The sequence below is a fragment of the Tsukamurella ocularis genome (genome assembly GCF_965138335.1).
Classification (GTDB): Bacteria; Actinomycetota; Actinomycetes; order Mycobacteriales; family Mycobacteriaceae; genus Tsukamurella; species Tsukamurella ocularis_A.
In genome coordinates, this window is record NZ_CBCSDV010000008.1 from 1 (window position 1) to 55,644 (window position 55,644).

56 protein-coding genes (1 of these 56 only partly in view) are annotated in these 55,644 nt (G+C 71.2%); 16 read left to right on the forward strand and 40 right to left on the reverse strand.

Annotation, left to right across the window (positions count from 1 at the left end):
- Positions 1 to 710: 710 nt before the first annotated feature.
- The 7 genes from tyrS to ACNAYW_RS09390 are packed head-to-tail and all read right to left on the reverse strand — an operon-like array spanning position 711 to position 6,009.
- A complete protein-coding gene (gene tyrS / locus ACNAYW_RS09360) occupies positions 711 to 1,979 on the reverse strand; it encodes a tyrosine--tRNA ligase (protein WP_415849434.1) in 1,269 nt (422 codons plus the stop codon).
- Positions 1,969 to 3,165, reverse strand: a complete 1,197-nt coding sequence (locus tag ACNAYW_RS09365) for a hypothetical protein (protein WP_415849435.1) — start codon at positions 3,163 to 3,165, stop codon at positions 1,969 to 1,971. The genes tyrS and ACNAYW_RS09365 overlap by 11 nt, the downstream gene beginning before the upstream one ends.
- A 58-nt stretch (positions 3,166 to 3,223) precedes the next feature.
- On the reverse strand, positions 3,224 to 3,805 hold the full coding sequence (locus ACNAYW_RS09370) for a DNA-3-methyladenine glycosylase (RefSeq protein ID WP_415849436.1): 582 nt from the start codon (positions 3,803 to 3,805) through the stop codon (positions 3,224 to 3,226).
- A gap of 10 nt (positions 3,806 to 3,815) precedes the next feature.
- Positions 3,816 to 4,022, reverse strand: coding sequence for a Trm112 family protein (locus ACNAYW_RS09375; RefSeq protein WP_415849437.1), 207 nt, complete (start codon positions 4,020 to 4,022; stop codon positions 3,816 to 3,818).
- A 9-nt stretch (positions 4,023 to 4,031) separates the two neighbouring features.
- Positions 4,032 to 5,105 carry an NAD(P)-dependent alcohol dehydrogenase gene (locus tag ACNAYW_RS09380; protein WP_415849438.1) on the reverse strand — a complete coding sequence of 358 codons (1,074 nt, stop codon included), beginning with the start codon at positions 5,103 to 5,105 and terminating at the stop codon, positions 4,032 to 4,034.
- Positions 5,102 to 5,593, reverse strand: a complete 492-nt coding sequence (locus tag ACNAYW_RS09385; protein ID WP_415849439.1) for a DUF4334 domain-containing protein — start codon at positions 5,591 to 5,593, stop codon at positions 5,102 to 5,104. Before ACNAYW_RS09385 ends, ACNAYW_RS09380 begins: the two co-directional genes overlap by 4 nt.
- 53 nt (positions 5,594 to 5,646) lie before the next feature.
- Positions 5,647 to 6,009: a peroxiredoxin gene (locus ACNAYW_RS09390; RefSeq protein WP_415849440.1), complete on the reverse strand. Its 363-nt coding sequence runs from the start codon at positions 6,007 to 6,009 to the stop codon at positions 5,647 to 5,649.
- Positions 6,010 to 6,080: 71 nt separating this feature from the next.
- On the opposite strand from ACNAYW_RS09390, the gene ACNAYW_RS09395 reads away from it, so the two are divergent.
- Together ACNAYW_RS09395 and ACNAYW_RS09400 are read left to right on the forward strand one after the other, a co-directional pair.
- Positions 6,081 to 6,812 carry a winged helix-turn-helix transcriptional regulator gene (locus tag ACNAYW_RS09395; protein ID WP_415849441.1) on the forward strand — a complete coding sequence of 244 codons (732 nt, stop codon included), beginning with the start codon at positions 6,081 to 6,083 and terminating at the stop codon, positions 6,810 to 6,812.
- Positions 6,813 to 6,893: 81 nt separating this feature from the next.
- The gene (locus tag ACNAYW_RS09400) at positions 6,894 to 7,685 is read left to right on the forward strand and encodes an SDR family NAD(P)-dependent oxidoreductase (protein WP_415849442.1); all 792 of its coding nucleotides are present in this window, start codon (positions 6,894 to 6,896) and stop codon (positions 7,683 to 7,685) included.
- Positions 7,686 to 7,713: 28 nt separating this feature from the next.
- On the opposite strand, the gene ACNAYW_RS09405 is transcribed toward ACNAYW_RS09400, so the two are convergent.
- Complete coding sequence (locus ACNAYW_RS09405) at positions 7,714 to 8,991, reverse strand: PucR family transcriptional regulator (protein ID WP_415849443.1); 1,278 nt, start codon at positions 8,989 to 8,991, stop codon at positions 7,714 to 7,716.
- Between the two features lie 176 nt (positions 8,992 to 9,167).
- On the opposite strand from ACNAYW_RS09405, the gene ACNAYW_RS09410 reads away from it, so the two are divergent.
- The 4 genes from ACNAYW_RS09410 to ACNAYW_RS09425 all read left to right on the forward strand — a co-directional run bounded on the left by ACNAYW_RS09410 (position 9,168) and on the right by ACNAYW_RS09425 (position 12,126).
- A complete protein-coding gene (locus tag ACNAYW_RS09410; RefSeq protein WP_415849444.1) occupies positions 9,168 to 9,938 on the forward strand; it encodes an SDR family NAD(P)-dependent oxidoreductase in 771 nt (256 codons plus the stop codon).
- 96 nt (positions 9,939 to 10,034) lie between these two features.
- On the forward strand, positions 10,035 to 10,766 hold the full coding sequence (locus ACNAYW_RS09415) for an ABC transporter ATP-binding protein (RefSeq protein ID WP_415849445.1): 732 nt from the start codon (positions 10,035 to 10,037) through the stop codon (positions 10,764 to 10,766).
- Positions 10,763 to 11,521, forward strand: coding sequence for an ABC transporter permease (locus ACNAYW_RS09420; RefSeq protein WP_415849446.1), 759 nt, complete (start codon positions 10,763 to 10,765; stop codon positions 11,519 to 11,521). Before ACNAYW_RS09415 ends, ACNAYW_RS09420 begins: the two co-directional genes overlap by 4 nt.
- The gene (locus tag ACNAYW_RS09425) at positions 11,518 to 12,126 is read left to right on the forward strand and encodes a TetR/AcrR family transcriptional regulator (RefSeq protein WP_415849447.1); all 609 of its coding nucleotides are present in this window, start codon (positions 11,518 to 11,520) and stop codon (positions 12,124 to 12,126) included. The genes ACNAYW_RS09420 and ACNAYW_RS09425 overlap by 4 nt, the downstream gene beginning before the upstream one ends.
- Before the next feature lie 9 nt (positions 12,127 to 12,135).
- Here ACNAYW_RS09425 and argH read toward each other — a convergent pair whose 3' ends face one another.
- Genes argH through argC form a run of 8 tightly spaced genes read right to left on the reverse strand, consistent with a single transcriptional unit; the run spans position 12,136 to position 20,777 of the window.
- Entirely contained in the window at positions 12,136 to 13,575 is a 1,440-nt protein-coding gene (gene argH, locus ACNAYW_RS09430; protein WP_415849448.1) for an argininosuccinate lyase, read from the reverse strand.
- Positions 13,576 to 13,583: 8 nt separating this feature from the next.
- Positions 13,584 to 15,005: an argininosuccinate synthase gene (gene argG, locus ACNAYW_RS09435; RefSeq protein WP_415849449.1), complete on the reverse strand. Its 1,422-nt coding sequence runs from the start codon at positions 15,003 to 15,005 to the stop codon at positions 13,584 to 13,586.
- A 35-nt stretch (positions 15,006 to 15,040) separates the two neighbouring features.
- Positions 15,041 to 15,544, reverse strand: a complete 504-nt coding sequence (locus ACNAYW_RS09440; protein WP_415849572.1) for an arginine repressor — start codon at positions 15,542 to 15,544, stop codon at positions 15,041 to 15,043.
- A complete protein-coding gene (gene argF, locus ACNAYW_RS09445; RefSeq protein WP_415849450.1) occupies positions 15,523 to 16,461 on the reverse strand; it encodes an ornithine carbamoyltransferase in 939 nt (312 codons plus the stop codon). The genes ACNAYW_RS09440 and argF overlap by 22 nt, the downstream gene beginning before the upstream one ends.
- Positions 16,458 to 17,639 carry an acetylornithine transaminase gene (locus ACNAYW_RS09450; RefSeq protein ID WP_415849451.1) on the reverse strand — a complete coding sequence of 394 codons (1,182 nt, stop codon included), beginning with the start codon at positions 17,637 to 17,639 and terminating at the stop codon, positions 16,458 to 16,460. Before ACNAYW_RS09450 ends, argF begins: the two co-directional genes overlap by 4 nt.
- A 5-nt stretch (positions 17,640 to 17,644) precedes the next feature.
- Positions 17,645 to 18,550: an acetylglutamate kinase gene (argB, locus tag ACNAYW_RS09455; RefSeq protein ID WP_415849452.1), complete on the reverse strand. Its 906-nt coding sequence runs from the start codon at positions 18,548 to 18,550 to the stop codon at positions 17,645 to 17,647.
- Entirely contained in the window at positions 18,547 to 19,746 is a 1,200-nt protein-coding gene (gene argJ / locus ACNAYW_RS09460) for a bifunctional glutamate N-acetyltransferase/amino-acid acetyltransferase ArgJ (RefSeq protein WP_415849453.1), read from the reverse strand. The genes argB and argJ overlap by 4 nt, the downstream gene beginning before the upstream one ends.
- Positions 19,743 to 20,777, reverse strand: coding sequence for an N-acetyl-gamma-glutamyl-phosphate reductase (gene argC, locus ACNAYW_RS09465; protein WP_415849454.1), 1,035 nt, complete (start codon positions 20,775 to 20,777; stop codon positions 19,743 to 19,745). The genes argJ and argC overlap by 4 nt, the downstream gene beginning before the upstream one ends.
- 153 nt (positions 20,778 to 20,930) lie before the next feature.
- On the opposite strand from argC, the gene ACNAYW_RS09470 reads away from it, so the two are divergent.
- Positions 20,931 to 21,155, forward strand: coding sequence for a hypothetical protein (locus ACNAYW_RS09470; protein ID WP_068520430.1), 225 nt, complete (start codon positions 20,931 to 20,933; stop codon positions 21,153 to 21,155).
- A gap of 9 nt (positions 21,156 to 21,164) precedes the next feature.
- Here ACNAYW_RS09470 and ACNAYW_RS09475 read toward each other — a convergent pair whose 3' ends face one another.
- On the reverse strand, positions 21,165 to 21,950 hold the full coding sequence (locus tag ACNAYW_RS09475) for an enoyl-CoA hydratase/isomerase family protein (protein ID WP_415849455.1): 786 nt from the start codon (positions 21,948 to 21,950) through the stop codon (positions 21,165 to 21,167).
- Between the two features lie 45 nt (positions 21,951 to 21,995).
- Positions 21,996 to 22,601, reverse strand: coding sequence for a TetR/AcrR family transcriptional regulator (locus ACNAYW_RS09480; protein ID WP_415849456.1), 606 nt, complete (start codon positions 22,599 to 22,601; stop codon positions 21,996 to 21,998).
- A gap of 90 nt (positions 22,602 to 22,691) precedes the next feature.
- Here ACNAYW_RS09480 and ACNAYW_RS09485 point away from each other — a divergent pair, with 90 nt between their 5' ends.
- Positions 22,692 to 23,591 (forward strand): DUF2236 domain-containing protein, encoded by a 900-nt coding sequence (locus ACNAYW_RS09485; protein WP_415849457.1) that lies wholly within the window; start codon positions 22,692 to 22,694, stop codon positions 23,589 to 23,591.
- On the forward strand, positions 23,588 to 24,364 hold the full coding sequence (locus ACNAYW_RS09490) for an enoyl-CoA hydratase/isomerase family protein (protein ID WP_415849458.1): 777 nt from the start codon (positions 23,588 to 23,590) through the stop codon (positions 24,362 to 24,364). Before ACNAYW_RS09485 ends, ACNAYW_RS09490 begins: the two co-directional genes overlap by 4 nt.
- Here the strand turns inward: ACNAYW_RS09490 and ACNAYW_RS09495 are convergent.
- The 4 genes from ACNAYW_RS09495 to ACNAYW_RS09510 all read right to left on the reverse strand — a co-directional run bounded on the left by ACNAYW_RS09495 (position 24,361) and on the right by ACNAYW_RS09510 (position 28,328).
- The gene (locus ACNAYW_RS09495; RefSeq protein ID WP_415849459.1) at positions 24,361 to 25,020 is read right to left on the reverse strand and encodes a PIG-L deacetylase family protein; all 660 of its coding nucleotides are present in this window, start codon (positions 25,018 to 25,020) and stop codon (positions 24,361 to 24,363) included. The two genes, ACNAYW_RS09490 and ACNAYW_RS09495, sit on opposite strands and share 4 nt — an antisense overlap.
- Positions 25,021 to 25,047: 27 nt before the next feature.
- Positions 25,048 to 26,241: a GAF domain-containing protein gene (locus ACNAYW_RS09500; RefSeq protein ID WP_415849460.1), complete on the reverse strand. Its 1,194-nt coding sequence runs from the start codon at positions 26,239 to 26,241 to the stop codon at positions 25,048 to 25,050.
- A 22-nt stretch (positions 26,242 to 26,263) separates the two neighbouring features.
- On the reverse strand, positions 26,264 to 27,034 hold the full coding sequence (locus tag ACNAYW_RS09505) for an acetoin reductase (RefSeq protein ID WP_415849461.1): 771 nt from the start codon (positions 27,032 to 27,034) through the stop codon (positions 26,264 to 26,266).
- A gap of 91 nt (positions 27,035 to 27,125) precedes the next feature.
- Complete coding sequence (locus tag ACNAYW_RS09510) at positions 27,126 to 28,328, reverse strand: helix-turn-helix domain-containing protein (protein WP_415849462.1); 1,203 nt, start codon at positions 28,326 to 28,328, stop codon at positions 27,126 to 27,128.
- Positions 28,329 to 28,467: 139 nt separating this feature from the next.
- Here ACNAYW_RS09510 and ACNAYW_RS09515 point away from each other — a divergent pair, with 139 nt between their 5' ends.
- Complete coding sequence (locus ACNAYW_RS09515; RefSeq protein WP_415849463.1) at positions 28,468 to 30,300, forward strand: flavin-containing monooxygenase; 1,833 nt, start codon at positions 28,468 to 28,470, stop codon at positions 30,298 to 30,300.
- A 66-nt stretch (positions 30,301 to 30,366) separates the two neighbouring features.
- Here the strand turns inward: ACNAYW_RS09515 and pheT are convergent, their stop codons facing one another.
- The 8 genes from pheT to infC form a co-directional block, all read right to left on the reverse strand.
- Entirely contained in the window at positions 30,367 to 32,835 is a 2,469-nt protein-coding gene (gene pheT / locus ACNAYW_RS09520; RefSeq protein WP_415849464.1) for a phenylalanine--tRNA ligase subunit beta, read from the reverse strand.
- Positions 32,836 to 32,886: 51 nt separating this feature from the next.
- Entirely contained in the window at positions 32,887 to 33,942 is a 1,056-nt protein-coding gene (gene pheS, locus ACNAYW_RS09525; protein WP_068626366.1) for a phenylalanine--tRNA ligase subunit alpha, read from the reverse strand.
- A gap of 103 nt (positions 33,943 to 34,045) precedes the next feature.
- A complete protein-coding gene (locus ACNAYW_RS09530) occupies positions 34,046 to 34,450 on the reverse strand; it encodes an MmcQ/YjbR family DNA-binding protein (protein WP_415849465.1) in 405 nt (134 codons plus the stop codon).
- Complete coding sequence (locus ACNAYW_RS09535; protein WP_415849466.1) at positions 34,447 to 35,796, reverse strand: acyltransferase family protein; 1,350 nt, start codon at positions 35,794 to 35,796, stop codon at positions 34,447 to 34,449. Before ACNAYW_RS09535 ends, ACNAYW_RS09530 begins: the two co-directional genes overlap by 4 nt.
- A gap of 35 nt (positions 35,797 to 35,831) precedes the next feature.
- Positions 35,832 to 36,650, reverse strand: coding sequence for a TrmH family RNA methyltransferase (locus ACNAYW_RS09540; RefSeq protein WP_415849467.1), 819 nt, complete (start codon positions 36,648 to 36,650; stop codon positions 35,832 to 35,834).
- Position 36,651: 1 nt separating this feature from the next.
- The gene (gene rplT, locus ACNAYW_RS09545) at positions 36,652 to 37,032 is read right to left on the reverse strand and encodes a 50S ribosomal protein L20 (RefSeq protein WP_146437342.1); all 381 of its coding nucleotides are present in this window, start codon (positions 37,030 to 37,032) and stop codon (positions 36,652 to 36,654) included.
- A 50-nt stretch (positions 37,033 to 37,082) separates the two neighbouring features.
- The gene (rpmI, locus tag ACNAYW_RS09550) at positions 37,083 to 37,277 is read right to left on the reverse strand and encodes a 50S ribosomal protein L35 (RefSeq protein WP_068531598.1); all 195 of its coding nucleotides are present in this window, start codon (positions 37,275 to 37,277) and stop codon (positions 37,083 to 37,085) included.
- A gap of 45 nt (positions 37,278 to 37,322) precedes the next feature.
- Positions 37,323 to 37,961, reverse strand: coding sequence for a translation initiation factor IF-3 (infC, locus tag ACNAYW_RS09555; protein ID WP_415849468.1), 639 nt, complete (start codon positions 37,959 to 37,961; stop codon positions 37,323 to 37,325).
- Positions 37,962 to 38,244: 283 nt separating this feature from the next.
- Here infC and ACNAYW_RS09560 point away from each other — a divergent pair, with 283 nt between their 5' ends.
- Positions 38,245 to 38,631 (forward strand): recombinase RecA, encoded by a 387-nt coding sequence (locus ACNAYW_RS09560; RefSeq protein ID WP_415849469.1) that lies wholly within the window; start codon positions 38,245 to 38,247, stop codon positions 38,629 to 38,631.
- 83 nt (positions 38,632 to 38,714) lie between these two features.
- The gene (locus ACNAYW_RS09565) at positions 38,715 to 39,059 is read left to right on the forward strand and encodes a hypothetical protein (RefSeq protein WP_415849470.1); all 345 of its coding nucleotides are present in this window, start codon (positions 38,715 to 38,717) and stop codon (positions 39,057 to 39,059) included.
- A gap of 142 nt (positions 39,060 to 39,201) precedes the next feature.
- Here the strand turns inward: ACNAYW_RS09565 and ACNAYW_RS09570 are convergent, their stop codons facing one another.
- Genes ACNAYW_RS09570 through ACNAYW_RS09585 form a run of 4 tightly spaced genes read right to left on the reverse strand, consistent with a single transcriptional unit; the run spans position 39,202 to position 42,331 of the window.
- A complete protein-coding gene (locus tag ACNAYW_RS09570) occupies positions 39,202 to 40,602 on the reverse strand; it encodes an MFS transporter (RefSeq protein ID WP_415849471.1) in 1,401 nt (466 codons plus the stop codon).
- Between the two features lie 50 nt (positions 40,603 to 40,652).
- Complete coding sequence (locus ACNAYW_RS09575; RefSeq protein WP_415849472.1) at positions 40,653 to 41,150, reverse strand: hotdog fold domain-containing protein; 498 nt, start codon at positions 41,148 to 41,150, stop codon at positions 40,653 to 40,655.
- A gap of 44 nt (positions 41,151 to 41,194) precedes the next feature.
- Positions 41,195 to 41,842: an enoyl-CoA hydratase-related protein gene (locus ACNAYW_RS09580; protein ID WP_415849473.1), complete on the reverse strand. Its 648-nt coding sequence runs from the start codon at positions 41,840 to 41,842 to the stop codon at positions 41,195 to 41,197.
- Between the two features lie 54 nt (positions 41,843 to 41,896).
- The gene (locus tag ACNAYW_RS09585) at positions 41,897 to 42,331 is read right to left on the reverse strand and encodes a PaaI family thioesterase (RefSeq protein WP_415849573.1); all 435 of its coding nucleotides are present in this window, start codon (positions 42,329 to 42,331) and stop codon (positions 41,897 to 41,899) included.
- A 233-nt stretch (positions 42,332 to 42,564) separates the two neighbouring features.
- Between ACNAYW_RS09585 and ACNAYW_RS09590 the strand changes: the two genes are divergently transcribed.
- Positions 42,565 to 43,191 (forward strand): helix-turn-helix domain-containing protein, encoded by a 627-nt coding sequence (locus ACNAYW_RS09590; protein ID WP_415849474.1) that lies wholly within the window; start codon positions 42,565 to 42,567, stop codon positions 43,189 to 43,191.
- 330 nt (positions 43,192 to 43,521) lie between these two features.
- Here the strand turns inward: ACNAYW_RS09590 and nrdH are convergent, their stop codons facing one another.
- The gene (gene nrdH, locus ACNAYW_RS09595; RefSeq protein ID WP_415849475.1) at positions 43,522 to 43,782 is read right to left on the reverse strand and encodes a glutaredoxin-like protein NrdH; all 261 of its coding nucleotides are present in this window, start codon (positions 43,780 to 43,782) and stop codon (positions 43,522 to 43,524) included.
- 127 nt (positions 43,783 to 43,909) lie between these two features.
- Positions 43,910 to 46,768: an excinuclease ABC subunit UvrA gene (gene uvrA / locus ACNAYW_RS09600; protein WP_415849476.1), complete on the reverse strand. Its 2,859-nt coding sequence runs from the start codon at positions 46,766 to 46,768 to the stop codon at positions 43,910 to 43,912.
- Positions 46,769 to 46,819: 51 nt separating this feature from the next.
- On the opposite strand from uvrA, the gene ACNAYW_RS09605 reads away from it, so the two are divergent.
- On the forward strand, positions 46,820 to 47,476 hold the full coding sequence (locus ACNAYW_RS09605) for an MBL fold metallo-hydrolase (RefSeq protein WP_415849477.1): 657 nt from the start codon (positions 46,820 to 46,822) through the stop codon (positions 47,474 to 47,476).
- 4 nt (positions 47,477 to 47,480) lie between these two features.
- Here the strand turns inward: ACNAYW_RS09605 and ACNAYW_RS09610 are convergent, their stop codons facing one another.
- From ACNAYW_RS09610 to ACNAYW_RS09625, 4 genes are all read right to left on the reverse strand, one after another.
- Positions 47,481 to 48,524 (reverse strand): DNA polymerase IV, encoded by a 1,044-nt coding sequence (locus tag ACNAYW_RS09610; RefSeq protein WP_415849478.1) that lies wholly within the window; start codon positions 48,522 to 48,524, stop codon positions 47,481 to 47,483.
- Positions 48,525 to 48,590: 66 nt separating this feature from the next.
- Positions 48,591 to 49,682, reverse strand: a complete 1,092-nt coding sequence (locus ACNAYW_RS09615; protein ID WP_415849479.1) for a hypothetical protein — start codon at positions 49,680 to 49,682, stop codon at positions 48,591 to 48,593.
- Between the two features lie 18 nt (positions 49,683 to 49,700).
- A complete protein-coding gene (locus ACNAYW_RS09620; RefSeq protein ID WP_415849480.1) occupies positions 49,701 to 52,565 on the reverse strand; it encodes an ATP-binding protein in 2,865 nt (954 codons plus the stop codon).
- A gap of 116 nt (positions 52,566 to 52,681) precedes the next feature.
- Complete coding sequence (locus ACNAYW_RS09625) at positions 52,682 to 53,845, reverse strand: epoxide hydrolase family protein (RefSeq protein WP_415849481.1); 1,164 nt, start codon at positions 53,843 to 53,845, stop codon at positions 52,682 to 52,684.
- Between the two features lie 102 nt (positions 53,846 to 53,947).
- Here ACNAYW_RS09625 and ACNAYW_RS09630 point away from each other — a divergent pair, with 102 nt between their 5' ends.
- Together ACNAYW_RS09630 and ACNAYW_RS09635 are read left to right on the forward strand one after the other, a co-directional pair.
- Positions 53,948 to 54,514, forward strand: coding sequence for a CGNR zinc finger domain-containing protein (locus ACNAYW_RS09630; RefSeq protein ID WP_415849482.1), 567 nt, complete (start codon positions 53,948 to 53,950; stop codon positions 54,512 to 54,514).
- Positions 54,515 to 54,551: 37 nt separating this feature from the next.
- On the forward strand, positions 54,552 to 55,644 hold the 5' portion of the coding sequence (locus tag ACNAYW_RS09635; RefSeq protein ID WP_415849483.1) for an FAD-dependent monooxygenase. The gene runs 86 nt beyond the window's last position; 1,093 of the gene's 1,179 nt are visible here — the first part of the coding sequence; its start codon is at positions 54,552 to 54,554; its stop codon lies beyond the right edge, outside the window.

Consider the following 55,644-nt stretch of genomic DNA (forward strand, 5'->3'; position numbering starts at 1 on the left):
ACGAGAAAAGCCACAACACAAACAACCAAAAAATTTGATTGTCCATGCGTGCCAAAAAATTTGGCACTGACAATTTCATCGACACACTGTTGAGTTCTCAAAGAACACGCCAAACGCGGATCACTTCACCACAACCCCGCACAACGAGGTCTTCACGGTGGAGGGAAACCTTCGCAGGCAACCGTTCCAGGCTACATTCTCGCGCCTCGCCCGTCAAGGCGGCCCGCTCGAAGCAACCGTTCAAGCTTAGCAGAGCGGATTTCCGTGTGCAACTCGCTCTCGCGGGTCGCTCTCGGAACTGCTTCGAAGCATTCAGCCGCATGGTTGGACGCCCTCGACCGTGTATCACGTTCGAGAGTCAGTCTCTCCGTTGTGGCTGGCTGCTCGGAGCAACCGTTCCAGCTTATATCGGAGTCGATCTCAGTGTCAAACCGAGGTTCGGCTCCAGGTTGTCAAGATGTCTGCGTTTCTACCGTCTGACCTGGGCTTTTCGGCCCCGTCCTGGTCGGTGTCGCGCTGACTTCGAATAAGTTACGCACCGTGGAACGGAAGCACAAATCCCCAGGTCAGCGCGTAACGCGTTGTTCATCTGCGCAGGTCAGCGGCGTGCTTCCGATCGCCGGCCGTCGAATCACAGCTTTGTGACCTGCAGCACAAAGGCCGCCTCGCACCCGACGGCGAGACGGCCTTAGTGGTCATGACCTGCGTTTTCAGGCGAAACGGGCGCCCGCGAACGTCTTCTTGCCACGACGCAGGACCAGCCACCGCCCGTGCAGCAGGTCGCCGGGCGCGGGCTCCCACTCCTCGGACTCCACCTTCACGTTGTTCGCGTAGGCGCCGCCCTCCTTCACGGCGCGCCGCGCCGCGCCCTTCGACTCACACAGGCCGGACGCGGCCAACAGATCGACGATGGTCCGCGGCTCCCCCGCCGCGACCTCCACCACGGACGCCTCCTCGAGCGCTGCCGCGAGCGTCCCCTCGGGGAGATCGGCCAGGTCGCCCCGGCCGAACAGTGCCTGCGCGGCGAGCTCGGCGGCGCGGGTGTGCTCCTCGCCGTGCACCAGCGTCGTCATCTCCGCGGCGAGCCGCTTCTGGGCGGTGCGCTTGTGCGGGGCCTCCGCCGTCTCGCGCTCGAGCCCCGCGATCTCCTCCTGCGTGAGGAAGGTGAACCACCGCAGGTAGCGGATCACGTCGGCGTCGGCCGTGTTCACGAAGTACTGGTACCAGGCGTACGGGCTGGTCTGCTCCGGGTCCAGCCACAGGGAACCGCCGCCGGTGGACTTGCCGAACTTCTTGCCGTCGGACGAGGTCACCAGCTGGGTGGTGAGCGCGTGCACGTGCCGGCCGTCGATCTTCCGGTTCAGGTCCACGCCGGCCACGATGTTGCCCCACTGGTCGGAGCCGCCGATCTGCAGCGCGGCGTCGTAGCGGCGTGCGAGTTCCACGTAGTCGTACGCCTGCAGCAGCATGTAGCTGAACTCGGTGTAGCTGATCCCGTCCGACTCCAGGCGCCGCTTGACCGTCTCGCGCGCGAGCATCACGTTGATCGAGAAGTGCTTGCCCACGTCGCGCAGGAAGGTGGGCACGTTCATCTGTCCGTGCCAGTCCAGGTTGTTGACCAGGATCGCAGCGTTGTCGCCGTCGAAGGCGACGAAGCGCTGCAGCTGGTCGTCGATCTTCGCGGCCCATTCCGCGACGGTGTCCACGGAGTTCATCACGCGCTCGCCGACGTCCCGTGGATCGCCGACCTGCCCCGTCGCACCGCCGCCGAGGACGATCGGCCGGTGGCCGGCCTCCTGGAAGCGACGCAGCGTGAGCAGTTGGACGAGGTGGCCGGCGTGCAGCGACGAGGCCGTCGGATCGAACCCGGCGTAGAGCGTGATCGGCCCCGCGGCGAGACGCTCGCGCAGCGCGTCGAGATCGGTGGACTGCGCGATCAGGCCGCGCCAGGACAGTTCCTCGAGGATGTCAGTGCTCACCGGTCCATTGTGAACGAACCGCCGCGTCGCGGAGGTCGCCGCCCTGCAGAGCGGTCACCAGCAGCTCACGATCCGCCGGTCCGCCGCCGCGGGTGAACATCACCAGGTCGCCGTGCACCAGCTGGTTCACGAGGAGACCCGCGACCGCACGCGCGGCGTCCCGGGCTCCGTCCAGGCGCGCGGCGCCCGAGATCTCCGCGATCGCCGCCAGGTCTCCGACCAGCACCGCGGCCGGTTCGCGGTCGTACTCCTGCGAGAGCTCGGCGATGAGCGCGCCGCCGCGCACCGTCCAACGCACCGTGATCGGCCCGGCCGAACCGAAGCCGTCGAAGAGGCGCTCCCATCCGTCGAAAGGGCCGCGGAGCCATGCCGGGTCCGGCACCGATCCGCGGAGCGCGAGGGCGCCCGGCACCCCCGGCTGCAGGTAACGGAGGAGCAGGTCGCGCACGTCGTCCGCGGTCGACGGTGCCGTCCTACGCACGTCGGCCAGGAACCGCGCCCGCGCGACGACGGCGACCGCACCGGCACCGTCGTCGACGGTGAGCAGGTCCCGGCCCTCGACGAACGTGAGATCGACGAGCCCGAAGGGCAGGTCGAAGAGCGTCTGCACCGCGGCGGCCGAGTCGGGCGGCAGGCCGTCGAGCCACGAGGCGATGCGCAGCCCGCGAACGGAGCGTCGATCGGGGTCGAGCTCTGCGCGGTTCATCCAGCGCAGGGCCGCGAGCACGCAGCCGGTGAGGAGGACCATCCCGGCCAGGCCGCCGAGGGCGAACGCGTTGCCGAGCAGCGACAACAGCCACACCACGACGGTGACGGCGCCCGCGAACCCGACGGCGATCGCGACCGACGCCGCCAGCTCGACCGGGATCTGCGCGCGATGCGCGGCCCGGCGATGCCCGTCGAGTCCGCTCCGGGCGCGCTCCGCGGCGGGGCCGAGCCGACGCAGGTCCAGGAGGCCGAGGATCGCTGCGAGCCGGGACTCGGCCGCGGTCGCGAGCGCCGTCGCCGACCGGGTCTGCAGGATCGGCACGAGCGCCCAGCCCGCCTCGAGCAGGCCCTCCGTGGTCGCCGGGAAGGGCGCCCCCATCAGCGCGCGGGAGGCCTGCTCCTCGTCGGGGTGCGCGAACGCCCGCGCGTTCACGGCGTTGAGGCCGCGGTCGCGGGCGAGCTGGTCGATGTCCGTCACGCACCGAGTGCAACCGCCGGCGCTTGGTGCACGGTTGGATCCCGCTGGGCCCCGTGTCTCAGCGGCTCACGGACGGATGGCCCGCCAGCCACAGCCGCCAGGGCTTCTCGACGGCCTTGCTGATCCCGATCCTCGGGCCGGCGGCGACCGGCCCCCGTCGGGCGGCGATCTCCAGCCGGACGTCCGCGGCCCCGTCGAGCACGTCGATCCCCTTGTCCGCCACAGTGATCCCCAGCGCCTGACCGAGCCGGCCGGGTCCCGCCGCGAGCCGGGTGTCGGGGTCGCGGACGGCCCGGCGCTCCCGGACCAGGTCGAGCCCGGACTCGATGGACGCCGCGCGCAGCAGGACGCCCGCTCCGACGCCGTCGGGCCCCGCCGTGATGTTCACGCACTGGTGGATGCCGTACGACAGGTACACGTAGAGGTGGCCGGCCGGCCCGAACATCACCTCGTTGCGCGGCGTCGGTCCCGGGTAGGTGTGCGCCGCCGGATCGGGCCAGGGTCCGTTCTCCGGCGAGCCGTACGCCTCGACCTCGACGATGCGGGCACGCACACCGCCCGCGACGAGGACGGATCCGAGCACCAGCCGGGCGGCTTTGAGCGGATGGACCGCGAGCCGGTCCCGCGGGTCAGCGATCACCCGAGGCGGGTCACTGCGCGGCGCGGGCCAGGATCGACTCGTGCTCGGCATCCGCGACGTCGCGCGCCTCCCCGATGAGCAGCACGGGCAGGCCGTCCTCGATCGGATAGGCGCGGCGCAGGCGCGGGTTGTAGAACAGCTCGTCCGGCACGTACAGCAGCGGCCCCTTGTCCTGCGGGCAGGCGAGGATCTTCAGCAGCGTCGCGTCGATGGCCATGGCGCCATGCTACCCAGCGGGGAGCCACACCGGCTTGACCGCGGTGCCCTCGCGAGCGGCGGCCCACGCCTCGTCGAAGTCCGTGAAGGTGGTCACCAGCCGATCGACGGGCAGGCGGCCCTCGGCGGCGGCCGCGGCGAGCTCGGGGAGGAACTCCGCCGGCTCGCTGTCGCCCTCGATCACGCCGATGACGCGCAGTCCGCGGGCCATGATGAGCATGACGGGCAGCTCGGCCGACGGCGCGCCGAGCCCGACCACCGCGAGGGTGCCCCGGGGCCGGAGGGCGAGAACGGCCTGTCCGAGCACGTCGGCGCGGGCGGTGGTGTCGACCGCGGCGTGCGCGCCGCCGCCCGTCGCCTCGATGACCTGCTGTGCCGCCTGCGGGCCCGCCTCGACGGCGTGCGTGGCGCCCAGCTCGAGGGCGAGCGCGCGGCGGTCCTCCCGCGGGTCGACCGCCACGATCGTGCCGGCTCCGGCGAGCTTCGCGCCCATGACCGCGGCGAGGCCGACGGCCCCGGTACCGAACACGACCACGGTCTGCCCCGGCTCCACCTGAAGGGCCCGGGTCACGGTGCCGACACCGGTCTGGACGCTGCACCCGAGCGGAGCGGCGAGCGCGAACGGCAGATCGCCGATGGGGACGGTGTTGCGATCGGTCGCGAGTGCGAGGCCCGCGAAGCTCGACTGGCCGAAGAAGCCACCGGTGACGGCCGTCTCCCCCGACCGGATACCCGGGAGTCCCAGGTAATTGCGGGTGATCGACTGCTCGCAGTAGCCGGGCGTCCCCGCAGCGCAGAACTCACAGGCGCCGCAGCTGTCGAAGGTGAGCGAGACCCGGTCCCCCACCGCGAGGCCCTGCGCGTCCGGGCCGAGCGCCTCGACGACGCCGGCGCCCTCGTGACCGAGGATCACGGGCAGGCCCTGCTCCGGCCATTGCGCCGCGAGGGTCAGGTCCGTGTGGCAGACGCCGACCGCGTGGACCCGTACCAGGACCTGGTTGCCCGTCGGCTCCGGGAGCTGGACCTCGAGGGGCGACGGTGCCTCGCCCGGCGCGGTGACGACCCGCGCGACGGTGCCGGTCACCGGTCCGCCAGGCAGCCGCCGGACGCGCCCGGTGCGGCGTCGCGTTCCAGGTAGAAGTAGAAGTACGGCGGGGCCAGCTTCTTCCCGGTCATCACACCCATGACGGTGTCGTCGTCGACCTTGGCGAAGTGGTCGATCACGGGCTGCCCGTCGTAGACCATCGACGCCGTCACGGTCCCGTCGAAGGCGATGAGGCGCAGCGTCGCCTCGCCCTTGCCCAGGGCGACGTTCGAGAACTTCTCGCCCTGCTCGTCCAGGCAGACCAGCGGCTGGACGTCGTTCGCCGAGGCGAAGCTCTTGCCGTACCACCGCGCCTTCCCGAGCGAGCCGTCCATCGGATGGCCCGAGGGCAGCTCCCCGCCGCGCCAATCGCCGAGCAGGAACTCGATGGAAACGGGCTCGAGCCGCGCGAACAGCGATGCGAGTTCGGCGGGTTCGGTGTGCTGCGGCTCGTCGATGAGCCCGCGGACGGTGCGCTCTGCGGTCATGCCGCGATGTTATCCGATGTTCTCCGTCTCACCGTCCGAAACGGAAACACGTTTCAGTAGCAGAAGGTCGTGGCCCCGTCACCGATCCACTCCCACATCGGCACGGTGCCGCCGAGTGTCGCGCCGCCGATGAGCGGCTCCTCCCGCAGCCCTTTGGCGTCCACACAGATCGGACACACCAGGAACGTGCCTCCGGCGGCCGTGTACCTCGCGAGCAGGTCCGGGATGGGCGGACACCCCGCACAGGCGACGCCGGTCGCGACGCCCACGATCGCCAGCCGGACAGCCTCCTTGGTCAGGAACATCAATGTCGGACGGCCCGACTCCGCCGCACCGACGGCGACGAGGAACGCCACCGTCACCTTCTCCGCGTCCTCGAGCCCCGTGGTCAGCGAGACGACCGCTCTACCGCTCATCGTTCTCTCCTTCGTCGTCGTTCTCCTGATGTCAGCGTGGGCCGGGTCCGGCGCGGACGGAAGTTCACAGAATGAAGCGCAACGCCGGTCGGCGGGACTACCGTGCGGAGATGGCCGAGTACGGGCAGTTCTGCCCCGTCTCCAAGACCTCGGAGATCCTCTGCGAGCGCTGGACCCCGCTCGTACTTCGCGAGTTGATGTGCGGCAGCGTTCGATTCGGCGAGATCGCGCGCGGCGTGCCGAACATCTCCACGGCGCTGTTGACGACGCGCCTGCGCCGGCTCGCCGCGGCGGGCGTGATCACCCGCGAGCCCACCCCCGGCGGCGGCGCCGACTACCGCCTGACCGAGGCGGGCAGGGAGCTCGCGCCGATCATCGTGGCGATGGGCGTGTGGGGGCAACGATGGGCACGCAGCACGTATTCGGCTCAGGACCTGGATCCCGCCCTGCTCATGTGGGACATCCGCCGGTACCTGCGCGCGGGCGGCCTGCGGACCTCGCGCACGGTCGTCGAGTTCCGGTTCACCGGCGCGCCACCCGGCCGGGATCACTACTGGCTGGTGGACGACGGTGTCGTCGACCGCCCGGTCGACCTGTGCCTGGTACCGCCGGGGTTCGACGTCGACCTGTGGGTGGACGCGGACCTGCGGACCCTGACCCGCGTGTGGATGGGCGACGAAGCGATCGCCGGCGCCCTGGCGGAGGGCCGGATCACGCTGTCGGGCGTGGTCGCTCTGCAGCGCGCCTTCCCCGACTGGTTGGGGAGCCACCCCGTTCTGGCCGGCATCGCGCCCGCCGATTAGCCCGCGGAGCCGATCCGCGCGGAGAATTCCGTCCGCCGAGCACGACGTGCACGACGGTCCCGGGGCCTAGGTTCTTCAGACATGACATCGATTGCAGTAGTCACCGGAGCGGGCCGTGGCATCGGCCTCCGATTCGCCCATCGGCTCGCGGACCAGGGCCATCGCGTGATCCTCACCGACGTCGACGGGGAGGCCGCCCGCGCGGCGGCGGCCGAGGTCGGTCGGGACGCCGTCGGGATCGCCCAGGACGTGCGCGACTTCGCTTCGCACCGCGACGTCGCGGAACGGGCCCGCGACCTGGGCCGGCTGGCGGTGTGGGTCAACAACGCGGGCATCCTCATCGCGGGCGACAGCTGGGCGCACGACGACGATCAGGTCCAGGCGATCCTCGACGTGAACCTGCGCGGGCCGATCGGCGGCTCGGCCGCGGCCGTGAACGCCATGGGCGCCCGGGGCGGGGCGATCCTCAACGTCGCGTCGATCTCCGCCCTCACCCCGGTGCCGGGTCTCGCGCTGTACGCGGCGACGAAGGCCGCGGTGCTCTCGTTCACCACGTCGCTCCAGGGCGACCTGGACCACGCGGGGCTGCCGATCCGCGCGCGGGCGCTGTGTCCCGACGTGGTGAGCACTGCGATGGTCACCGATCGCAGCAAGGACCCCGGCGCCGCGATGCTCTTCTCGGGGCCCAAGCCGCTCGACGCGGACGGGGTGGCGGCGGCGGGACTCGAGCTGCTCGAATCGCGGCAGATCTTCCGCGTCGTTCCGCGCTGGCGCGGAGCCCTGGTGCGCTCCGTCGACCTGGCGCCCTCCGTGGGATTGAAGACGCTCGGCGCGATGCGCCGGATCGGCGACCTCCGGCAGCGCCGCGCCTGACGACGCGCGGTGGCTGTGCCGCCGCGCGTCAGAGAAGGACGGCGCGCCCCAGCCACCGGCACGCGTGCAGCGCCAGCTCCAGGTCGAACCGGTCCTCGTCGAGCGGCCGCCCCCGCGTCTCGGCCGCCTTGTCGACGCGGTACTTGACCGTGTTCTTGTGAATCCGCAGGCGCCGGCCGGTCCCGAGGAAGCTGCCGCCCTCGCCCAGGAACACGAGCAGCGTCTCGCGCAGCCGCGCGGCGCCGTCGTCGTCGGCCGCGAGCGGGCCCAGCGCCGCGGCGACCAGTTCGCGCCCCGCCTCGAGGTCCGCGGCGACCAGCGCCGCGGCGCGCACCCCCTCGGTCCCGTAGGCGGTGACCAACTGCGCACGCTCGTCGGCGACGGTGGCGACGCCGTGCGCCCGCAACGCCTGCCGGTGGGTCTCCCGGAAGCCCGCCGGCCCCGACGCGGGGGCACCGACCGCGATCCGCAGGTCCGCGCCCGCGGCGGTGACGGCCCGGTGCAGTTCGTCCGCCGCGGGCTCCGCCGCGTCGCCCGGCAGCGCGACCCACGCCCAGGCGAGCGAGCCGTCGTTCGGGATGAACAGCGGCGGTTCGCCGGAACCCGCCACCTCCGCGATCGCGCCGGCGAGCGTCTCGAGGTCCCGCAGGGTGCTCGCCGCCGTCACGTGATCCGCGTTCCAGAGGACGAGTCCCAGGTGCCGCCGTCGCAGGCGGTAGCGCAGCGCGTTCTCCGCGGTCGCGACCGCCACCTCCTCGCCCGCGACCAGTCGCGCGAGCATCGCCGCGCGCACGGTGTTCCGGTTCGCGAGCCAGCGCTCACGCTCGGCCTCGTATTCGGCCACCACCTGTTCGGCGACGCGATCGACGTACGCGAAGGCCGCCTCGTGGAGCAGCTGCGCGGCGAGGTACGCGACGGCGGGATCATCCTCCTGCCGATCGATCTCCTCGAATCCGAGTTCGACGATGCCGCGCTGGCCGAGCCGGTAGGCACGAAGCAGGGCGTTCGACGAGGTGCCGCGCTGCGCCAGCCTGCGGGCGTAGGCGAGCGCCGCCGTCGGCGGCGCGATGTCCTCGATCGGTATCTCGTGCTGAGCGAAGTGCAGGAAGGTCTCGATGTTGCTCTCGGTGCTGGCACGCAGGAGCTCCAGGAGGGCCGGGTCGCCGCGCAACTCCGGAATACCGTCGGCGAGCTGTCGATGCACCGTGTCCGACAGCGGGCTCCGCGCGGCGTTCATGGCGCGCGCGGCATCGGCGACGCGCCGGCGCACCCGGTCGTCGGCCCCGGCGGATGTGCGGGTGGCCATGAGAACCTCCGAATTGGTCTGGGAGGCCCGTCGATCCCGCCGCCACGCCCGGGCAGGGCCCAATCGGTCCGGCGGAATTCGTGCCCTCCGCACAGTGATTGGTACCACACGCGTTCCTACGGTGAGGAGGACACCAACGAAACGGGGCGCAGCGCCCCCACACCGGAAGGCACACCATGACCGACGAGTTCCAGGGCAGGGTCGCGATCGTCACCGGCGCCGCACGCGGGATCGGATTCGCCATCGCGCGCCGGCTGAGCGAGGGCGGCGCGACCGTCGTCGTCTCGGACATCGACGAGGCCGCCGCCGCGGACGCAGCGGCGCGGCTGCCGCGTGCGAGCGCCATCGCGTGCGACGTGCGCGACGAGGAGCAGGTCCGTGCACTGATCGAGCGCACCGTCGCCGAACAGGGCGGCCTGCACATCATGGTTCCGAACGCGGGCATCGCGGCGGTGGCACCGCTCCTCGAGATGGATCTGGCGGCGTGGCGCAGGGTCATGGCGGTGAACCTCGACGGGGTCTTCCTGTCGTTGCGCTACGCCGCGCCCGCGATCATCGCGAGCGGCGGCGGCAGCATCGTCACCATCGCCTCCGTGACCGCGACCGCCGGGACGCCGCTGGTCGGGCACTACGGCGCCGCGAAGGCCGCGGTGGTGAACCTGACGAAGACCGCCGCCACCGAGCTCCGCGCCCACGGGGTGCGCGTGAACGCCGTGCTGCCGGGCTTCGTGGCCACTGCGCTGGTCACGCAGCAGAGTGGGGCGTTCGAGGCGGCATTGGGGATGCCCGCGGGCGGTTTCGACGCGCTCATCGCGCAGAAGCAGGGCCGCTGGGGCACCGAGGACGAGGTGGCGCGGGCCGTGGCCTTCCTCGCGAGCGACGAGTCGACGTTCTGCAACGGCAGCGGGCTGGTGCTCGACGGCGGCCTGGACGCCGGGCTGTTCTGACGCCGCACCGGTCTCGGGGGTTGACCGCGCCGCGCGCTCCGACGCATAATTCACTAGACGATGAATTCATCGTCCAGTGAATTATCTGGAGGCGCCATGACCAGCGCGATCACCCTGTCCGGACTCACCGTGGTCCGTTCGGGAAACACTGTTCTCGACCACCTCGACGCCGAGATCCCCGCCGGGGCCATCACGGGTCTGCTCGGCCCGTCCGGTTCCGGCAAGACCACGCTGATGCGCGTGATCGTCGGCGCGCAACGGATCAGCGGCGGCACGGCGACGGTGCTGGGCCGCCCCGCCGGCAGCCCCGACCTGCGCGCCCGCGTCGGCTACACCACCCAGTCCCCCGCCGTGTACGGCGATCTCACCGTCGCCCAGAACGTCGAGTACTTCGGCGCGCTGTATCCCGCGCGGCGCGCCACCGCGAAGGCCGACGCCGCCGAGGCGATCGACGCCGTCGGCCTCGGCGCCTTCGCCGACCGCCGGGCCGACGCCCTGTCGGGCGGCCAGCGCTCGCGCGTGAGCATCGCCTGCGCACTCGTGGCGCGCCCCGAACTGCTCATCCTCGACGAGCCGACCGTCGGCCTCGACCCCCTGCTGCGCGCCGAGCTCTGGGAGCGGTTCGCAGCGATGGCCGCCGCGGGGACCACGCTGCTCGTCTCGAGCCACGTCATGGACGAAGCGGCGCACTGCGCCCGCCTCCTGCTGCTGCGCGAGGGGCGCCTCGTCGCCGAGCTCGCACCGTCGGATCTGCTGACCCGCACCGGCGCACCCACCCTGGACGACGCCTTCCTCGCGCTCGTCCGCGAGCAGGAGGCAACGGCATGAGTACCGTCCTGAACCCCGGCATCACCCGCGCCACGACGGTCCGCGTCCTGCGCCAGTTGCGTGCCGACCCCCGCACGATCGCGATGATCGTGGTGGTGCCGACGGCGCTGCTGACGCTGATGTACTTCCTGTACCGCGACTCCCCCGGCGGCGCCGCGCTGTTCAGCCGCATCGCCCTGGTACTCCTGGGCGTGCTGCCCTTCGCGCTGATGTTCATCGTCACCTCGATCGCCATGCAGCGCGAACGGGTCTCGGGGACGCTCGAGCGGCTCCTCACCACGCCGCTCGCCAAGGCCGACCTCCTGCTGGGCTACGCGGTCGCCTTCTCCGTCGCGGCGACCGCGCAAGCGGCGGTCGCCACCACGGTCGCGGCCTACCTGCTCGGCATGGAGACGGCCGGGAGCGTGTGGCTGGTGGTGCTCATCGCCGTGGTGGACGCCTGGCTCGGTGTCGCGCTGGGCCTGCTGTTCAGCGCCTTCGCGCGCACCGAGTTCCAGGCGGTGCAGTTCATGCCGATCGTCGTGGTGCCGCAGATCTTCCTGTGCGGCCTGCTCGTTCCGCACGACGCCATGCCGGGCTGGCTGCAGGGCATCGCCGACGTGCTGCCGATGACCTACGCGGTGAAGGCACTGCAGGAGGTCGGGGCGCACGGCTCCGCGACCACGACGATGTGGGCGTCGCTCGCGGTGGTCGCCGGCTTCGCCGTGGCCGCGCTCGCCCTCGCGGCCGCCACCCTGCCGCGCAAGGTCGCGTGAGCGGGCCGGGCCGCAGGTCCGGCAGGCGCACCGGCAGCCCCGATACCAAGGCCGAGATCCTTGCCGCCGCCCGGACGGCGTTCGCCCGCGGCGGTCTCGCGGGCACGACGGTGCGCTCGATCGCTCAGGCCGCGGGCGTGGAGCCCGCTCTGGTTCACCACTACTTCGGAACCAAGCAGGACCTGTACCTCGCGGCGTTGGCGATCCCCGTCGACCCCGAGTTCGTGCGGGCGCCGCTGCGCGACGCCCCCCTGGATGCGGCCGCCCGGGCGCTGCTGCGCGCCCTGCTGTCGATGTGGGACGGACCGCTCCGCGATGTGGGCGTCGCGGTGATCCGCACCAACCTCGGCACCGGCGGCGACCCCGCGATCGTGCGCGGCTTCCTGCTGGAGATCGCGCTGGCCGAGCTCATCGGCCGCATGGAGGCGGGTCCCGGCGACGGCGTGCTCCGGGCGAATCTCATGGTGGCGCAGGTCTTCGGGTTGCTCGTCGCCCGCTACGTCGTCGGCTTCGAGCCTCTCGCGTCACTCACCGTCGACGAGGTCGTCGACCTCGCCGCGCCCCCGCTGCAGCAGGTGATCACCGGCCCGCTCGCCCGCGGTTGAACGATCGGGTCAGGCGGTCGTGGTGGCCCAGGCGCGCAGCGGCGGCACGGCGGCCGTGATCCGGTCGAGCTGCGCCGCCACGGCCGACGGGGCCGTGCCGCCGCGCGCGCTGCGGGAGGAGACGGAGCCGCGCACCGTCAGCACCTCGCGGACCTGCGGGGTGAGCGCCGGGTGGATCGCGGCGAACTCCTCGTCGGTGAGGCCGTCGAGGCCGACGCCACGGGACTCGGCGGCGCGGACGCACTCGCCCGCCGCCTCGTGCGCGACGCGGAACGGGATGCCCTGCCGCACCATCCACTCGGCGACGTCGGTCGCCAGCGTGAAGCCCGCGGGGGCCAGCGCGCCCATGCGCTCCGGGTGGAACGTGAGCGTCGCGGTGAGTCCGGCGACGGCCGGCAGCAGGAGCCGCAGCTGCTCCACCGAATCGAAGACCGGCTCCTTGTCCTCCTGCAGATCCCGGTTGTAGGCGAGCGGCTGGGCCTTGAGCGTCGCCAGCAGACCCGAGAGGTTGCCGATCAGTCGCCCGGCCTTGCCGCGGGAGAGCTCCGCGACATCGGGGTTCTTCTTCTGCGGCATGATCGAGCTGCCCGTCGACCACGCGTCCGCGAGGGTGACGTAGCCGAACTCGGCCGTGCTCCACAGGATCACGTCCTCCGACCAGCGCGACAGATCGACGGCGATCTGCGCGAGGACGTACGCGGCCTCGGCCGCGAAGTCACGCGACGCCGTGGCGTCGAGGCTGTTGTCCGCGGCGGAGGCGAAGCCGAGATCGGCCGCGATGGCGTCGGGGTCGAGCCCCAGCGACGACCCGGCCAGCGCGCCGGAACCGTACGGCGAGATCGCGACCCGTTCGTCCAGATCCTGTAGCCGCTGCACGTCGCGCAGCAGCGGATGCGTGTAGGCCAGCAGGTGGTGCGACAGCAGGATCGGCTGCGCCGCCTGCAGGTGCGTCTTCCCCGGCAGGATCACGTCGGGATTGGCCTGCGCCTGCGCGACGAAGGCGTCCACCACGTCGAGCACGCCGACGGCGACGAGCCGCACCGCGTCGCGCAGCCACATCCGGAAGAGCGTGGCCACCTGGTCGTTCCGCGACCGGCCCGCGCGCAGGCGGCCGCCGACCTCGGGGCCGGCGCGCTCGATGAGCCCGCGCTCCAGGGCGCCGTGCACGTCCTCGTCGGACTCGGCGGGCTGGAAGGCGCCCGACGCCACGTCGTCCCCGAGCCGGGTGAGCGCCGCGAGCATGGCCTCGAGATCCTCGTCGGACAGCAGCCCGGCGCGGTTCAGCACGCGGGCGTGCGCCTTCGAGGCGCGCACGTCGTACGGGGCGAGCGCCCAGTCGAAGTGCGTGGACTTGCTCAGCGCGGCCATCGCCTCGGCGGGGCCGGACGCGAAACGCCCGCCCCACAGGCTGCCCTCGTTGGTGCCGTGCTTCTCGGCGTTCTCGCTCAACGGATCTCCTAGTCGGTGCCGAGGTCGAACGCGGCGTGGTTGCCGACCTCGTCGAAGTTCGACGGGGTCTTCTCGCCGCCCGCGACGATGGCGTCGGCCCCGCCCTGCTCCAGCTCGCCGACCAGCGCGGCGGTCTCGCCCGCGACGATGCCCTGCACGGCGTACTGCTCGAGGCGCGAGCGCGAGTCCGCGATGTCGAGGTTGCGCATGGTGAGCTGGCCGATGCGCTCGTCGGGCCCGAAGGCGGCATCGCCGACGCGCTCCATCGAGAGCTTCTCGGGGTGGTACGAGAGGTTGGGGCCGGTGGTGTCGATGATCGAGTAGTCGTCGCCGCGGCGCAGCCGCAGGGTGACGGAGCCGGTGACGGCGGACGCGACCCAGCGGATGATCGCCTCGCGCTGCATGAGCGACTGCGGGTCCAGCCAGCGTCCCTCGTACATCAGGCGGCCCAGGCGGCGGCCCTCGTTGTGGTACGTCGCGATGGTGTCCTCGTTGTGGATCGCGTTCACCAGGCGCTCGTAGGTGGCGTGCAGCAGCGCCATGCCGGGCGCCTCGTAGATGCCGCGGGACTTCGCCTCGATGATGCGGTTCTCGATCTGATCGGAGATGCCCAGTCCGTGGCGGCCGCCGATGCGATTCGCCTCGCGGACCAGCTCGACCGGGTCGGAGAACTCGACGCCGTTGATCGCGACGGGCACGCCGGCCTCGAAGGTGACGGTGACGTCCTCGGTCGTGATCTCGACGGACTCGTCCCACGGGGCGACGCCCATGATCGGATCGACGATGACGACGCCCGTGTTGAGGTACTCCAGGTCCTTCGCCTCGTGCGTGGCGCCCCAGATGTTGGCGTCGGTCGAGTAGGCCTTCTCGGTGGAGTCGCGGTACGGGAAGCCGTGCGCGACGAGCCACTCGCTCATCTCCTTGCGGCCGCCGAGCTCGGTGACGAACTGCGAGTCCAGCCACGGCTTGTAGATGCGCAGCGCCGGGTTCGCCATCAGGCCGTAGCGGTAGAACCGCTCGATGTCGTTGCCCTTGTAGGTGGAGCCGTCGCCCCAGATGTCGACGCCGTCCTCCTTCATGGCCCGCACCAGCATGGTGCCGGTCACCACGCGCCCGATCGGGGTGGTGTTGAAGTAGGTCTTGCCGCCCGAGCGGATGTGGAAGGCACCGGTCTGCAGGGCGGCGATGCCCTCCTGCACCAGCAGCGGCTGCACGTCGACCAGGCGCGCGATCTCGGCGCCGTACTCCTTGGCGCGGCCGGGGACCGCGTCGATGTCCGGCTCGTCGGGCTGGCCGATGTTGGCGGTGTAGGTGCAGGGCACGGCGCCCTTGTCGCGCATCCAGGCGACGGCCACGGAGGTGTCGAGGCCGCCGGAGAAGGCGATGCCGACGCGCTCGCCGATGGGCAGGGTGGAGAGGACCTTGGACATGGTCGATAAGCCTATCTGGTGGTGAGTGTGCGGATTCAGGCGAGCGCCACGAGGCGCTCGGCGAGGTCTTTCCCGGTCAGGGGCTCGCGGGCGACGACGAGCACGGTGTCGTCGCCGGCGACGGTGCCGACGACCTCCGGCAGCGACGAGCGGTCGAGCGCGCTGGCGAGGAAGTTGGCCGCGCCCGGCGGCGTGCGCAGCACGCAGATGTTCCCGCTGTGGTCGGTGGAGACGAGCAACTCGCCGAGCAGGCGCGAGAGCCGCTCGGTCCCGCCGGAGACGCCGCGGACGGGCGAGCCGTCCTCCGGCACCACGTACACGCCGGTGCCGCCGTCGGCGCCGCGCAGCTTCACCGCGCCCAGCTCGTCGAGGTCGCGCGAGATCGTGGCCTGCGTGGCCTCGTAGCCGCCGCGCACGAGCAGCGCCTGCAGCTCGGCCTGGCTGCGCACCTGGTGGTTCGCCAGGATCTCGACGATGGCGGCCTGCCGCCCGGCGCGGGTGGCGAGCGGCTGCTCGCTCACGAGCGCTCCAGCAGCCAGGTGAGCAGCGCCTTCTGCGCGTGCAGGCGGTTCTCGGCCTCGTCGAAGACGGCCGACTGCGGCCCGTCGATCACCTCGTCGGTGATCTCGTCGCCGCGGTGCGCGGGCAGGCAGTGGAGCACGATGGCGTCCGGATCGGCGTGGCCCAGCAGCTCGGCGTTGATCTGATACGGGCGGAAAGGCGCGTTGCGGTCGACGCCGTCGCCCTCCTGCCCCATCGACACCCAGGTGTCGGTGACCACCACGTCGACGCCGGCCACGGCGAGCACGGGATCCGAGATCACACTGACCTCGGCGCCGGTCTCCCGACCGCGTGCGCGGGCCGCCTCCACGAACCGCTCGTCCGGCTGGAAGCCCGACGGTGCGCTGATGGTCACGTCGATCCCGGCGGTCACGCACCCGAGCATGTAGCTGTGGGCCATGTTGTTCGCGCCGTCGCCGAGGTAGGTGAGCTTGAGGCCGGCGACGGAACCGGTGCCCTCGGCGCCCTTGCGTTCGGCGATGGTCTGCAGGTCCGCGAGGATCTGACACGGGTGGAAGTCGTCGGAGAGGGCGTTGACGACCGGCACCGTCGAATACTCGGCCAGCTCCTCGAGCCCCTCCTGCGCGTAGGTGCGCCAGACGATGGCGTCGACGAAGCGCGACAGCACGCGGGCGGTGTCGGCGAGGGACTCGTCGCGGCCCATCTGCGTGGACTTGGTGTCCACGACCACGGCGTGGCCGCCGAGCTGCGCGATGCCGACGTCGAAGCTGAACCGGGTGCGGGTGGAGTTCTTGTCGAAGAGAACCGCCACGCCCTTCGGCCCCTCGAGCGGCCGCCGCGAATGGGGTGCCGCCTTCAGCTCCGCGGCGAGCGCGAGGACCTCGCGCTGTTCGGCCGGGCTGAGGTCGTCGTCGCGGAGGAAGTGGCGGGTCATGAGGTCTCCTGGGCTGAGTCGAGCAGGGCGGGTAGGGCGGTGAGGAACCGGTCGGCCTGCTCGTCGGTGAGGACGAGGGGCGGGGCGAGGCGCACCACGTCGGGCTGGGCGGCGTTGAGCAGGAAGCCCGCGTCGCGGGCACCGGTCTCGATCGCCTTCGCGACGCCGCGGGACAGGGTGATCCCGAGGAGCAGGCCGGAGCCCCGGACGCCGGTGACGAGCGGGTGGCCGAAGCCCTCGACGGTGGCGGCGATGTGCTTGCCGAGCGCGTCGGCGCGCTCGGCGAGGCCCTCGGCCTCGATCACGTCGAGGACCGCGTTCGCGGCGGCCGCGGCGACGGGGTTGCCGCCGAACGTGGTGCCGTGCTGGCCCGGCGTGAGGAGCTCGCCCGCGGCGCCGACCGCCACCGTGGCGCCGATGGGCAGGCCGCCGCCGAGCCCCTTGGCGAGGGTGAAGACGTCGGGGGTCACGCCGGCCCGCTGGTACGCGAAGAGCGTTCCGGTGCGGGCGATCCCGGTCTGCACCTCGTCGAAGACGAGGAGCGCGCCGGTGTCGGTGGCGGCCGCGCGGGCCTCCGCGAGGTAGCCCGCGGGCGGGACGACGACGCCGCCCTCGCCCATGATCGGCTCGAGGAAGATCGCGGCGGCACCGTCGGCGGCGGCGCGCAGCGCGGCGGCATCGCCGTACGGCACATGGGTGACCGACTCGATGAGCGGCGCGAAGGGCTCCCGCTTGGCGGGCTGGCCGGTCAGCGCCAGCGAGCCCATCGTCCGGCCGTGGAAGGCGCCCTCGGCGGCGACCATGGCGGTGCGGCCGGTGCGCCGGCCGATCTTGATGGCGGCCTCGTTGGCCTCGGCGCCCGAGTTGCTGAAGAAGACCCGGGTGCCGGGCACGCCGACGGCCTCGGTGAGCCGCTCGGCGAGGCGCACGACGGGCTCGCTGATGTACAGGTTCGAGACGTGGCCCAGCGTCGAGATCTGCTGCGTCACGGCTTCGACGATCTTGGGGTGGGCGTGGCCGAGGGCGTTGACGGCGATCCCGCCGAGCAGGTCGACGTACTCCTTGCCGTCGGCGTCGGTCACCGTCGCGCCGCGCCCGGCGACCAGCGCGATGGGCGGGGTGCCGTAGGTGTCCATCACCGCGGCGTTCCACCGCGACTGCATTGCTTCGTTCGTCATGTGTGTCAGATCCAGGTCTCTGAAGAAGATTTCGGCGGGGTCACCATGGTGCCGATGCCCTTGCTCGTGAACAGTTCGAGGAGCACGGAGTGCGGCACCCGCCCGTCGATGACGTGCGCGGTGGGGACGCCCCCGTGCACGGCTCGCAGGCACGCCTCCATCTTGGGGACCATGCCGGAATCGAGGTTCGGGAGGAGCGCGGTCAGCGCGTCCGTGTCGATCTCGGAGGTCAGCGACGAGCGGTCGGGCCAGTTCGTGTACAGGCCCTCGACATCGGTGAGCACCACCAGCTTCTCGGCGCCCAGCGCCTCCGCGAGCGCGGCGGCGGCGGTGTCGGCGTTGATGTTGTGCACGACCCCGTCGGCGTCCGGCGCGATCGTGGAGATCACGGGGATGCGGCCGGCGGCGATGAGGTCGTTGACGGCCTCCGGGTTCACCGCGGAGACGTCGCCGACGAGACCGATGTCGGTCGGCGCACCGTCGACGACGACCTGCCGGCGGGTCGCGGTGAACAGGTGCGCATCCTCGCCGGACATGCCGACGGCGAACGGGCCGTGCGAGTTGATCAGGCCCACGAGCTCGCGCCCGACCTGCCCGAACAGCACCATGCGCACGACGTCCATCACCTCGGGCGTCGTGACGCGGAAGCCGCCGCGGAACTCGCCCTCCATGCCGAGTCGCTTGAGCATGGCGTTGATCTGCGGGCCGCCGCCGTGCACCACCACGGGGTGCAGGCCGCAGGTCCGCAGGAACACCATGTCCTGGGCGAAGGAGCTTTTGAGTTCGGCGTCGACCATGGCGTTGCCGCCGTACTTGACCACCACGGTCCTGCCGTGGAAGTCGAGCAGCCAGGGTAGCGCCTCGGCGAGCACGCCCGCCTTGTCGAGCGGCGTGAGATCGGGTGCGCTCATGAGGAGTACGCCGAGTTCTCTTCGACGTAGGCGTGCGAGAGGTCCGTGGTGCGGATCGTCGCGGTGCCGCGCCCCAGACCGAGGTCGACGGTGACGTCGATCTCCGGTCCGGAGAGGTCCACGTCGCGCGCCCCCGGTACGCCGCAGCCGTTCTCGGCGATGGGCTGCCCGTTGAAGGAGACGGTCAGCTTGTCGTGCACCAGCTCGATGGGCGCGATGCCGATCGCGGCCATGACGCGGCCCCAGTTGGGGTCGCTGCCGAACAGCGCGGTCTTGACCAGGCTGTCCCGGGCGATGGCGCGGGCGCCGACGAGCGCCTCCTCCTCGGAGACCGCGCCGGTCACGGTGATGAGGATCCGCTTGGTCACGCCCTCGGCGTCGCCCTGCAGCTGGGCGGCGAGGTCGTCGCAGACCTCGCGCACGGCGGCGTTGAGTTCCTCCTGGGTGCAGGTCTTCTCGCTGGCGCCGCTGCTCAGCAGGAGCACGGTGTCGTTGGTCGAGGTGGCGCCGTCCACGTCGAGCCGGTCGAAAGTGTAGCCCGTGGCGTACCGCAGGGCCTCGTCGAGCTGCTCCGGGGTGGCGTGCACGTCGGTGGTGAGCACGACGAGCATCGTCGCGAGCGAGGGCGCCATCATGCCGGCGCCCTTGGCCATGCCGCCCACGTTCCAGCCGCCCGCGTGGTGCAGCGCCGTCTCCTTGGGCACGGTATCGGTGGTCATGATGGCGTGCGCGGCGTCGGTGCCGCCGGTGATGCCGCCGCCCATCTCGTGCACGATCTCGGTGACGCCGGCGAGCAGCTTGTCCATGGGCAGGCGGTCGCCGATGAGGCCGGTGGAGCACACGGCGACCTCGCCGGCGCCGGTCTCGGTCCCCCAGTGGCTCAGCGTCTCCGCGACCTTCTCGGCCGTGGTGTGGGTGTCCTGGAAGCCGCCGGGACCGGTGCAGGCGTTCGCGCCGCCGGAGTTGAGGATCACCGCGCGCAGGTGGCCGTCCTTGATCACCTGCTCGCTCCAGAGCACCGGGGCGGCCTTGACCTTGTTGCGGGTGAAGACGCCCGCGGCTGCGTAGTGCGGGCCCTCGTTGAAGACCAGGGCGAGGTCGGGCTTGCCGGACGCCTTGATCCCGGCCGCGATGCCCGCGGCCTTGAATCCCAGCGGCGCCGTGACGCCCTGGTTCCGAACGAGTTTGAAGGTCACGGTGCGACTCCTACGGTGGACAGGCCGGCGGTCTCGGGCCAGCCGAGCGCGAGGTTCATGGACTGCACGGCGGCGCCGCCGGTGCCCTTGGTGAGGTTGTCGATCGCGGCGGTGGCGATGAGGCGCCCGGCGCGCTCGTCGACGGCCACCTGCACCTGCACGGCGTTGCTGCCGAGCACCGACTTCGTCTGCGGCTGCAGGCCTTCGGGAAGCAGGTGCACGAAGGGCTCGTCGGCGTACGCCGCCGCGTAGACCTCCCGCGCCCGCGCGGCGGTCACCGTCGTCGGGGCGGAGACGGTGGCGAGGATGCCCCGGGCCATGGGCACGAGGATCGGCGTGAACGACACGGTGACGGGCGAATTCGCCGCCGCCGACAGGTTCTGGGTGATCTCCGGCGTGTGCCGGTGGGTGGTCACGCCGTAGGCGCGCGCCGAGCCGATGGCCTCGGAGGCCAGCAGGTCGGTCCGCAGGGACTTCCCGGCGCCGGACGTGCCGCTCACGGCGACGACGGTGACCTCGGGCGCGACGATGCCGGCGGCGACGGCGGGCAGGAAGGCGAGGGTCGACACCGTCGGGTAGCAGCCCGGGACGGCGATGCGGGACGCGCCGGCGAGCACGTCCCGGTTGCCGGGGAGCTCGGGCAGGCCGTAGGGCCAGGTGCCGGCGTGGGCGCTGCCGTAGTAGTGCTCCCATTCCGCGGCGTCCTTGAGCCGGTAGTCGGCACCGCAGTCGATGATGAGGGTCGACGGGGGCAGCGCCTCGGCGATCTCGGCCGACTTGCCGTGCGGCAGCCCGAGGAAGACGACGTCGTGGCCGCGCAGCGTGTCCGGGGTGGTCTCCTGCAGGACGCGGTCGGCGAGCGGCAGCAGGTGCGGGTGGTGCTCGAAGAGCGTGCTGCCGGCGTTGCCGCCGGCGGTGAGCGCGCCGATCGTGAGCTCGCCGGACAGGTACTGCGGGTGGCCGAGCATTAGCCGGAGGATCTCTCCCCCGGCGTAGCCGCTCGCGCCCGCGATCGCCACGGAAACAGTCATGCAATGATTATGCACCATCATGCAAGCCTATTCACACTGGATCCTCGGAACGGCGGCCACGGACACCCACAGGTTCCACCCAGCCGCCCATCAGGAGTCGTCGGCACCCTGGGTAGCAGTAACGAACCGATCCCGGCACCCGAAAGACCTGATATGCGCAACGACCTTCCGACCACGAATCCCGACGCCCTGACGCAGCCACTGTCGCTGCCGCGTCGCCAGCGCGGCGTGCGGGGCACCGTCAACCGTGTCCTCGACGGCTTCGCCCCGCGCGTGGAGAACCGCGCGATGCTGGTGAAGATGGGCCGCGGCCGCCCCAGCCTGGTCGGCGATCACCGGCGCGGCAACCACATCACGCAGGCCTTCCACCTGGGCTGACGCTCGCGATCACGCGAAGCGCGCGAGCCGTTCCGCAGCCGCATCGGTCCCGCCCGTGCGCGCGATGGTGCGCCGCTCGTCGTCGAGCTGCTCCCCGTACGTACGGGCGTAGGAGGCGCGCACCAGCCGTCGCGCCTCGCCGAGCGCGGGATGCGGGCCCGCGAGGAGCCGTTCGACCGCGGCGGCGACCTCGGCCTCCAGCACGTCCCCCGGGACGGCGCGGTCGATCAGCTCCCACGCGGCGGCGGTCCGCGCGTCGATCCGCTCGCCGTGCAGCAGCATCCGGAGCGCGCGCCGCATCCCCACCGCCTTCGGGAGCAACGCCGAGACACCGCAGTCGGGACTCAGCCCGACGCCCGCGTACGCCGTGGAGAAGTGCGCCGACTCGGAGGCGATCGCGACATCGGCGGCCAGCACCAGCCCGAGACCGCCGCCCGCGACCGGCCCCTGGATCGCGGCCACTACCGGGACCGCCACCTCGTTCAGAGCGGCGAGCGAGCCGTGGATCGTGCCGGCGAGGCGATCGAGCATGGCCCCTCGATCCTCGGCGGCGACCATCGCCTTGACGTCGCCGCCGGCGCAGAAGAACCGTCCCTCGGCGCGCAGCACGACCACGCGCACGGCGTCGTTCTCCGCGATCGATCGCACCACCTCGACGAGCGCGTCCGCGAGGGGCTGGCTCAGCGCGTTCGCGGCGTCGGGCCGCTGCAGGGTGATCGTGGCGACGCCCCGGTCATCGACGTCGAAGCCCAACCCCGCGTCGTCCACCGCCGCGCCGCTGCCGATGCCATCCACCACTGGATCCTTCTTCCGCCGTGAGAACCGTTCGCGCCCAGACTCTCACAGACCGCCGGGACCACTGAGCCGTACACCCATGTCCGCGATCGTCGCGACCACCTCCGCTTCGTCCATCGGGACTGCGCCGCCGAGCCAGCGGGTGAGCACCTCCACGGTGCCCGCCACGACGAACCACGACGTCACCTCCGCGCGCCGCGCGCCCCGGTCCGCGTAGATCCCCGCAGCCAGCAGCTCGCTGAAGACCCGGAACGCGCGGTGGCGGTGCTGCTCCAGCACGGCCACCCGCGGCGCCTCCTCGAAGAGCCGGGCGGTGCGGGCGTCCTCGGCCAGGATGCGGGCCAGGATCTCGACGGTGCGCCCGATGCGCCGATGGACATCGTCCTCGCCGTCGAGCACCGTCGTGACACGCTCGCGGATCACCTCCAGCAGCCCGTCGAGCGCGGCCAGCAGGATCTGCTCCCGGTCCGCGAAGGCCTCGTAGAAGTACCGCTTGGACAACCCCGCCCGCTTGGCGACCGCGTCCGCCGTGACCGCCTCCACGCCGGCGTCTCCCACGACGTCCAGACACGCCTCGAGCAACTGCGCCCGCCGCGCGGACCGTCGATCCTCCGCACTGATTCCCCGCCAGGGCCGCACCACCTCGTCCACGGATCAATCTTGACACACAACCGTTCTTAGTTCATGGTCAATTCCAGGAACGACTGAGTTCCAACTTTTCGACGGGCCCAGGGAGACGCCATGCACCCCACACCGACCACCCCCTCCGACGCTCTGATCAGCGCGGCGGCGCTGCGCCGCCGGATGGACGCGCTCGACCCCGAGGCCGATCACGAGGAGCTCACGCACCTGAGCCTCGAGGTCAAGTACGGCGACGGCCTGTTCGTGCACGCGGCCTACACCGTCGCCTTCGCGCGCCAGGTCGCGCTCCCGTCCATCGCCCGGATCGTCTACCGCAAGGGCACCGGCGACATGATGAAGGACGTCCGCCGCCGCAACGACGACACGCTCGTCTTCTTCGGAGAGATGCTCCGCAACGGCCACAGCTCCGCCGCCGGGCGCGCCGCGATCGACCGCATGGAGTCGATCCACTCCCACTTCGGGATCAGCGACGACGACAAGCTCTACACCCTCGCCTCCCTCGCCCTCGAACCCGACCGGATCGCCGACGAGCTCGGCCTGCACCTGTTCACCGGCGGCGAGCGCCTGGCCCGCTTCCTGTTCTGGCGCGGCGTGGGCGTCCGGATGGGCTTGGAGGTGCCGGAGAGCAGGTCGGAGTTCCTCGAGTGGGCGCAGGCCTACGAGTGCCGGTACGCCTACACCGAGGGCGGGCGAGCCCTGGTGGACCAGCTCTCCGCGGACTGGCGGGAGCGCTGGTTCCCCGGCCGCGCGGCCCGCTACGCCGATCCCGTCCTGTTCAGCATCTACGGCGAGCACCTGTGCGCGACGCACCGGCTGGACGCACCGTCTCCGCGGACACGCGCCCTCACCGCCCGCGCGATGCGGGCCTACGCCGGCTCGACCGCCGCCCGGCCGCACCGCCTCCAGCGCTCCTGGGTCGACCATTTCGGCGGCAGGCACGACGAACCGCTCGACATCGCCGATTACGGCTACCGCTCGCGTGCACGAGTGCGTGCATGACCCACGAAGACAACGGTGTCCGCGTCACCGTCGACGGCGCCGTCGCCACCCTCACCCTCGATCGGCCCGAGATCCGCAACGCTCAGGACCCCGTCCTGTGGACCACGATGGCCGCGGCGATCCGCTCCTTCGGCGACGACATCCGCGTGGTCGTCGTGCGCGGCGCGGGCGGGACCTTCTCCGCGGGCCTGAACCTGCGCCTGCTCGACCCGGCGCGCACCGGCGAGCCCGGCAACCTGGTGGATGTCGTCGCCCTGTCCGACGAGGGCGCCCGGCACGCGATCGGCGTCTTCCAGGAGCCCTTCGCGCTGCTCGCCGACGGCCCCTTCCTCACGATCGCCGTCGTCGAGGGCCACGCGATCGGCGCGGGCTTCCAGCTGGCGCTCGCCTGCGACCTGCGCCTCGCCGCCGACACCGCACGGTTCTGCATGAAGGAGCCCGCGCTCGGCCTGGTGCCCGACCTCGCCGGGACGAAGCCGCTGGTCGAGGCCGTGGGTTATGCACGGGCCCTGGAGATCTGCGCGACCGCGCGCACCGTCGAGGCCGACGAGGCCCTGGCGCTCGGCCTCGTCCAGCAGTGCGTGCCCGCGGCGGAGGTCGACGACGCCCTCACCGCGCTCATCGGTGCGCTCACCGCGCACGACGCCGTCGCCGTGCGGGAGACCCGGGAGCTGCTGCGAGCGGCGCCCGGGCGGAACGCGCGCGAGCAGCGGCTGGCGGAGCGGACCGCGCAGATCCCGCTGCTGCGGCGTGCGGTGCAGCGGCTGGGCTAAGAAAGGTCCCGGAAGCCGACGGTGTGCCGGTACTCGCCGCGGGGCAGGCACGCGGAGCCGACCTGCGCGCGCGCCTGCTCGATGACGGGGGTGACCGGGTCCAGCACCGAGAGGTACTGGCGGTGCTCCGCGAGCGATTCGACGGCGCGCTCGGTGAACCCGGTGACGTCGACGATGTACGTGGGCTCGGGCGCCGTCTGGTACGCGGTGACGCCCGCCTCCGCGGTGGCATCGGCGACCGCCCGGGTGAACTCCATGTGGTCGCTCTGGTTCGGCGCGCCGGGCGCCCACTCCGGGCCGCCCCACAGCGTGATCACGATGTCCGGTGCGTACCGGGCGATCGACTTGCGGACCGACTCCCGCAGTTCGGGTGTGTTGGTCACCTCCGAGTCGGGGTAGCCCCAGAACCGCACCTCGTCGACCCCGACGACGGCCGCGGACCGGCGTTGCTCCTCCTCGCGGACCGGCCCGGCGGTGCCGGGCGTCATGCCCTCGATGCCCGCCTCGCCGGATGTCGCAAGGCCGTAGGCCACGGTCTTGCCCTGGGAGGTCCAGCGGGCGACGGCCGCCGCCATGCCGTACTCGGGATCGTCGGGGTGCGCCACCAGGACGAGTGCTGTGGTCCAGTCCTCGGGGAAGATCTGCGGCTCGCTCACGGGCTCCACGCTAGAGGCCGGGGCCCGTCAGCGCAGCAACTCGACGGACACGCCGTCGGCGAACCGGTAGGGCTGCGCCGCGATCACGCCCGACAGCACGCGGCGCAGGCGCGAGATCTCGGCGCGCACGGTGACCACCCGGCCGGGATCGCCGAAGAGCGCGTCGGCGAGCTGCGCGGCCGTGTGCCCGGCACCGTCGGCGAGGAGGGCGAGGATCTGCGCGTGCCGCGGCGAGGGCTGGTACCGCCACGCTCCCCCGCCGCCCGTGACCGCGACCTCCGGCGCGCGGCCGGGCCGCAGGTCCAGGGTCACCCGGGTGATCGTCTCCCGCCCGTCGGCCGGATCGGGTTGCAGCAGCCACCCGCCGGGCAGCGGGTCGACGGTGCACAGCCCCAGCTCGGGGAGCCGGACCGAGGGACCGGCCAGATCGGCGGGCAGCGTGACACGCGATCGCGGCGACAGGTCGCCGACCGCGGCCACCCAGCCGTTGACGTCCACGGCGAGCGCGGGGCGGCCGAGACCCGCCAGCATCGGGGCGGCGACGGAACGCAGCCGCTCCAAACCGGCGAGATGCGCCTCGCGCAGCCGCGATTCGGCGAGCTTGGCCACGGTCGAGACCAGCGCGAGGGTCGTCGGATGCACCGTCGCGGCGGGCCCCGAGACGTCGACCACCCCGAGGATGCGGCCCGTGTGCACATCGCGGATCGGCGCCCCGGCGCAGGTCCAGGCGTGGTGGCTGCGGGCGAAGTGCTCGGCGGAGAAGATCTGCACCGGCGTGCGGGAGGCGATCGCCGTGCCGATGGCGTTCGTTCCCACCTGGTCCTCGGCCCAGCCCGCGCCCTCGACGAAGCCGAGCCGGTCCGCGTGCGCGAGCACGCGGGTCGAGCCCGAACGCCACAGCACCCGCCCGAACCGGTCCGCGACGACGAGGATGTTGTCGCCGTCGGCGGTGAGCGGCGCCAGGCCCGCCGTGAGCTCGTCGAGCACCAGACCGAGCCCGGACTCCTGCCGGCCGAGCTCGACGTCCACCCAGCCGAGCGCGGGACCCGGGTCGGTGTCGGGGGCCAGCCCCGCCGCGCGCACCCGGTCCCAGGAGTCGCCGATCACGCCCCGCGGCCGCGCCGGCGGCCGCGAGCCGCTCATGGTCGCGTCGTACACCTGCGAGAGGAGGCGCGCGTAGCGCCGCGGATCCTCGCCCGCCGACATCGCCGGTTCCGTCATCCCCGTCCCCTTCCGCACCGGATCAGCGGTAGACCAGGCCGCCGTCGATGAGAACGGCCTGGCCCGTCATGTAGTCGGAGTCGGGCGAGGCGAGGTGGGAGACGAAGGCCGCGACGTCCTCCGGGGTCTGCGCCCGGCCGAGCGCGATACCGCCGACGAACCGGTCGTAGGTCGCGCCGACCTCGGCGCCCGTGAGCTCGGCGAACCGGCGGTCGATCTCCACCCACATGTCGGTGCCCACCACGCCTGGGCAGTAGGCGTTCACCGTGATGCCGTGCGTCGCGTACTCCTTCGCGGCCGCCTGGGTGAAGCCGCGGACCGCGAACTTGGTGGCGCTGTACGCGCCGAGCATCGCGAAGCCCTCGTGCCCGGCGATCGACGCGGCGTTGACGATCTTGCCGCGCACGCCGCGCTCGATGAAGGAGGCCGCCGCCGCCTGGATGCCCCAGAGCACGCCGTCGACGTTCACGGAGAACAGCCGCCGCAGCTCGTCGGGTGTCACGTCCGCGACCGGCCCGACGAGTGCCACGCCGGCGTTGTTGACCATCACGTCGAGGCCGCCCAGCGCATCGACGGCGGCCGCGAGGACGCCGAAGACGGCGTCGCGCTGGGAGACGTCGGCGGTGAGCGCGACGGCGCGACGGCCCGTAGCCCTGATCTCCTCCGCGACGGCCTCGACGCCGTCGGCCGTCAGGTCGACCAGTGCCAGGTCGAAACCATCGGCGGCGAGCCTGCGCGCGATGCCCGCGCCGATCCCTCGTCCCGCTCCCGTCACCAGTGCGATGCGTGCCATCGTGCGTCCCTTCGTCGGCGTGCTCACCCCAGTCTATGTGACCGGGGACACACGCGGCAAAGGTTGCGCGGGGTTGCGGCCGTACGCCGGATCAGCGCAAGGTCTCGACGATCGCGGCGTCCGCGAAGCGGTACGGCTGGGCGGCGATGAGCCCGGAGAGCACCCGCCGCAGCCGCGAGATCTCGGCGCGGACGGTGACCACGCGCGCCGGGTCGCCGAACAACGACTGTGCGACCTGCGCGGCGGTGTGTCCCCGACCATCGGCGAGCAGCTCGAGGATCTGCGCGTGCCGGGGCGTGAGCTGGTGCCGCCACTCGCCCGTGGCCCCGGCGACGGTCACCGACGGGCTCCGTCCGGCACGCAGGTCGAGCGTCACGCGCGTGGCGCCCTCGCGGGGCTCGTCGGCAACGGGCCGCAGCAGCCATCCACCGGGCAGCGGTTCGACGGTGCACTGCCCGAGCTCCGGGAGCCACAGGTGCGCCGAGTCGACGGCGCTCGGGAGGGTGACCCGGGTGCACGGCGCGAGCTGTCCCACCGCGGCGACCCAGCCGTGGGAGTCGACGACGAGGCCGGGCCCGGCGAGGCCCGCGAGGAGCGGGGCCGCGACGGTGCGCAGCTGGTCGAGCCCGGCGAGATGGGCCTCGCGCAGCGTCGCCTCGGCGAGGCTCGCGACGGCGGCGACGAGCGCCAGCGTGGTCGGATGCACAGTCGAGGCGGGGCCGCTGACGTCGACCACCCCGAGCACCCGACCGGTGCGGCGATCCCGGATCGGCGCGGCCGAGCAGGTCCACGGGTGCTGGTTGCGGGCGAAGTGCTCCGCCGAGAAGGTCTGGACCGCGGCGCGCGAGGCCAGCGCGGTGCCGATCGCGTTCGTCCCCACGTCGTTCTCCGACCAGGCGGCGCCCTCGACGAAGCCGAGCCGGTCGGCCTCGCGGAGCACCCGCGTCGAACCGCTGCGCCACAGCAGTCGACCTTCGGCGTCCGAGACGACGAGGATGCTCGACCCCGCGTCCGTGATCGGGGCCAGACCGGCGGTGAAGTCGTCGATGAGCCCCGCCAGGCCGGACTCGCGGCGCAGCCGGGCCAGATCGGCGGAGTGGATCGCGGGAGCGGCACCCGCATCGGGACGCAGACCTGCGGCGAGGACGCGCTCCCAGGAGTCGCCGATCACCTCGCGCGGCCGCGCGGGCGGCCGCTCCCCGGACATCGTCGCGTCGTACACCTCGGCCAGCAGGCGCGCGTAGGTCCGGGGGTCCTCTCCGTGCGCCACCGCCGGCTCCACTGCGTGTGCCACCCCTCGATTCTGCATCGCCGCTCATCGCAGCAGGGGCGATCGCCCAGAACGGTGCAACGGGACGCAACCCTTGTAACCCCCGTCACACAAGGCGTGTGATTCACACCACAGCACCACACAGAACGTGAAGGAGTAGGACATGACCGCGATCGCGGAATCGACACCGGACGTCGCCACCGGCCCCCAGGAGCGGGTCGACGCCTGGCTCGCGAAGTTCGAGGCCGCGCTGGCCGCGGGCGACGTCGCCGCGGCGGCGGACCTGTTCGAGCCCGGCGGCTTCTGGCGCGACCTGGTGTCGTTCACCTGGAACCTGCACACCAGCGAGGGTCGCGACCAGATCGCCGCGATGCTCACCGAGCGGCTGGACGGCACGGCCCCGAGCGGCTTCGCCACCACCGACCCCGCGTCGGGCGACGACGTCGCCGAGGCCTTCATCGGCTTCGAAACCGGCGTGGGCCGGGGCAAGGGCCACCTGCGCATCCGGCAGGGCGACGACGGCGTCGACCGGGCGTGGACGCTGCTGACCACGCTGCGTGAGCTCAAGGGCCACGAGGAGTCCTTCGGCACCAACCGCCCCATGGGCGCGGTGCACGGCGCGCACAACGCCGCGCCGACATGGGCCGAGCGCCGCGAGCAGGAGGAGGCCGAGCTCGGTCGCTCGGTCCAGCCGGACACCCTGGTCATCGGCGGCGGCCAGGGCGGCATCGCGCTCGGCGCGCGGCTGCGGCAGCTCGGCGTGCCGGCGCTGGTGGTCGACAAGTACGACCGCCCCGGCGACCAGTGGCGCGGCCGCTACAAGTCGCTGTGCCTGCACGACCCCGTCTGGTACGACCACCTGCCGTACCTGCCCTTCCCCGCCAATTGGCCCGTCTTCGCCCCGAAGGACAAGATCGGCGACTGGCTGGAGATGTACACCCGCGTCATGGAGGTGCCGTACTGGTCGCGCACCGAGGCGCTGTCCGCGTCGTACGACGAGGCCAAGGGCGAGTGGACCGTCGAGGTGAACAAGGACGGCGAGCGCCTGACGCTGCACCCCAAGCAGCTCGTGCTCGCGACCGGCATGTCGGGCAAGCCGAACATCCCGGACTTCCCCGGCATGGACGTCTTCGCCGGCGAGCAGCATCACTCGTCGAAGCACCCGGGACCGGACGCCTACGCGGGCAAGAAGGTCGTCATCATCGGCGCGAACAACTCGGCGCTCGACATCAGCAAGGCGCTCATCGAGGCCGGCGCCGAGGTGACCATGGTGCAGCGCAGCTCGACGCACATCATCAAGTCCGAGTCGCTCATGGAGCACGGCCTGGGCGATCTGTACAGCGAGCGCGCCCTGGCCAACGGCGTGACCACCGACAAGGCGGACATGATCTTCGCCTCGCTGCCCTACAAGATCATGAACGAGTTCCAGAAGCCGATCTACGACAAGGTCCGCGAGATCGACGCCGACTTCTACAAGGGCCTCGAGGACGCCGGCTACGAGCTCGACTTCGGCGACGACGATTCCGGCCTGTTCATGAAGTACCTGCGCCGCGGCTCGGGCTACTACATCGACGTCGGCGCCGCCGGGCTCATCATCGACGGCTCGATCAAGCTGGCCAAGGGCGGCGTCGATCACCTGACCGAGGACGCGGTGGTGCTCAAGGACGGCACCGTCCTGCCCGCCGACCTGGTGGTCTACGCGACCGGCTACGGCTCGATGAACGGCTGGGCCGCCGACCTCATGGGCCAGGAGACCGCCGACGTGCTGGGCAAGTGCTGGGGCCTCGGCTCCGAGACCACCAAGGACCCGGGCCCGTGGGAGGGCGAGCAGCGCAACATGTGGAAGCCCACGCAGGTGCCCGGCCTCTGGATGATGGGCGGCAACCTGCACCAGTCGCGGCACTACTCGCTGTACCTGGCGCTGCAGCTCAAGGCCCGCTACGAGGGCATCGACACGCCCGTGTACAAGTTGGCCGAGGTGCATCACACCAGCTAGTCACTCCATAGACTCCGGCCCCGTCGACCTGTTTCTCGGTCGACGGGGCCGGCTCCATGTCAGGAACTAGCGCAGGACGGCGCCGACCATCGCCGACGCCTTCGCCACTGCGGCGTCCCGGGCGGCGGATGCCTCGTCCTCGGTCAGCGTGCGATCGCCCGCGCGGAAGCGCAGCGAGAACGCCATGGACTTGCGGCCCTCGCCCACCTGCGCGCCCGTGAAGACGTCGAACAGCGAGATCGCCTCGAGGAGCTCGCCCGCACCGTCGGCCAGGGCGGCCCGGACGGCCTCCGCGGGGACGGCGGCGTCGACGACGACCGCCACGTCCTGCAGCACCGCCGGGAACGGCGAGACCACGGGCGCGGGCAGGTTCTCCACCAGCGGGACGGCGTCGAGGTCGAGCTCGACGGCGCAGGTGCGGGCCGGGAGCCCGGCGCGCTCGAGCACCGCGGGGTGCAGCTCACCGGCGTGGCCGATCACCACGTCGCCGGCCAGGACCTCGGCGCAGCGGCCCGGATGGAACGGCGCGAACTGCGCCGCCCGGAGCGTGAGCTCGATGTTGCTCGCGCGACCGATCTCGCGCACGGCCTCGAAGGCGTCCGCCGCGTCCGCGGCGCGGCCCTCGCCCCACGGCCCGGCGGGGGTGCGCCGGCCGGCGAGGACGACGGCGATGTGCTCGGGCTGGCTCGGCAGCGACGCGTTGAGCTCGTCGATCTGCTCCGCGGTCGGGCGGCGGTCGACGGGGATCGGGTCGACGGCGACCGTCGACTCCGACGGCAGCACGACCTGGGCGATCGTGTACAGCGCGAGGTCGCGCTGGCCGCGGGAGACGTTGCGCGCCAGGATCTCCAGCAAGCCGGGCAGCAGCGTGGTGGCGAGCGACGGGCGGTCCGACTCGAGCGGGTTGAGCACCTTCGTGGTGTTCCGGCGCGGGTCGTCGGCCTCCAGGCCCCAGGTGTCGAAGACGCCGGCGGGCAGGAACGGGCTGGTGAGCACCTCGACGTGACCGGCGTGCGCGAGCGAGCGGCTCACGGTGCGGCGGCGACGCTGCCGGGCGCTGAGGCCCCGGCCGCCGGGGGCGGCGGGCAGCACCGGCGGGATCTGCTCGAGGCCCTCGAGCCGCAGCACCTCCTCGACGAGGTCGGCCACCATATTCAGGTCGGGACGCCACGTCGGCGGGGTCACCGTCAGGCTGCTCTCCCCCTGTACGGCACACCCGATCTGGGTGAGGCGGCGGACCGTCGTGCCCGGGGCGTACGTGATGCCCGCGACGCGGTCCGGGCGGTCCGCGGCGATGGTCACCTGCGGGCGCTCGGAGTAGCCACCGAGGTCGGTGATCTCACCGACGACGGTGCCGCCGGCGATCTCGGTGAGCAGGCGCGCCGCCTCCCGGACCGTCCACACGGAGATGGCGGGGTCGACGGTGCGCTCGTAGCGCTTGGCCGCGTCCGAGCTGAGCTTGTGCCGCTTGCCGGTGCGGAACACCTTGACCGGGTTCCAGATCGCGCCCTCGAGGATCACGTTGACGGTCTCGTCGCCGACCTCGGTGGTCGCGCCGCCCATGACGCCCGCGAGCGACACCGGACCGGTCTCGTCGACGATGACCGCGTCCTCGGGGTCGAGCTTCCGCTCGACGTGGTCGAGGGTCTCGATGGTCTCGCCGGCGCGCGCGGCGCGCACCGTCAGACCGCCCCGCACGAGGTCGGCGTCGAAGGCGTGCAGCGGCTGGCCGCTGAGCAGCATGAGGTAGTTGGTCACGTCGACCGCCGCGCTGATCGGGCGCACGCCGGACGTGAGGAGGCGGCGCTGCAGCCACCACGGGCTCACAGCCTTCGGGTCGATGCCCTCGACGCGCAGCGCGGTGAAGCGGGTGCAGCCGGACTCGGGCTCGACGGTGACGTCGACGCCCCCGGCGCCCGTCCCCTGCTCGGGCAACGGCGTGGTGATGTCGGTGAAGGGCAGGTCGTAGCCGCACGCCAGTTCGCGGGCGAGGCCGCGCACCGAGAAGGCGTACCCGCGGTCGGGCGTCACGTTGAGCTCGATGACGGTGTCGTCCATGCCGAGGACCGGCTTGGCGTCGGCGCCGGGCTCGGCGGTGCCCGCCGGCAGCACCAGGATGCCGGAGTGATCGGTGCCGAGTCCGAGCTCCGAGACCGAGCAGATCATGCCGTCGGAGATGTGGTCGTACGTCTTCCGGGTGGCGATCTCGAAGCCGCCGGGCAGCACCGCGCCGGGCAGGGCCGCCACGATGAGGTCGCCCTCGGCGAAGTTCCGGGCGCCGCACACGATGCCGCGGGGCTCGGCCTCGCCGACGTCGACCTGGCAGAACCGGATGGGCTTGCGGAAGTTCGTGAGCTCCTCGATGTGCGCGACGCGGCCGATCTTCAGCGGGCCGGTCACGGTGTCGAGCGAGTCGACCTCCTCGACCTCGAAGCCGACGCGCACGAACCCGGCGTCCAGCTCGTCGGCCGTGACGCCCCAGTCCGGGGTGTCGCGGCGGAGGATCTCGGTGAGCCATGACTGTGCAACGCGCACGGTGGAAGTCCTTCTCCTGGGTGAATTCTGCGGTGCTGGGGTGCGCCGGCGTCAGCCGCGGACGCCGAAGGGCAGGGTGAAGCGGACGTCGCCCTCGACGATGTCACGCATGTCCGAGAGGCCGGTGCGGAACTGAAGGGTGCGCTCGAGCCCCATGCCGAAGGCGAAGCCCGAGTACTCCTCGGGGTCGATGCCGCAGGCGCGCAGCACGTTCGGGTTGACCATGCCGCAGCCGCCCCACTCGATCCAGCCGGCGCCTCCCTTCTTGTTCGGGAACCACACGTCGACCTCGGCCGACGGCTCCGTGAACGGGAAGTAGTTCGGCCGCATGCGGGTGGTGGTCTCGGGGCCGAACATCGCCTTGGCGAAGGCCTCGAGAGTGCCGCGCAGGTGCGCCATCGTCAGGCCCTTGTCGACCGCGAGGCCCTCGACCTGGCTGAACACCGGGGTGTGCGTGGCGTCCAGCTCGTCGGTGCGGAAGGTGCGGCCGGGGCAGGCCACGTAGATCGGCACGTCGCGGGTGAGCATCGAGCGCACCTGCACCGGGGAGGTGTGGGTGCGCAGCACCTGGCGCGAGCCCTCGGGCGCGACGTAGAAGGTGTCCTGCATGGAGCGGGCCGGATGGTCCGGCAGGAAGTTGAGCGCGTCGAAGTTGAAGTGCTCGGTCTCGACCTCGGGCCCCTCGGCGATCTCCCAGCCGATGCCCACGAAAAAGTCGGCCACCTCGTCGGCGATGATGCTGACGGGGTGCCGCGCGCCCTGCGGCGCGCGGGCGGACGGCAACGTCACGTCGATCGACTCGGAGACCAGCACCGCCGCGTCGCGCTCGGCGTCGAGCACGGTCTTGCGCTGCTCGTAGGCGGCGCGGGCGCGGCCCTGCGCGACGTTCACCCGCTTGCCGGCGTCCTTGCGCTCCTCCTTCGGGATGGAGCCGAGGGCGCGCTTGCTGAGCGCGAGTGGAGACTTCTCCCCCAGGTGCGCGAGCCGGGCCGCGTTCAGGGCCTCGAGGTCGGACGCGGCGTCGAACGCCCGCGCGGCCTCGTCGGCGAAGGCGTCGAGCGCGGCTTCGCTGAGGTCGTCGACAGGGGCGATCTGGTCTTCCGACACTGCTCTGGGCTCCTCGGTGAGGGTGGGACGGTACCCGACCAGACTAGTCGACGGCGTTCCGCGGACGGAATCGCATTACCGCTGGTACGCGCGCGGCGTGCGATCAGCCGCCACGCCCTGCGAGCCACGCTCGCACGACCGTCTTCGGAGCACAGGCACACCACCCGTCCTCGATGACCTCCGCCAGCTCGTCCCGGGTGACCTCGTGGAGCCGGGAGGCGCGGATCAGGACGGCGTTGTAGCCGTCGAAGTGCGGTGTGGTGAAGAACGGCCCGTCCGCCTGGACCAGCGCGAGCTTGTCGGATTCGTCGGGCGTACGGATCAGGATCACGTCGTCGAGGCGAACGCCGTCGGCATCGACCGCGTCGGGCCGGGGCGACCGATTGCCGCAGAAGACCTTCTTGCTCACCTGCCAGGCCGGGCGACCACCCCACGCCGCGACCTCGACGACCCGGGGCAGGGCGAGCGCGATCGCGGCCACGTCCTCGATCCGCGCCGGCCTCGTCATGACGGCGATGCTACGCCGCGAGTGCGGTCGTTCTCCTCCGGAAGCGGCGACGAAACGACCGCGGTTCCAGCGACCGATCGCGCGGCGACAAGGGCGATGACGAACAACCCGAGAGCCCACCATCCCGCCGACGAGCCGAGGCCCTCCTTCGCCATGAGCAGCACCGCCACCCCGGCGCCGCACACGAGACCGCCGGCGAGGGCGCCCCGTGCGCCGCGGGCCGTCACCCGTGCGTCCCACCAGGGCAGGCGCCGGTGCTCGAGCGGCGAGAGCAGGACGAACAGCGCGAACATCACCGCCGCGAAGACCGCGGCGCGCAGTGCCATGAGCCCCCAGAACCCCGACTGGGCCGGGTCGACCGCGTCGATCCCCGCCGCGTGCAGCGCGAAGGCCGCGACGGCGATAGCGGGGATGTGCCAGAGGTAGAGCGTCATCGCGCCGCCGTTGCCCACCGCCACCGGGTACCAGACCCGCGGGCTCCGGGCCCAGCGGCCGATGGCCGGAGCCACCGCGACGAACAGCAGGCTCACCCACACGCAGTGCAGGCCGAGCAGGAACGTGGGCGGCGTGGTGTTCGAGAAGGTCTCGGCGCCGGTCACGACGAGCGGCACGTCGTAGGGGCCGACGACGACCGCCGCCACCGCCCCGGCGAAGGCGAGCGCCGCGACGCCGAGCGCGAACCACACCGGGATCATCCGCCGCGCGTAGGCGACCCCGACGACGACGGGGATCAGCCACACGATCAGGAAGTTCGGGAAGCCCCACTCGATGGCGCCGGTGGCGAGCCGCGCACCGTCGGCCACCGCGGACACGGCGAGCAGCGCGACCACGATCCCGGCGAGCCCCGCAGCGCGGAAGCGCATCAGGGCGGGCACGAAGGCCAGGACCAGCAGGTACACGCCGATGAACCAGAGCAGCGCGACGGATTCGCCGCCGAGGCGCGCGGCGCTCGACTCCCCCAGCAGCATCCGCGTCGCGCCCAGCGCGAGCGTCCAGAAGGCGAGGTACCAGAACACGGGCCGGGCCAGCCGCTGCGCCCGGGCGAGGAGCCACCCGCCCCACGGCGTTCCCGGCTTCAGCCCGTAGGCCGACGACGCCGCGCCGGCGAGGAAGAAGAGGGGCATGACCTGCAGCACCCAGGTGATCGGCTGCAGCGCGGGTTGCGCGCCGAGAGTGTTGCCCACCCACACGCCCGACGGGGTGATCGTGGCGAGCAGGAGCACGCAGTGGCCGAACATGACGACGAGGAGGCTCGCGAGGCGGGCGACGTCGATCGCGCGGTCGCGGCCGTCCGGGGTGCCGTCCAGGACGGCGGCGCGGGCGGGCAGGAATCTCATGGTCACCATGCTTCCGGCGCGGGCGCCGTCAGGGATGAGTAGTCCTACTCGGAACCGGTAGGGCTCTCTCCCCGATTCTGTACGCGCGAACTCGCGTACAGGCAGATCGACGCGGCGGTGGCGAGATTGAGCGACTCGGCGCGGCCGCGGATCGGGATGGCGACGCGGTGGTCCGCGAGGGCCTGGAGCTCCCTCGGCAGCCCGTGCGCCTCGTTGCCGAACAGCCAGGCGGTGGGCCCGGCGAGCAGGTCGTCGGCGTCGTCGAGGGAGACCTCGCCGTCGGCGGCGGTGGCGAGCACAGTCAGGCCCGAGCCCTTGAGCTGCGTGATCGCCGCGGCGGCATCGCGCTCCTGCACGACCGGCAGGTGGAAGACGGATCCGGCGGAGGCGCGCACGACCTTGCCGTTCATGGGGTCGACGGCGTCGCCGGCGAGGAGCACGGCATCGGCGCCGACCGCGTCGGCCACGCGGATGACGGTGCCGGCGTTGCCGGGCTCCGCGACGTCGACGGGGACGGCGACCAGCCGCGCACCGTCGGGTACGCGGGCCTCGGGCAGGGGCCGGCAGACCGCCACGATCCCGGGCGGGGTGACGGTGTCCGACAGCCCCCGCATGGCGCGCTCGGTCACGTACGCCTCGCCGCCCGTGAGCAGCTCCGGGTACCGCGCGGCGCCCTCCTCGGTGACGAAGAGCTCTTCGACGAGGCCCGCGGCGCGCGCGGAGGTGACGGCGTTGGATCCCTCGGCGAGGAACCGCCCGGCCTTACGGCGGCCGGCGGCGCGAAGGAGCTTGGAAGCGGCAACGACCCGCGGGGTCCGCTCCGTGAAGAGCTGGTCCGCGGGTCGTTGCGAGTGCTGCGTCAAGTTACGCGACGGGCGCGTTCACGTCGGCCGGGAGCGCCTTGCGGGCGATCTCGACGAGCGCGGTGAAGGCGGCCGGGTCCGAGACGGCGATCTCGGCGAGGTTCTTCCGGTCGACCTCGACGCCGGCCAGGTTCAGGCCCTGGATCAGGCGGTTGTAGGTCAGGTCGTTGGCCCGCGCGGCGGCGTTGATACGCGTGATCCACAGCTTGCGGAAGTCGCCCTTGCGCGCACGACGGTCGCGGTACGCGTAGGTGAGCGAGTGGAGCTGCTGCTCCTTGGCCTTGCGGTAGAGGCGCGACCGCTGACCGCGGTAGCCCTTCGAGGCCTCGAGGATGGAACGACGCTTCTTCTGAGCGTTCACTGCGCGCTTGACGCGTGCCATAGGTCTTCGTCCTTACGTGATGAAAAGTTCTAGCGGGTACCGGGAGCGGCTTACTTGCCGAGCAGCTTCTTGACGCGACGCACGTCGGCGGGCGCGACCTCGGCCACACCGTCGAGGCGGCGGGTCACGCGCGAGCTCTTGTGCTCGAGCAGGTGGCGGCGGCCGGCCTTCTGGCGCAGGACCTTGCCGCTCCCCGAGAGCTTGAAGCGCTTCGAGGTACCGCTGTGGGACTTGTTCTTCGGCATGTTCGTCTCTCTATCGTTGTGTTCAGGCCGGTGGCGAGGAACTCGCTACTCGGCCGGAGCCTCGGGCGCGGCGGGCCGCGCCACCGGGGCTTCCTTGTCCTGCTGCGCCTTGGCGCGGGTCTTCGCGCCCTTGTGCGGGGCGAGAACCATGGTCATGTTGCGGCCGTCCTGCTTCGCGGACGTCTCGACGAAGCCGTACTCGGCGACGTCGGCGCCCAGGCGCTGCAGCAGACGGAAGCCCAGTTCCGGACGCGACTGCTCGCGGCCGCGGAACATGATCGTGACCTTGACCTTGGAGCCCTGCTCCAGGAATCGGACGACGTGACCCTTCTTGGTCTCGTAGTCGTGGTCGTCGATCTTCGGGCGGAGCTTCTGCTCCTTGATCACGGTCAGCTGCTGGTTCTTCCGCGACTCGCGCAGCTTCTGCGCGGCCTCGTACTTGAACTTGCCGTAATCCATGATCTTGCACACGGGCGGGCGGGCGTTCGGCGCCACCTCGACCAGGTCGAGATCCGCCTCGTACGCCAGCTTGAGCGCATCCTCAACTCGCACGATCCCGACCTGCTCGCCGCCGGGGCCGACGAGTCGGACCTCGGGAACGCGGATCTGACCGTTGGTGCGTGTCTCAGTGCTGATGGGGCCTCCTTGGATAGGTGCTCGTGTCTCAGTGCGAGCGGTCTTCACTCGTAGACCGCCGCGCAGCCGACGAGGCCCACCAAGTCCCACACAGCGAAAAGGCCCCGACCAGGCAGTTCGCCTGACGGGGCCCACACCGACCGATTCGGGCCCCCGACGGCGTACGCCGACGATCGACCCCTCCTTGAACAAGGAGACCGCCACGAAGATTCCCTGACGGAAACCCGCGGCGGCGACCGGACCAGCCGACCGGAGGTCGACGTGGTGGGAGTGGACTCCACTTGCTGCCCCGGGCAGAGCCGGAGCGGTCGCACATGACAGTGTAGCAGTCGTGAGTGAGAATCCGAATTCGTCCCCCGAGCCCGACACCCTGGAACGCCTGGTCGCGGACTCGCCGTCGATCGAGGTCATCTCCAGCGCGTGGATGCTGTTGATGAGTGCCGCGGCGGAGAAGCTCGGCCTCACGGGCGCGGACGGCGACGAGGCGACGGCGTTCGACCCCCGCGAGAGCCCGCACTTCGACCTCGACGAGGCCCGGCGCCTCATCACCGCACTGGCGGGCCTGACCACCGCTTCCGTGGAGTACCTGGGCCCGCACGCCGGCCCGTACCGCGACGGACTGAAGTCCCTTCAGCTCGCCTTTCGCGAATACAGCAGTTACCCCGACGAACCGGGCCACGGTCCGGGAGAGAAGTACACGGGACCGGTGTACAGCTAACCCTCAGGGTTATCCCCCAAAAACACCCTGACCTGTGTAAATAGGTCTAGTGTTCCAGGTCACACCAGGCGTACCGTCACGGCATGACAAGGATGAGAACGCTTGCGGCCGGCGTACTGGTCGCTGCTGGAGTACTGGCACCCCTGGGAACGGTGACCGCCACGTCGGCGGCCGCCGCTCCGACCCCCGCGGTCTCGCACCCCGGGCACGGATGGTGCGAACCCGGACGCTGGGTGGGCGGCTACTGGACCCAGGGCCGCTGGCACCCGGGCTGGTGGGAACGCGGCTACTGGCGACCCGGCTGGGTCGACCGTTGGGGCTGGCACCCCGGCTACTGGGTACAGCCGCGCTGGCACAACGGCTGGTACGAGCAGGGCCGCTGGGTTCCCGGTCGGTGGGAGCCCGGTCGCTGCTACCCGCACCGCTGAGCCCACCCTCGGACAACCCCATACGGCCGAACGAACGGACCCTCAGTCGCATCCCCGCGGCTGAGGGTCCGTTCGGCTCCGCAGGACGGCAGGGGTGCGCCGCCCGAGCTGTCCTGAGCTCCCCCGAGAGCAGTCTCTGCGGTCACCGCCGCCGCGGTACGCCGAATGCGGCGATGATCGCGCCGATTCCAGCAGCGACTACGCACGTCCACCAGGCGTAACGGAAGTTGATCGTCGGGTCGCTGCTCGCGTCAAGACCGGTGAGGGCTGCGATGACCAGGCTGACACCGATGACGGCCCCGACCTGGCGTGCCATGTTGACGATCGCCGATCCGGTGGTGCTGCGTTCGGGGGGCAGGTCGGCGGTGGCACCGGCCAGGAGCTCCGGCAGTGCGAGGCCGGTTCCGGCGCCGATGATCGCTAGGCCCGGAAGAAGGTCTGCTGCGTAGGCGCCATGGACGCTGAGCGAAACAATGAGCAGGACGCAGCCCAACGCGAACGCGACGCAGCCGGCGATGACGATCGCTGCTGGGGAGATCCGTGTGGCCAACCGTGATGCGATGACTGCGAAGAGGGGGACCATGAGCGGTCCCGGGGCGACCGCGAGGCCGGTGTGGATCGGCGTGTAGTTCCAGATCGTCTGTGCCCAGAGGACTCCGGTGAGGAGGGCTCCGGCGAATGCGGATCCGAACCCGATCACGGCGAGGGTGTTCCATCGGAAGGTCGGGACCGCCAGCATGCCGGGTTCGAACAGCGGCCGCTCGCTCCGGGCGATGTGCCGGGCGGTGAGGGCGCCACCTGTCGCGGCCACCGCGAATACCGTGATCGTCGTAAAGCTGGTCCATCCCCAGGTGTTGCCTCGGACGAGTGCGAACGCGAGAGCACCGATCGCGACCGTCAGCCATACCGCGCCCACGGGATGCGGTGTGCGGGCGTCGTTCGGGTCTTTGCCATCAGGGATTGCGAGAACGGCGAGGACGAGCACGATAGCGCCGACCGGGATGTTGATGAGGAACACCCATCGCCACGAGGATGCGACCAGAAATCCGCCGACGACCGGCCCGGCGGCGGCAGCGATCCCGCCCGCGGCGGCCCAGATGCGCACTGCTTTCGCACGTTCCTCACCGTCGAAGATCTGAACGATCAAACCCAGGCTCGTGGGGGTGAGCGCGGCGGCGCCGACCGCCTGCACGACGCGGGCTGCGATGAGGAAGCCCAGCGACGGCGCAACAGCGCACGCTGCGCTGGCAAGGGTGAATATCGCCAATCCCACGATGAATCCGACTTTGCGACTTCGCTGATCGGCCCAACGTCCGAGCGGGACCAGGAGCGCGGCATAGATGATCGTGTAAGCGTTGAGAACCCACGACAGCTCATCCAGGGAACTATCGGGGAAGCTCTGCTCGATGTCGTGGAAGGCGACATTGACGATGAACAGGTCCAGTGCGGCGAGGAACGCCGCGGCAGACAGCAGGGTCAGGGCGAGTCCTCGCCGTGGCGCCACACGGGCGGCGGACGCCGCCGGAGTCGGATCCGGGATCACGGGTTCATCTCCTCGACGAGGGACACAGGGAAGCGATGGCGCGCCACCCGCTACGCGAGCGGCTTCTTCGAGACGTGCATGGTGATGGTCGCGGTGACGAACACGGTGCCGTCGGCGTCCAAGATGTCGACGGGAACGGTGAGCGTCGCGGGCTCATCCGTGAACGTCGGCAGCGGATCCATACGGGCGACCGCGGTCACTGCTGTGGTGGCCTTCGCGAGGTATTCGACGGTCATCCCGACGGGGATCCATCGGTGCGTCCCGGGAATCGTGGCATCGGTCATCATGCCGCCGGCGAGCTCAGCCATGTTGCAGGACGCGATGGCGTGGAAGGTACCCAGGTGGTTGTGCACGCTGCGGCGGTTCGGGGCTGTGACGCGGCATAGACCCGGGCGCAGCTCGACGACGTGTGGGTGCACACTACGGAAGTAGGGGGCCTTGAGGCAGACGGCCTGACTGAATACCCTGCTGCCGAACGGGATCCGTTGGAGCGTATTCCAGATCCTCAGGTTGGCGCTGACGTCAGCGGCGTTGATGGTGGGACTCATCGTGATCGCGCTCCTTCGTTGCGTCGGTACGAGCCGGTATCGCACTAGGTCAGTTCGGCGACCACAGCGGAGTACATCGTGTTCTTGATCGCGCCCAGGGTCGCGGGGTTCTTCCCCGTGAGCGGTGCCAAGCGGTCCGTGGCCGTGCCGACGACCTCCGCGTCGGGCGCGGTGGCGTCAGCGATACCGGCCGCCAGTGCCTCGGCGCCGCCGTAACGATGCCCGGTCGTCATCGAGGTCACCGCGGCCCGAGGCTCGAGCTTGGACTGGATGAGCGCCGCCATGCCCGGGGTGAACGGGATGTTGATATCGACTTCCGGGAAGCAGAAGTAGCCGCGGTCGTCGCGCATGATGCGGTAGTCGTGAGCGATTGCCAGCATCGCTCCCGCGCCGAAGGTGTGGCCGTTGATGGCAGCCGCGGTGGGGAGGGGGAAAGTGAGGATGCGCGCGAAGAGCGCGTGGACGCGAGCAACGTAGGCCTCGGCCTGATCACCATTGGCGACGAGCCAGTCGAGGTCGAGGCCGTTGGAATAGAACTTGCCGGTGCCCGTGGTGACGAGAGCCTTGGCGTTCCGTTCGATGTTGTCGAGTTCGGCGTTGATCGAATCGAGCCACGTCGGCGAGAAGCGGTTCTCGTCGGCGCCCAAGTTGACGATGGCGATGTCGTTGCGGGTTTCGACGGTGATGCTCACGGTTGTCTCATTTCAGTACGGGTTGTGACTGCGGGGCGGGCGTTGCCGCTCCGGCTATGCGGCCGAAGGGCGCAGGATCAGGCAGGTGGTCGTGGCGTGCGCGATGAGGCGATCGTTGTCGTCGACGACGCGCCCCTCGGCGGTTGCTGTACCCCGGCCGGTGTGCACCACGTGCCCCTGCGCCGTCAGTCGCCGGCCGTCGGTCGATGCCGAACGGATGTAGTTGACCTTCAGTTCGAGCGTCGTGTACCCGACGCCGGGCGGGAGAGTGCTGTGCACGGCGCAGCTCATCGCGGAATCGAGCATCGTCGCGGCGATCCCACCGTGAACGGTGCCCAGCGGGTTCGCGAAGTCCGCACGAGTCGACAGCGCGAAGGTCACCGACCCCTCGTCGACGGCGACGATATCCATCCCGAGCAGCCCGCCGATGGAGGGAACATCGCTCGGCCGGCCCGTACGGATCCACTCCAGCAACTCGTAACCCGACATCTCGCCAGGATCTTTCGTTGTCACAATCGCACCTCTCAGATACTGGTCTTCACCGCGGATCGACCGCCGCCACACACGGATACCGTTGGCGCGGTGAGGATTCCTCGGCGAGACATGTACTCGAACCGTTACAGAGCGAGTGATCTGAAACTAACAGAGCGTTTGCTCCGAAACAATCACCCTCCGCGATCGTGACCGAGATAACAGAGCGACACCTCTGTTACTGTTCGGGCATGGCACGCCCCCGCGTTCACGACCCCGAACAGTTGATGGATGCCGCGCAGAAGCTCGCCGCCGAGGAAGGGGCAGCCGCCGTGACCGTGCGCGCATTGTCTGAACTCACAGGGGTTTCCAACGGAGCGATCTATCACTCCTTCGGCTCGCGAAGCGGCCTCATGGCACAGATCTGGTTGCGGGCGGCAACCAGATTCCTGCAACAGCAGCGGCATGACGTCGACGAGATTCTGCACCGCGGAGGCGACGACAGCGCCGCCGACGCTGTCGTCGCGGCAGCCGACGCGCCCGCGGCGTTCCTTCTCGCCGCACCCGCGGCGGGCAGGTTCCTGCTGTCCGTGAGCAGGAGGGACCTCGTCGGATCAGGCGACATCACCGACGACCTCTCGGCCGCGCTCCAGAATCTCGACAGGCTGCTCGTCGAACTCTTCATCGACCTCGCAACCGCCTTGTGGCATCGCCACGACCGCTACGCCGTCGACGTCGTACGGGACTGCGTGGTCGAACTCCCGACGGCACTACTACTCCGAGGACAGCGCGAGCCAACGGACGAACTCCGACGCAGGTTGGAGGCCGCCGTGCGGGGCGTACTGACGATCGAGCCCGCATCAGCCGCCGACCGCTGACACGAACCCTCGACAACTTCCGAGCAGCCCTCGCAGCGCGCCGCTCCGCACGGGCTGAACCCGTCGACGGCGATCTCCACCTGCGGCAGGGCGTGATCAGCGGCGTGTGCGATCCGGGAATGTGAGTTGGAGCCTGCGGCGCGGCGCTGGAGGCGACCATGGGCGGCCAAGCCCCGCCCGTCGTCGGCGCTCGCGGACCGGTTCAGCCGGTTCGACGCGGCGGAGGGCGCGACGCACCCAGCACCCTCAGGCGATGCGCCGGCTCAGCCGAACGGGACTGCGTCGATAACAGGCCTCAGTCGAGAGAACACGAGGACCGCGTCTCTCCGATCAGGAGGCATCCGCTGCGATCGCCAGGACTTCCGCCAGCGCCTTGATGCGGTCGGGACGGAAACCCGACCAGTGGTCGGCACCGTCGACCACGACGACCGGCGCCTGGAGGTAGCCGAGCGCCAGGACGTACTCCCGCGCCTCCTCGTCGAGGCTGATGTCGACCGAGGTGTACTCGACGCCCGCCTTGTCGAGCGCACGGTAGGTCGCCGTGCACTGCACGCACGCGGGCCTGGTGTAGACGATCACGTCGCTGCTCATGCTCTCAACACTACATCTAGTGTCACACGCGTGCAATTTACACAAGATGCTGTGGATAGCACTCCACAGGCGTCCCCAGGCGATCCACCGTCCGTCCACAGGCGCATCCCCAGGGCTGCGCCCCCTCCTACGTGGACAGAACCTCCTTGAGGAAGGTCCCTGTGTAGGAACCGGGCACCGCGGCGACGTCCTCGGGCGTGCCCTGCGCGACGACCGTGCCTCCCCCGCTGCCACCCTCGGGCCCCATGTCGACGATCCAGTCGGCGGTCTTGATCACGTCCAGATTGTGTTCGATGACGAGCACCGAGTTGCCCTTGTCGACGAGCCCGTCGATCACCTGCAGGAGCTTCGCGATGTCCTCGAAGTGCAGGCCGGTGGTCGGCTCGTCGAGGATGTAGACGGTGCGACCGTTGGACCGCTTCTGCAGCTCCGCCGCGAGCTTCACCCGCTGCGCCTCGCCGCCCGACAGCGTGGTGGCCGGCTGCCCCAGCCGCACGTAGCCGAGGCCCACCTCGACCAGCGTCTTGAGGTAGCGGTGGATCGACGTGACGGCCTCGAAGAAATCCGCGGCCTCCTCGATCGGCATGTCGAGCACCTCGGCGATGTTCTTGCCCTTGTAGTGCACCTCCAGGGTCTCGCGGTTGTACCGCGCGCCGTGGCACACCTCGCACGGGACGTAGACGTCCGGCAGGAAGTTCATCTCGATCTTGATGGTGCCGTCGCCCGAGCACGCCTCGCACCGGCCGCCCTTGACGTTGAACGAGAAGCGCCCGGGCTGGTAGCCGCGGACCTTCGCCTCGGTGGTGGCCGCGAACAGCGTGCGGATCTTGTCGAACACGCCCGTGTAGGTGGCCGGGTTGGAGCGCGGCGTGCGGCCGATCGGCGACTGGTCGACCTGCACGAGCTTGTCGAGGCCGTCCAGTCCCGTCACGCGGCTGTGCCGCCCCGGGACCTGGCGCGCCCCGTTGAGCTTGTTCGCGAGCACCGTCGCCAGGATGTCGTTGACCAGCGTCGACTTGCCCGAGCCCGAGACGCCGGTGACCGCCGTCAGCACGCCCAGGGGGAACGCGACGTCGATGTTCTGCAGGTTGTGCTCGCGCGCGCCGACGACCTTGAGCTGGCGCTTCTTGTCGATCGGCCGCCGCACGGCCGGCACCGGCAGCGCGCGCCGCCCCGACAGGTAGGCGCCGGTCAGCGAGTCCTTGTTCTTGAGCAGCGCCTTGTAGGTGCCGCTGTGTACGACCTTGCCGCCGTGTTCTCCGGCGTAGGGGCCGATGTCGACGACCCAGTCGGCGGTGCGGATCGTGTCCTCGTCGTGCTCGACGACGATGAGCGTGTTGCCCAGGTCACGCAGCCGCACGAGGGTGTCGATGAGGCGACGGTTGTCTCGCTGGTGCAGGCCGATCGACGGCTCGTCGAGCACGTAGAGCACGCCCGCGAGGCCGGAGCCGATCTGCGTGGCGAGCCGGATGCGCTGCGCCTCGCCGCCCGACAGCGAGCCCGCGGCGCGCGAGAGCGAGAGGTACTCCAGACCCACGTCCAGCAGGAACGCGATGCGGGCCTGCACCTCCTTGAGCACGCGCCCGGCGATCGCGGCCTCGCGCGCGCCCAGCTTGAGGTCGGAGAGGTAGTCGGAGCACTCCCCCACGGACATCGCCGCGACGTCCGCGATCGACTTCTCGCCGAACCGCGGATGGTCGAGGGTCACGGCGAGGATCTCGGGCCGTAGCCGCGCGCCGGAACATGCCGGGCACGGCACGTCGCGCATGTAGCCCTCGTACCGCTCCTTCATCTGCTCCGACTCCGTGGACTCGAGGCGGCGGTGCAGGAAGGGCATGACGCCCTCGAACTCGGCGTAGTACGAGCGGGTGCGGCCGTACCGGTTGCGGTACTTCACGTGCACCTGGTGCTCGGAACCCTCGATGACGGCCTTGCGGGCCTTCGCCGGCAGGTCCTTCCACGGGGTGTCCAGGTCGAAGCCCATCGCATCGCCCAGGCCGGAGAGCAGGCGCAGGAAGTACTCCGCGCTCTGCCCCGACGACCAGGGGGCGATGGCACCGTCGGCCAGCGAGAGCAGCGGGTCGGGCACGACGAGCTCCGGGTCGACCTCCTTGCGGACGCCGAGGCCGTCGCACTCCGGGCACGCGCCGTACGGCGAGTTGAACGAGAAGGAGCGCGGCTCGAGGTCGTCGACGGCGATGGGGTGGCCGTTGGGGCAGGCCATCTTCTCGGAGAAGCGCCGCTCCCGCTCGGGATCGTTCTCCTCCCGGTCCACGAAATCGAGGACGACGATGCCGTCCGCCAGCCGCAGGGCCGTCTCGATGGAGTCGGTGAGACGCTGCTTGGCCGTCGCCTTCACGGCCAGGCGGTCGATCACCACCTCGATGTCGTGCTTCTCCTGCTTCTTCAGCTTCGGCGGCTCCGCCAGCTGGTACACCACCCCGTCGATCCGGGCGCGGGAGTAGCCCTGCGTCTGCAGCTGGTTGAACAGGTCCACGAACTCGCCCTTGCGGGTGCGCACGACGGGCGCGAGCACCTGGAAGCGGGTGCCCGGCTCCATGGCGAGCACCTGGTCGACGATCTGCTGCGGCGTCTGCCGCGCGATCACCGAGCCGCACTCGGGACAGTGCGGCGTGCCGGCCCGTGCGTAGAGCAGACGCAGGTAGTCGTACACCTCGGTGATCGTGCCGACGGTCGACCGCGGGTTGCGGTTGGTCGACTTCTGGTCGATCGACACCGCGGGCGAGAGCCCCTCGATGAAGTCGACATCGGGCTTGTCCATCTGCCCGAGGAACTGGCGCGCGTACGCCGACAGCGATTCGACGTACCGCCGCTGCCCCTCCGCGAAGATCGTGTCGAAGGCGAGGCTGGACTTGCCGGAGCCCGAGAGCCCCGTGAACACGATGAGGCTGTCGCGCGGGAGATCCACATCGATACCCCGCAGGTTGTGCTCGCGCGCGCCGCGCACGATCAAACGATCGACCACCGTGATCCCCTCATCCGCCTCGTTGCAGGCCCACAGCGCGGGCCCTCGTCAATGCTAGGCAACCGCACCGACAAGTTTTCGCCGCGCGGTAGCGTCGGGGCCGTGACCACCACGATCAGCCAGCTCTCCGTCGGCCCCATGGACAACAACGTCTACCTGGTCAGCGATTCCGCGGGGCGCACGCTCCTCATCGACGCGGCCAACGATGCGGACGAGGTCCTCGCCGCCGCCCGCGAGATCGGCGGCGTCGAACTCATCGTCACCACGCACCGCCATCCCGACCACTGGCAGGCCCTCGCGCAGGTCCGCGCGGGTCTCGACGTCCCCGCGGCGGCCGGTGTCAACGACGCCGAGGGCATCGACGTCCCCACCGATCGCACCCTCTCCGACGGCGAGGTGCTCACCGTGGGCGATCTCACCTTCGACCTCATCGAGCTGGTCGGCCACACCCCGGGTTCCATCGCGCTCGCGCTGCGCCCCGAGTTCGACGGTGCGCCCGTGCATCTGTTCACCGGCGACTGCCTGTTCCCGGGCGGTGTGGGCAAGACGTGGCAGCCCGGCGACTTCGATCGCCTCTACGCCGACGTGACCACCAAGCTCTTCGACCGGTTCGACGACGACACCGTCGTACATCCCGGCCACGGCAAGGGCACCACGATCGGCGCCGAGCGCCCCCACCTCGCGGAGTGGCGCGAGCGCGGCTGGTGACCGATCAGGGGTAGCCGCCCTCCGGCGGCACCATCTCGCCACGCACTCCCAACAGTCGTACGGGGCGATCGTCGTCGAGGGCCCGGTACAGGGCCTCGGCGGTGTCGGCGATGTTCGCCGGATCGAACGTCGGCTCGGGCAGCTTGCGTACGCGGTTGACGGTGAAGAAGGGCGTGAACCTGACCTTCACGTGCACGCGCATGCACGGGCGGCCCTCGGCCCGCAGGTCCGCCACGACCGCGCCCGCGAGCTCCTCCAGCGCGCCGCGGACCTGTTCGGGTGTCGTGAGGTCCTCCTGGAAGGTCCGCTCGTGCCCGTGGGCGCGGGCGACCCACGGCGTCTCGTCCACCCGGTCGGGGCCCGCGCCGCGCCCCAGTCCCAGCAGGTAGGGGCCGGTGCGCGGCCCGAACTCCGCGGCCAGGGCGGTCGCGTCGGCGGCGGCCAGGTCCGCGACCGTGCTGATGCCCAGGGCCGCCAGCCGCTGAGACAGTCGCGAGCCGATCCCCCACAGGTCGCGGGTGGGCCTGCCGCCCATGACTGCGAGCCAGTTCTCGCGCGTGAGTCGGAACGTTCCCCGGGGCTTCCCCAAGTCGGTGGCGTTCTTCGCACGCACGGTGGTGTCGCCGATCCCGATCGAGCAGTGCAGACCGGTCGCGCCGAGCACCGCGTGCTGGATGGCGGCGGCCGCCGCAGCCGGGTCCTCGGTGTCCAGGCCGACGAAGGCCTCGTCCCACCCCAACACCTGCACGGCCGCGTCCGGGAACGCCCGTAGCGTGCCCATCACCTCGGCGGACACCCGTTCGTAGGCGGGGAAGTCCACGGGGAGGAAGACGGCGTCGGGACACCGCTTGGCCGCCGTGCGCAGCGGCATGCCGGACCTGATGCCGAACGCGCGGGCCTCGTACGACGCCGTCGACACCACGGCCCGCTCGGTCGGGTCGCCGCGCCCGCCCACGACCACGGGGAGCCCCACCAGCTCCGGGCGACGCTGCATCTCGATCGCGGCCAGGAACTGGTCCATGTCGACGTGCAACACCCACCGTGTCATGCCTCCAGTGTGCAGCGCGGCCCGGTCGATCCGCGCCCCGCGGGAAAGCGGCGCACTCCTCTCCGCTCACGGAGCGGGCGCTGGGCAGGTGAGCCCCGGCCGGTAGACCGCGTACCGCCGGCCCTCGGGGTCGAAGGCGAACCCGAGGTGGTTCTTGTAGAACGTGAAGTGCGCGGTGAAGCCGCGGTACACGTTCATCAGTGTGTCCCCACCCACGTCGTACTCCGAGTACGTCCCGAGCGGCGCGGCGTGCACCGTCGCCCCGGACGCGTCCGCGAGTGCCGCGGCGTACGACGCCCGGTTGGCACGGCAGAACGCGTGCGTGAGGAACATGAACGCGATCGACACCGTCGAGCTGCGCGGCGGGAACGGCGTGAACCCGGGCACCCCGGTCAGGAGCTGATTGAGCAGGGCCACGTCCTCGTCCACCACCGCATCCAGCCTGAGCACCACGTCGCCCCCGAGGCTCGTGCCGGAGTAGCCCTTGGCCTGTTCCACGGCCCACAGCGTGTGGTGCACCACCTTCGGGAAGGCGCATCCCCACAGCCACGAGACGCCGTCCGAGGCGAACGCCTTGCGGAACAGATCGAGCTGCGTCGCATCGGTCGTCGGCGGCTGGAAGTCCAGCCGGGGCCGGGCGTCCTTGTCGTCGGGGTCCCGCATCGTGCCCGTCAGCGGCACCGTCATCGTCGACGGTGCGCCGAACGGGTTCGGGATGGTCAGCTCGAAGCTGCGGTCGTCGTCGCTGTCGACCAGGATCGGCCCGCCCATCCAGCCGTGGCTGAAGATGCTCAGCTCGGTCAGCGTCCCAGGGGCCGCGGCCCCGATGTCCTGCACCCGCCGGTAGACCTCGAGGATGCCCATCACGGTCCACTGCCCGGGCTTGAACCGGGTGTGCCCGCCGACGGTCGTGTAGCTCGCGCGGGTCACCGGGGTGAAGGGCGTCGTGCTCGTGACGGACTCGGTGCGCTTGCCGCCGGAGAAGGTGATCTCCCGGACCTCGACCTCACCCGCGCGGACGTCCATCGTCACGAATCGCAGGTCGGCCCGGGCGGTGTTGCGGCGCTCGAGGAACCGGCGGCGGTTGTTCGCCAGCTCCCGGAAGTCGACGCCCTTGAACTCGTAGTCGACTCCCGCGACCAACAGGACCTGTTTCATCTCGGAGTCCCCGCCCGCTCAGTCGTCCGGCTGCCAGTCGTCGCCGACCTTCGTCCACGAGGGCAGGTCGTCGCCCGGACGGAGCTTGGTGAGCGTGGTCGGGAGGTGCACGAGCCACGGTTCCCCCTGGGGCACCTCATTGCCGGGCGCACCGGTGGCCTCCTGGATCTCCTTGATGATCGGGACGTACAGCGGGTCGGTGACGTCGGGCGCCGGTCCGCCGCTCCAGATCTCGCCGGTCTCCAGGTAGTGGAGCACCGCCGCCTCGAATCCGGGGCGCACGGGGAACACGACACGCGCGGCGCCGGCCCGGAGGAAGTCCGCGAAGAGCGGATCGACGTCATCGAGCAGCATCCGGCGCGACCAGCCGGGCTTCCATCCCCAGAAGTAGGGGTAGAAGAAGTAGACCAGGTGCTCCCACTCGAAGGCCTGCTCGAAGAACCGCACGTACGGCATCTGCGCGGCGGCGCGGGCCAGGTGCGGCTGGGGGTAACCCTCGCCGGAGAGGGACAGCGCACCGAACGAATCGAAGTGCTGCGCGGTGATCATGGTCAGGCACTGCTTCCGCAACTCGGTGGTCGTGATCCGCTGGTTCCAGACGGGGTTACGGCCGGAGATCACCACACCGGCCGAGGCCGCGGCCTCGGCGAGCGCCGACTCGTAGGCCTGCACCTTCGCCAGGTAGCCCTGCGTGATCGCCGCGTGCGCCTTGAGCTGCCACACCTTGTACGCGCGCGGCGTCCGTTCGCAGAAGATCTCGACGGTGGCGGCGAGGTTCCGCATGCCGTGGCCGAAGTAGGCGACCGACACCGAGCCGACCTCGCCCGCCATGTCCACGTAGCCGACGCCATTGATGGCGTCGACCCAGTTGCTGCCGATCATGACGTGCCACGCGGCGGAGTTCGGGTAGTACCAGAAGCCGCACTGGAAGAGCGCGTACTTGGCCACGTAGCCGTCGTCGATGGCCAGGTCCTGGGATTTACTGCTCTCGTAGGGCGACTGATTGACGACGGCGTCGAACGCCTTCGACACGGTGCGCACCGGCGGGGGCGGCGCCTCCAGTCCGGTCACGTCGTAGTGGTGCGCCCACACCGTGTAGTTGGCCTCGGTGATCTGGTCCGCGGTCAGCGTGAAAGGGACGGGCTTGGTGAGTTTCTCGCCCTCCGCGGTGTTCGCGTTCTGCGCCGTGATGAAGGCGGTTCCCGGCTCCGGCACCGTCACGTCGAACAGCAGCCGCTTCCCGTAGTTGTAGACCTGCGCCTGCATCACCTTGTCGACCCACTGGTAGACACCGCTGACGTTGCCCCCGCCACCGGTGTTGTCGAAGCCGTGGCTGTACTTCTCCTCGAACTCGTTGATCGTCGTGGTGGACCGTCGTTCGAGGACCCGCTCGATCACCTTGCTCACCGAGCGGGAGACGACGTCCTTGCTGAACTCGGAGGCCTGCTTCGCCGATTCCTCGCTCGAGCTCTTCGTGCTGAAGTCCGCGTTGGCCTTGACCTCGACGAACGGGCCGTACTTCGCGTCGACGGAGACGCCCGCCTTGAACTCCGTGTCCTGCTTGAGGGTCTGACTCGTCTCCCGTTTGAGGGAGAACCGGTCCGTCGACTGGACGTCGCGCTCGTCCTCGCGGGTGGTCTCGGATTCGGTGAGGATCGTCGTCTCGGTGCGGTCGAGGCGGCGGGTCTCCCGGCTCAGTCGCTCCGTCTTGAGGACGTTCTCGATGTGTCCGACCTCGCCGGCCTCGTACCGCAGGACGTGCTGCCGGACGAGGAGCAGGTCCCCGATGCCGACGGGGCGGATGGTGCCGTGCCCGGTGGGCATCGGCGTGGCGGGTGACCCCACGTAGTCGGAGGCCGCCGCGGTACCGAGGAAGGACGAGCCGATGGCGACGATCGCGTCGGACGTGACGTCGAGGCGAACGTCGGCGGCGGTGAGCAACTCGGTGCGCGCCTCATGCAGCCGGCGCATCACCGACGGCAGCGGGTCCGTGGACAGTTCCAGATCCAGGCTCGCGATCGTCGCGCGCACCGCGGGCGAGATCCGCCCGACCGTCGTCTCCGACAGCTGCCACGGGGACCGCAGTTCCGCGGACCGCGGCGCCGGTCGATTGACCTGGTCCCGCGCGGGTTCCCGGCCCTCCCGAGCTTCGGGCCGTGCAGCCCGCGCCTCGCGGGCGGCCCCGAGGGCGGGGGCTTCCGCGGGCGCGTCGCGCTCGATGAGGAAGTCGCCCGCACGCAGTCGGCCCAGCTCGGTCAGCGCGGCGTCCAGTCGCTCGACCTCCGCGGCCTGCGCCGGGTCCGGATCCTCCTCCGACGGCGCGGTGGGCGCGGCCGGGGCCGCATGTGATCGATCTCCCGGCACCGCCGGTTCGCGCACCTCGGCGTCGCGGTCGCGTTCACCCCACGTCGGCATGGCCAGGGGTCGAAGGGCGACGGGGTCCGCACCGTCGGCGAGGGCGCGGAGGGCGTCGTAGCCGCGGGCCGCGGTGGCGAGGGCCCGCGCGTCGGTGCCCGACGAGTCCGACACCAGCTTCGTCGCCACCAGAACGTCGGCCAAGCGTGCCTCGTCGCGGGCGAACGCGTCGTCGGCCACGATCTCGGCCACGGGCGTTCCCGCGATCGCCTCGACGACGGCACGGACCGCCGCCGCCGGGCGAGGGCCTCCCGCAAGCTCGGCGGCGACGGCGAGCGCGGCGGTCGCGAAGGCCAGGTCGTCGGTCCGCCGCACAGCGTCGGCACGGCGCAGCAGTTGGGTCGCCCGGCGCCGGGCGGCGGCCGCGCCGCGCGTGGTGTCGAGGGACGGCGGCGCGAGGGTCTTGACCTCCGCGGAGTCCGGCCTGTCAGCCGGGCGCAACAGCACGAAACGGAACAGATCGTCCACGATCGACTTCTTTCTCGGAGAGCGGGACTGGTCCGAGAAACGCTACGAGCGACGCCGGGGAACCACACGAGTAGCCGAGTACCCGAATCCCCCACCGCCGTACTCGAATCGGGCGCTCAGCGCGCGAGTAGGACCTCTGTCAACCCCGCACGCAGGTCCGCGACGAACAGGTCGGGCACCTCGAGCGAGGGGAAGTGGCCCCCGCGGTCCGGGCACCGCCACCGGACGATGCGCCGGTACCGCTGCTCCGACCACGGCCGCGGGTACTTCTCGATGTCGCGCGGGTAGATGGTGATCGCCGCAGGAACCTCGACGCGGAGCGCCGGGTCGAGCGAGGCGTGGCTCTCGGCGTAGATGCGCGCAGCGGAGGCGCCCGACCGCGTGAGCCAGTACAGCGTCACGTCGTCCAGCACCCGGTCGCGCGAGATCGTCTCGAACGGGCCGTCCTCGGTGTCGGACCATTCGGCGAACTTGTCGAGGATCCACGCGAGGAGCCCCACCGGGGAATCGACGAGCGCGTACCCGATGGTCTGCGGCCGCGTGGCCTGTTGTTTCGCGTAGCCCGCACGATTCGCCCAGAAGTCCGCGGTCTCCTCGGCCCACGCACGCTCCTCGGGAGTGAGTCCGTCCGTGCTGAGCCCGGGAGGCCCTTCCGCGAAGGTGGTGTGGATACCGAGGACGTGATCCGGGAAGCGACCGGCGAGCACCGTCGTGATGTTCCCGCCCCAATCGCCGCCGTGCGCGAGGAATCGCCCGTAGCCGAGCCGGCCCATCAACTCGACCCACGCCGCGGCGATCTTCTCCGTTCCCCACCCGGTGGCGGACGGTTTGTCGCTGAATCCGAATCCCGGGAGTGACGGGATCACCACGTGGAAGGCCGCAGCGCCGTCGTCGACGGGGTTCGCCAGTTCGTCGACGACGTCGATGAACTCCACCACGCTCCCCGGCCAGCCGTGGGTCATGATCAGGGGCGTCGCGTCCGCGCGGCGCGAACGCCGGTGCAGGAAGTGGATCCCGAGACCGTCGATGGTGGTGCGGAACTGGCCGATCCGACGCAGGCGGTCCTCGAACGACCGCCAGTCGTACCCGGTACGCCAGTAGTGCGCGACGTCGATGAGATCGGCGAGCGGAACGCCCTGGTCCCACCGCCGGCGCCCCGTCGCGCCGCGGACCGTCTCCGCCTCGGGCAACCGTGCCGCGTCCAGCCGGGCGCGGAGGTCGGCGAGCTCGGCGTCGCCTACGCGGGCGTCGAAAGCTGTGATGCCGTCGGAGCGGGACATGACCGACCTCCTGAACCGTTGCCCGGACCCGGCACTTTTCTGAACCAGCTATGACGGTTCTAGCACCGAGGGCGCCGAGCCGCAACCGGCTATGGTGGTTCCATGGGACCGTTCCCCGATTTCCGCCTCGGCAGTGTGCTCGCGACGAGCTTCACCGCGACGCTCACGGAACGCGCCGGCGAGCCGGTCGAACGGATCCCGACCCCGCAGCGCCTCGCCGACTGGTTCGACGTCGTCGGGCTGCCGGTCGGCACGTGCACCGACCACGACCTCACCCGCGCGGTGGAGCTGCGCGAGGCGATCCACCGGGCGGCGACGGCCACCGCCGACGGCGACCCCCTCTCCCCGCGGACGGTCCGGATCATCAACGCGCACAGTGCGCGGGGGCGCGCCTCCCCCGCGCTGACCCCGCAGCGCGAGCACCGGTGGCGGCTCTCGCGCGGCGCCGAGGTCGACGACGCCCTCGGCGTGATCGCCGCCGATGCCATCGCGATCCTCAGCGGCGAGCGGGACGGACGATGGGCGCTGTGCGCCTCGCCCACCTGCCGGGCCGCCTTCTTCGACACGAGCAGGAGCCGCAGCCGCCGCTGGTGCGAGATGAACACCTGCGGCAACAAGGAGAAGAAGGCCCGCTTCACCGCCGCCCACGGCGGATCCGCGCGACAATGATCGACACCGTTGTTTCCGCGAACGATCGAGGAGCCCCATGACCGCACCCAGGATCCTGATCGCCGGCGCGAGCATCGCCGGCCCCGCGCTCGCGCACTGGCTCGCGCGCAACGGAGCCGAGGTCACCGTCGTCGAACGGGCTCCCGGCCTCCGCCCGGGCGGGCAGGCGGTCGACGCCCGCGGGGTGGCCCGGGAGGTGATCCGCCGGATGGGGCTCGACGGGGCCGTCCGCGCGGCCCGGACCGCGACCGCGGGCGCGCGTTTCGTCGACGAGGACGGCACCGTCCTGCAGACCTTCAGCGCGGAGGACGACGGCGGCGACGGCTTCATCGCCGACATCGAGATCCTCCGCGGCGACCTCTCCGAGGTGCTCTACGAGGCCACCCGCGACCGGGTGACGTACCTGTTCGGTGACCGGGTGGTCGCGCTCACCCAGGACGACGACGGTGTCGACGTCACCCTCGCGGGCGGCGGAACCCGACGGTTCGACCTGGTCGTCGGCGCCGACGGCCTGCACTCGTCCGTGCGGGCCCTCGCCTTCGGGCCGCACGAGCGGTACGTGCGCCACCTCGGGCACGCGATGGCCTTCTACACGGTGCCCAACGAGTTCGGCCTCGACCGCTGGTTGCTCGACTGCGTGGTCCCGGGCCGATCGGCGGGTCTGCGCCCGATCCGGGACGCCGCGCTGGGCATGGCGCTGTTCTCCTTCGCCGCCACCGAGGCGGAACTCGCGAACCGCGAGCCCGATGTTCAGAAGGCTCTGCTCCGCGCGAAGATGGCGGGGCTCGGGTGGCTCACCCCGCGGATCCTCGCTCATGCCGACGCCGCCGACGACTTCTACCTCGACGCGGTCGCGCAGGTCGTCATGGACAGGTGGTCCACGGGGCGCGTCGCCCTCCTCGGCGACGCCGCGTTCTGTTCCTCGCCGATGTCCGGGCAGGGCACGAGCCTCGCGCTGGTCGGCGCCTACGTGCTCGCCGGCGAACTCGCCGCGGCGGACTGGCGACCGGCTCCCGCCCTCGCCGCCTACGAACGCCTCCTCCGCCCGATGGTGGAGGCGAACCAGCAGGTCGCGCAGTGGAACGCGGCCAGCCGCACCGTACCCGCCCCCGGCGCACCGCCGGCGACCT

Excerpts from the sequence above, each read along its gene's own strand:
- ACNAYW_RS09575 (WP_415849472.1), bottom strand. The coding sequence starts at position 41,150 with ATGAGTCCCACCATCAACGCCGCTGACGTCAGCGCCAACCTGAGGATC.
- ACNAYW_RS09485 (WP_415849457.1), top strand. The coding sequence starts at position 22,692 with ATGCACCCCACACCGACCACCCCCTCCGACGCTCTGATCAGCGCGGCG.
- argC (WP_415849454.1), bottom strand. The coding sequence starts at position 20,777 with ATGACTGTTTCCGTGGCGATCGCGGGCGCGAGCGGCTACGCCGGGGGA.
- ACNAYW_RS09605 (WP_415849477.1), top strand. The coding sequence starts at position 46,820 with ATGCTAGGCAACCGCACCGACAAGTTTTCGCCGCGCGGTAGCGTCGGG.
- ACNAYW_RS09530 (WP_415849465.1), bottom strand. The coding sequence starts at position 34,450 with ATGACGAGGCCGGCGCGGATCGAGGACGTGGCCGCGATCGCGCTCGCC.
- ACNAYW_RS09625 (WP_415849481.1), bottom strand. The coding sequence starts at position 53,845 with ATGTCCCGCTCCGACGGCATCACAGCTTTCGACGCCCGCGTAGGCGAC.
- ACNAYW_RS09395 (WP_415849441.1), top strand. The coding sequence starts at position 6,081 with ATGAAGCGCAACGCCGGTCGGCGGGACTACCGTGCGGAGATGGCCGAG.
- ACNAYW_RS09385 (WP_415849439.1), bottom strand. The coding sequence starts at position 5,593 with ATGACCGCAGAGCGCACCGTCCGCGGGCTCATCGACGAGCCGCAGCAC.
- argF (WP_415849450.1), bottom strand. The coding sequence starts at position 16,461 with ATGACCCGCCACTTCCTCCGCGACGACGACCTCAGCCCGGCCGAACAG.
- ACNAYW_RS09470 (WP_068520430.1), top strand. The coding sequence starts at position 20,931 with ATGCGCAACGACCTTCCGACCACGAATCCCGACGCCCTGACGCAGCCA.
- ACNAYW_RS09500 (WP_415849460.1), bottom strand. The coding sequence starts at position 26,241 with ATGACGGAACCGGCGATGTCGGCGGGCGAGGATCCGCGGCGCTACGCG.
- ACNAYW_RS09585 (WP_415849573.1), bottom strand. The coding sequence starts at position 42,331 with ATGTCGGGTTACGAGTTGCTGGAGTGGATCCGTACGGGCCGGCCGAGC.
- ACNAYW_RS09630 (WP_415849482.1), top strand. The coding sequence starts at position 53,948 with ATGGGACCGTTCCCCGATTTCCGCCTCGGCAGTGTGCTCGCGACGAGC.
- ACNAYW_RS09405 (WP_415849443.1), bottom strand. The coding sequence starts at position 8,991 with ATGGCCACCCGCACATCCGCCGGGGCCGACGACCGGGTGCGCCGGCGC.
- argB (WP_415849452.1), bottom strand. The coding sequence starts at position 18,550 with ATGAGCGCACCCGATCTCACGCCGCTCGACAAGGCGGGCGTGCTCGCC.
- ACNAYW_RS09420 (WP_415849446.1), top strand. The coding sequence starts at position 10,763 with ATGAGTACCGTCCTGAACCCCGGCATCACCCGCGCCACGACGGTCCGC.
- rpmI (WP_068531598.1), bottom strand. The coding sequence starts at position 37,277 with ATGCCGAAGAACAAGTCCCACAGCGGTACCTCGAAGCGCTTCAAGCTC.
- argG (WP_415849449.1), bottom strand. The coding sequence starts at position 15,005 with ATGTCCAAGGTCCTCTCCACCCTGCCCATCGGCGAGCGCGTCGGCATC.
- ACNAYW_RS09410 (WP_415849444.1), top strand. The coding sequence starts at position 9,168 with ATGACCGACGAGTTCCAGGGCAGGGTCGCGATCGTCACCGGCGCCGCA.
- ACNAYW_RS09565 (WP_415849470.1), top strand. The coding sequence starts at position 38,715 with ATGACAAGGATGAGAACGCTTGCGGCCGGCGTACTGGTCGCTGCTGGA.
- nrdH (WP_415849475.1), bottom strand. The coding sequence starts at position 43,782 with ATGAGCAGCGACGTGATCGTCTACACCAGGCCCGCGTGCGTGCAGTGC.
- ACNAYW_RS09450 (WP_415849451.1), bottom strand. The coding sequence starts at position 17,639 with ATGACGAACGAAGCAATGCAGTCGCGGTGGAACGCCGCGGTGATGGAC.
- ACNAYW_RS09615 (WP_415849479.1), bottom strand. The coding sequence starts at position 49,682 with ATGAAACAGGTCCTGTTGGTCGCGGGAGTCGACTACGAGTTCAAGGGC.
- ACNAYW_RS09505 (WP_415849461.1), bottom strand. The coding sequence starts at position 27,034 with ATGGCACGCATCGCACTGGTGACGGGAGCGGGACGAGGGATCGGCGCG.
- ACNAYW_RS09375 (WP_415849437.1), bottom strand. The coding sequence starts at position 4,022 with ATGGCCATCGACGCGACGCTGCTGAAGATCCTCGCCTGCCCGCAGGAC.
- ACNAYW_RS09590 (WP_415849474.1), top strand. The coding sequence starts at position 42,565 with ATGGCACGCCCCCGCGTTCACGACCCCGAACAGTTGATGGATGCCGCG.
- ACNAYW_RS09490 (WP_415849458.1), top strand. The coding sequence starts at position 23,588 with ATGACCCACGAAGACAACGGTGTCCGCGTCACCGTCGACGGCGCCGTC.
- ACNAYW_RS09610 (WP_415849478.1), bottom strand. The coding sequence starts at position 48,524 with ATGACACGGTGGGTGTTGCACGTCGACATGGACCAGTTCCTGGCCGCG.
- ACNAYW_RS09390 (WP_415849440.1), bottom strand. The coding sequence starts at position 6,009 with ATGAGCGGTAGAGCGGTCGTCTCGCTGACCACGGGGCTCGAGGACGCG.
- rplT (WP_146437342.1), bottom strand. The coding sequence starts at position 37,032 with ATGGCACGCGTCAAGCGCGCAGTGAACGCTCAGAAGAAGCGTCGTTCC.
- ACNAYW_RS09515 (WP_415849463.1), top strand. The coding sequence starts at position 28,468 with ATGACCGCGATCGCGGAATCGACACCGGACGTCGCCACCGGCCCCCAG.
- ACNAYW_RS09415 (WP_415849445.1), top strand. The coding sequence starts at position 10,035 with ATGACCAGCGCGATCACCCTGTCCGGACTCACCGTGGTCCGTTCGGGA.
- ACNAYW_RS09535 (WP_415849466.1), bottom strand. The coding sequence starts at position 35,796 with ATGGTGACCATGAGATTCCTGCCCGCCCGCGCCGCCGTCCTGGACGGC.
- ACNAYW_RS09400 (WP_415849442.1), top strand. The coding sequence starts at position 6,894 with ATGACATCGATTGCAGTAGTCACCGGAGCGGGCCGTGGCATCGGCCTC.